53 protein-coding genes and 1 pseudogene (2 of these 54 only partly in view) are annotated in these 55,396 nt (G+C 72.5%); 23 read left to right on the plus strand and 31 right to left on the minus strand.

The features are described from left to right. The 7 genes from ACIQZN_RS20035 to zapE form a co-directional block, all read right to left on the minus strand. Window positions 1-666: the start of a sensor histidine kinase gene (locus tag ACIQZN_RS20035; RefSeq protein WP_403995361.1), read on the minus strand. It extends 852 nt beyond the left edge of the window; the window shows 666 of its 1,518 coding nt (coding positions 1-666); its start codon is at window positions 664-666; the stop codon falls past the left edge of the window. Then, the gene (locus tag ACIQZN_RS20040; protein WP_403995364.1) at window positions 663-1,382 is read right to left on the minus strand and encodes a response regulator transcription factor; all 720 of its coding nucleotides are present in this window, start codon (window positions 1,380-1,382) and stop codon (window positions 663-665) included. Before ACIQZN_RS20040 ends, ACIQZN_RS20035 begins: the two co-directional genes overlap by 4 nt. Window positions 1,383-1,513: 131 nt before the next feature. Further along, entirely contained in the window at window positions 1,514-3,190 is a 1,677-nt protein-coding gene (locus ACIQZN_RS20045) for a CotH kinase family protein (RefSeq protein ID WP_403995367.1), read from the minus strand. Next, on the minus strand, window positions 3,187-3,864 hold the full coding sequence (locus tag ACIQZN_RS20050; RefSeq protein WP_403995370.1) for a DUF4956 domain-containing protein: 678 nt from the start codon (window positions 3,862-3,864) through the stop codon (window positions 3,187-3,189). The genes ACIQZN_RS20045 and ACIQZN_RS20050 overlap by 4 nt, the downstream gene beginning before the upstream one ends. Further along, complete coding sequence (locus ACIQZN_RS20055; protein WP_403995373.1) at window positions 3,861-4,676, minus strand: polyphosphate polymerase domain-containing protein; 816 nt, start codon at window positions 4,674-4,676, stop codon at window positions 3,861-3,863. Before ACIQZN_RS20055 ends, ACIQZN_RS20050 begins: the two co-directional genes overlap by 4 nt. A gap of 186 nt (window positions 4,677-4,862) precedes the next feature. Then, on the minus strand, window positions 4,863-5,288 hold the full coding sequence (locus ACIQZN_RS20060) for an OsmC family protein (RefSeq protein ID WP_329029529.1): 426 nt from the start codon (window positions 5,286-5,288) through the stop codon (window positions 4,863-4,865). Between the two features lie 88 nt (window positions 5,289-5,376). Further along, window positions 5,377-6,471, minus strand: coding sequence for a cell division protein ZapE (gene zapE / locus ACIQZN_RS20065; RefSeq protein WP_403995377.1), 1,095 nt, complete (start codon window positions 6,469-6,471; stop codon window positions 5,377-5,379). A 37-nt stretch (window positions 6,472-6,508) separates the two neighbouring features. Here zapE and ACIQZN_RS20070 point away from each other — a divergent pair, with 37 nt between their 5' ends. The 4 genes from ACIQZN_RS20070 to msrB all read left to right on the plus strand — a co-directional run bounded on the left by ACIQZN_RS20070 (window position 6,509) and on the right by msrB (window position 9,785). After that, complete coding sequence (locus ACIQZN_RS20070) at window positions 6,509-7,273, plus strand: pyrimidine reductase family protein (RefSeq protein WP_403995380.1); 765 nt, start codon at window positions 6,509-6,511, stop codon at window positions 7,271-7,273. 202 nt (window positions 7,274-7,475) lie between these two features. After that, the gene (locus tag ACIQZN_RS20075) at window positions 7,476-7,928 is read left to right on the plus strand and encodes an indole-3-glycerol phosphate synthase (protein WP_403995649.1); all 453 of its coding nucleotides are present in this window, start codon (window positions 7,476-7,478) and stop codon (window positions 7,926-7,928) included. Between the two features lie 40 nt (window positions 7,929-7,968). After that, entirely contained in the window at window positions 7,969-9,366 is a 1,398-nt protein-coding gene (gene murC / locus ACIQZN_RS20080; protein ID WP_403995383.1) for a UDP-N-acetylmuramate--L-alanine ligase, read from the plus strand. Between the two features lie 11 nt (window positions 9,367-9,377). After that, a complete protein-coding gene (msrB, locus tag ACIQZN_RS20085; protein ID WP_403995386.1) occupies window positions 9,378-9,785 on the plus strand; it encodes a peptide-methionine (R)-S-oxide reductase MsrB in 408 nt (135 codons plus the stop codon). A gap of 46 nt (window positions 9,786-9,831) precedes the next feature. On the opposite strand, the gene ACIQZN_RS20090 is transcribed toward msrB, so the two are convergent. After that, window positions 9,832-10,290 (minus strand): hypothetical protein, encoded by a 459-nt coding sequence (locus ACIQZN_RS20090; RefSeq protein WP_403995389.1) that lies wholly within the window; start codon window positions 10,288-10,290, stop codon window positions 9,832-9,834. A gap of 90 nt (window positions 10,291-10,380) precedes the next feature. Further along, the gene (locus ACIQZN_RS20095; RefSeq protein ID WP_403995392.1) at window positions 10,381-12,828 is read right to left on the minus strand and encodes a GTPase-associated protein 1-related protein; all 2,448 of its coding nucleotides are present in this window, start codon (window positions 12,826-12,828) and stop codon (window positions 10,381-10,383) included. 225 nt (window positions 12,829-13,053) lie between these two features. Between ACIQZN_RS20095 and ACIQZN_RS20100 the strand changes: the two genes are divergently transcribed. Beyond that, window positions 13,054-14,031 (plus strand): helix-turn-helix domain-containing protein, encoded by a 978-nt coding sequence (locus tag ACIQZN_RS20100; RefSeq protein ID WP_403995395.1) that lies wholly within the window; start codon window positions 13,054-13,056, stop codon window positions 14,029-14,031. A 145-nt stretch (window positions 14,032-14,176) separates the two neighbouring features. On the opposite strand, the gene ACIQZN_RS20105 is transcribed toward ACIQZN_RS20100, so the two are convergent. Next, on the minus strand, window positions 14,177-14,797 hold the full coding sequence (locus tag ACIQZN_RS20105; RefSeq protein WP_403995398.1) for an L-threonylcarbamoyladenylate synthase: 621 nt from the start codon (window positions 14,795-14,797) through the stop codon (window positions 14,177-14,179). Window positions 14,798-15,032: 235 nt separating this feature from the next. On the opposite strand from ACIQZN_RS20105, the gene ACIQZN_RS20110 reads away from it, so the two are divergent. From ACIQZN_RS20110 to ACIQZN_RS20125, 4 genes are all read left to right on the plus strand, one after another. Next, window positions 15,033-15,479 carry a MarR family winged helix-turn-helix transcriptional regulator gene (locus tag ACIQZN_RS20110; RefSeq protein ID WP_265539748.1) on the plus strand — a complete coding sequence of 149 codons (447 nt, stop codon included), beginning with the start codon at window positions 15,033-15,035 and terminating at the stop codon, window positions 15,477-15,479. A 234-nt stretch (window positions 15,480-15,713) separates the two neighbouring features. After that, window positions 15,714-16,742 (plus strand): L-threonine 3-dehydrogenase, encoded by a 1,029-nt coding sequence (gene tdh / locus ACIQZN_RS20115; RefSeq protein WP_403995401.1) that lies wholly within the window; start codon window positions 15,714-15,716, stop codon window positions 16,740-16,742. Between the two features lie 22 nt (window positions 16,743-16,764). Then, entirely contained in the window at window positions 16,765-17,958 is a 1,194-nt protein-coding gene (locus tag ACIQZN_RS20120) for a glycine C-acetyltransferase (protein ID WP_403995404.1), read from the plus strand. A gap of 87 nt (window positions 17,959-18,045) precedes the next feature. Further along, window positions 18,046-18,945 (plus strand): LysR substrate-binding domain-containing protein, encoded by a 900-nt coding sequence (locus tag ACIQZN_RS20125; RefSeq protein WP_403995407.1) that lies wholly within the window; start codon window positions 18,046-18,048, stop codon window positions 18,943-18,945. A gap of 55 nt (window positions 18,946-19,000) precedes the next feature. Here the strand turns inward: ACIQZN_RS20125 and ACIQZN_RS20130 are convergent, their stop codons facing one another. Next, window positions 19,001-19,552 carry a VOC family protein gene (locus ACIQZN_RS20130; protein ID WP_403995410.1) on the minus strand — a complete coding sequence of 184 codons (552 nt, stop codon included), beginning with the start codon at window positions 19,550-19,552 and terminating at the stop codon, window positions 19,001-19,003. Between the two features lie 62 nt (window positions 19,553-19,614). On the opposite strand from ACIQZN_RS20130, the gene ACIQZN_RS20135 reads away from it, so the two are divergent. Together ACIQZN_RS20135 and ACIQZN_RS20140 are read left to right on the plus strand one after the other, a co-directional pair. Next, the gene (locus tag ACIQZN_RS20135) at window positions 19,615-20,226 is read left to right on the plus strand and encodes a nucleoside/nucleotide kinase family protein (protein ID WP_403995413.1); all 612 of its coding nucleotides are present in this window, start codon (window positions 19,615-19,617) and stop codon (window positions 20,224-20,226) included. A gap of 67 nt (window positions 20,227-20,293) precedes the next feature. Beyond that, window positions 20,294-21,421 carry an aminopeptidase P family protein gene (locus tag ACIQZN_RS20140; RefSeq protein WP_403995416.1) on the plus strand — a complete coding sequence of 376 codons (1,128 nt, stop codon included), beginning with the start codon at window positions 20,294-20,296 and terminating at the stop codon, window positions 21,419-21,421. 18 nt (window positions 21,422-21,439) lie between these two features. On the opposite strand, the gene treZ is transcribed toward ACIQZN_RS20140, so the two are convergent. Both treZ and ACIQZN_RS20150 read right to left on the minus strand, forming a co-directional pair. Further along, window positions 21,440-23,200, minus strand: a complete 1,761-nt coding sequence (gene treZ / locus ACIQZN_RS20145; protein WP_403995419.1) for a malto-oligosyltrehalose trehalohydrolase — start codon at window positions 23,198-23,200, stop codon at window positions 21,440-21,442. A gap of 66 nt (window positions 23,201-23,266) precedes the next feature. Beyond that, entirely contained in the window at window positions 23,267-24,223 is a 957-nt protein-coding gene (locus tag ACIQZN_RS20150; RefSeq protein ID WP_403995422.1) for a GNAT family N-acetyltransferase, read from the minus strand. 162 nt (window positions 24,224-24,385) lie between these two features. Between ACIQZN_RS20150 and ACIQZN_RS20155 the strand changes: the two genes are divergently transcribed. The 3 genes and pseudogenes from ACIQZN_RS20155 to ACIQZN_RS20165 all read left to right on the plus strand — a co-directional run bounded on the left by ACIQZN_RS20155 (window position 24,386) and on the right by ACIQZN_RS20165 (window position 26,668). Beyond that, on the plus strand, window positions 24,386-24,952 hold the full coding sequence (locus ACIQZN_RS20155; protein ID WP_403995425.1) for an FHA domain-containing protein: 567 nt from the start codon (window positions 24,386-24,388) through the stop codon (window positions 24,950-24,952). Between the two features lie 5 nt (window positions 24,953-24,957). Then, window positions 24,958-25,623 (plus strand): annotated as a pseudogene (locus tag ACIQZN_RS20160) (LysR family transcriptional regulator substrate-binding protein); the annotation flags it as partial. 49 nt (window positions 25,624-25,672) lie between these two features. Next, entirely contained in the window at window positions 25,673-26,668 is a 996-nt protein-coding gene (locus ACIQZN_RS20165) for a cytochrome P450 (protein WP_403995427.1), read from the plus strand. Window positions 26,669-26,848: 180 nt separating this feature from the next. Here the strand turns inward: ACIQZN_RS20165 and treY are convergent, their stop codons facing one another. Together treY and glgX are read right to left on the minus strand one after the other, a co-directional pair. Next, entirely contained in the window at window positions 26,849-29,215 is a 2,367-nt protein-coding gene (treY, locus tag ACIQZN_RS20170) for a malto-oligosyltrehalose synthase (RefSeq protein ID WP_403995430.1), read from the minus strand. A 256-nt stretch (window positions 29,216-29,471) separates the two neighbouring features. Next, a complete protein-coding gene (gene glgX / locus ACIQZN_RS20175; RefSeq protein WP_403995433.1) occupies window positions 29,472-31,628 on the minus strand; it encodes a glycogen debranching protein GlgX in 2,157 nt (718 codons plus the stop codon). A gap of 365 nt (window positions 31,629-31,993) precedes the next feature. Between glgX and ACIQZN_RS20180 the strand changes: the two genes are divergently transcribed. Continuing rightward, the gene (locus ACIQZN_RS20180; protein ID WP_018100654.1) at window positions 31,994-33,226 is read left to right on the plus strand and encodes an SAV2148 family HEPN domain-containing protein; all 1,233 of its coding nucleotides are present in this window, start codon (window positions 31,994-31,996) and stop codon (window positions 33,224-33,226) included. A 67-nt stretch (window positions 33,227-33,293) separates the two neighbouring features. Then, window positions 33,294-34,022, plus strand: a complete 729-nt coding sequence (locus tag ACIQZN_RS20185) for a 3'-5' exonuclease (RefSeq protein ID WP_403995436.1) — start codon at window positions 33,294-33,296, stop codon at window positions 34,020-34,022. A 268-nt stretch (window positions 34,023-34,290) separates the two neighbouring features. On the opposite strand, the gene ACIQZN_RS20190 is transcribed toward ACIQZN_RS20185, so the two are convergent. Next, complete coding sequence (locus ACIQZN_RS20190) at window positions 34,291-35,157, minus strand: phosphotransferase enzyme family protein (RefSeq protein WP_403995439.1); 867 nt, start codon at window positions 35,155-35,157, stop codon at window positions 34,291-34,293. A 125-nt stretch (window positions 35,158-35,282) separates the two neighbouring features. Between ACIQZN_RS20190 and ACIQZN_RS20195 the strand changes: the two genes are divergently transcribed. Genes ACIQZN_RS20195 through ACIQZN_RS20205 form a run of 3 tightly spaced genes read left to right on the plus strand, consistent with a single transcriptional unit; the run spans window position 35,283 to window position 38,364 of the window. Next, window positions 35,283-36,236, plus strand: a complete 954-nt coding sequence (locus ACIQZN_RS20195) for a carbohydrate ABC transporter permease (protein ID WP_403995442.1) — start codon at window positions 35,283-35,285, stop codon at window positions 36,234-36,236. Beyond that, window positions 36,233-37,072: a carbohydrate ABC transporter permease gene (locus ACIQZN_RS20200; protein WP_403995445.1), complete on the plus strand. Its 840-nt coding sequence runs from the start codon at window positions 36,233-36,235 to the stop codon at window positions 37,070-37,072. Before ACIQZN_RS20195 ends, ACIQZN_RS20200 begins: the two co-directional genes overlap by 4 nt. Continuing rightward, window positions 37,072-38,364 carry an ABC transporter substrate-binding protein gene (locus ACIQZN_RS20205; RefSeq protein ID WP_403995448.1) on the plus strand — a complete coding sequence of 431 codons (1,293 nt, stop codon included), beginning with the start codon at window positions 37,072-37,074 and terminating at the stop codon, window positions 38,362-38,364. Before ACIQZN_RS20200 ends, ACIQZN_RS20205 begins: the two co-directional genes overlap by 1 nt. 54 nt (window positions 38,365-38,418) lie before the next feature. On the opposite strand, the gene ACIQZN_RS20210 is transcribed toward ACIQZN_RS20205, so the two are convergent. Then, window positions 38,419-40,704 (minus strand): MMPL family transporter, encoded by a 2,286-nt coding sequence (locus ACIQZN_RS20210; protein ID WP_403995451.1) that lies wholly within the window; start codon window positions 40,702-40,704, stop codon window positions 38,419-38,421. A 358-nt stretch (window positions 40,705-41,062) separates the two neighbouring features. Here ACIQZN_RS20210 and ACIQZN_RS20215 point away from each other — a divergent pair, with 358 nt between their 5' ends. Together ACIQZN_RS20215 and ACIQZN_RS20220 are read left to right on the plus strand one after the other, a co-directional pair. Next, on the plus strand, window positions 41,063-42,265 hold the full coding sequence (locus tag ACIQZN_RS20215) for a S8 family peptidase (RefSeq protein ID WP_403995454.1): 1,203 nt from the start codon (window positions 41,063-41,065) through the stop codon (window positions 42,263-42,265). Window positions 42,266-42,380: 115 nt separating this feature from the next. After that, window positions 42,381-42,797 (plus strand): DUF4440 domain-containing protein, encoded by a 417-nt coding sequence (locus tag ACIQZN_RS20220; protein WP_403995457.1) that lies wholly within the window; start codon window positions 42,381-42,383, stop codon window positions 42,795-42,797. On the opposite strand, the gene ACIQZN_RS20225 is transcribed toward ACIQZN_RS20220, so the two are convergent. After that, on the minus strand, window positions 42,742-43,578 hold the full coding sequence (locus ACIQZN_RS20225; RefSeq protein WP_403995460.1) for an ABC transporter ATP-binding protein: 837 nt from the start codon (window positions 43,576-43,578) through the stop codon (window positions 42,742-42,744). The two genes, ACIQZN_RS20220 and ACIQZN_RS20225, sit on opposite strands and share 56 nt — an antisense overlap. Window positions 43,579-43,716: 138 nt before the next feature. Here ACIQZN_RS20225 and ACIQZN_RS20230 point away from each other — a divergent pair, with 138 nt between their 5' ends. Continuing rightward, complete coding sequence (locus ACIQZN_RS20230) at window positions 43,717-44,298, plus strand: TIGR03086 family metal-binding protein (RefSeq protein ID WP_403995463.1); 582 nt, start codon at window positions 43,717-43,719, stop codon at window positions 44,296-44,298. Window positions 44,299-44,366: 68 nt separating this feature from the next. Continuing rightward, entirely contained in the window at window positions 44,367-44,996 is a 630-nt protein-coding gene (locus tag ACIQZN_RS20235; protein ID WP_403995466.1) for a DsbA family protein, read from the plus strand. A gap of 15 nt (window positions 44,997-45,011) precedes the next feature. Here ACIQZN_RS20235 and ACIQZN_RS20240 read toward each other — a convergent pair whose 3' ends face one another. From ACIQZN_RS20240 to ACIQZN_RS20300, 13 genes are all read right to left on the minus strand, one after another. Next, window positions 45,012-45,770 (minus strand): sirohydrochlorin chelatase, encoded by a 759-nt coding sequence (locus ACIQZN_RS20240; protein WP_403995469.1) that lies wholly within the window; start codon window positions 45,768-45,770, stop codon window positions 45,012-45,014. Between the two features lie 7 nt (window positions 45,771-45,777). Then, window positions 45,778-46,683, minus strand: a complete 906-nt coding sequence (locus ACIQZN_RS20245; protein WP_403995472.1) for an ABC transporter permease — start codon at window positions 46,681-46,683, stop codon at window positions 45,778-45,780. Next, window positions 46,670-47,458 (minus strand): ABC transporter ATP-binding protein, encoded by a 789-nt coding sequence (locus tag ACIQZN_RS20250; protein WP_403995475.1) that lies wholly within the window; start codon window positions 47,456-47,458, stop codon window positions 46,670-46,672. The genes ACIQZN_RS20245 and ACIQZN_RS20250 overlap by 14 nt, the downstream gene beginning before the upstream one ends. A 34-nt stretch (window positions 47,459-47,492) precedes the next feature. Then, window positions 47,493-48,602 (minus strand): aliphatic sulfonate ABC transporter substrate-binding protein, encoded by a 1,110-nt coding sequence (locus ACIQZN_RS20255; protein ID WP_403995478.1) that lies wholly within the window; start codon window positions 48,600-48,602, stop codon window positions 47,493-47,495. A gap of 243 nt (window positions 48,603-48,845) precedes the next feature. Next, window positions 48,846-50,183, minus strand: a complete 1,338-nt coding sequence (locus ACIQZN_RS20260) for a sulfate adenylyltransferase subunit 1 (protein WP_403995481.1) — start codon at window positions 50,181-50,183, stop codon at window positions 48,846-48,848. Continuing rightward, complete coding sequence (cysD, locus tag ACIQZN_RS20265) at window positions 50,184-51,119, minus strand: sulfate adenylyltransferase subunit CysD (RefSeq protein ID WP_403995484.1); 936 nt, start codon at window positions 51,117-51,119, stop codon at window positions 50,184-50,186. Further along, window positions 51,116-51,661 (minus strand): adenylyl-sulfate kinase, encoded by a 546-nt coding sequence (gene cysC, locus ACIQZN_RS20270; RefSeq protein ID WP_242442059.1) that lies wholly within the window; start codon window positions 51,659-51,661, stop codon window positions 51,116-51,118. Before cysC ends, cysD begins: the two co-directional genes overlap by 4 nt. Window positions 51,662-51,684: 23 nt before the next feature. Continuing rightward, window positions 51,685-52,401, minus strand: a complete 717-nt coding sequence (locus tag ACIQZN_RS20275; protein ID WP_403995487.1) for a phosphoadenylyl-sulfate reductase — start codon at window positions 52,399-52,401, stop codon at window positions 51,685-51,687. Further along, entirely contained in the window at window positions 52,398-52,577 is a 180-nt protein-coding gene (locus ACIQZN_RS20280) for a hypothetical protein (protein ID WP_073966074.1), read from the minus strand. The genes ACIQZN_RS20275 and ACIQZN_RS20280 overlap by 4 nt, the downstream gene beginning before the upstream one ends. After that, the gene (locus ACIQZN_RS20285; RefSeq protein WP_403995490.1) at window positions 52,574-54,271 is read right to left on the minus strand and encodes a nitrite/sulfite reductase; all 1,698 of its coding nucleotides are present in this window, start codon (window positions 54,269-54,271) and stop codon (window positions 52,574-52,576) included. Before ACIQZN_RS20285 ends, ACIQZN_RS20280 begins: the two co-directional genes overlap by 4 nt. Window positions 54,272-54,385: 114 nt before the next feature. Beyond that, window positions 54,386-54,469, minus strand: a complete 84-nt coding sequence (locus tag ACIQZN_RS20290; RefSeq protein ID WP_309486338.1) for a putative leader peptide — start codon at window positions 54,467-54,469, stop codon at window positions 54,386-54,388. A 185-nt stretch (window positions 54,470-54,654) separates the two neighbouring features. Next, the gene (locus tag ACIQZN_RS20295) at window positions 54,655-55,251 is read right to left on the minus strand and encodes a GNAT family N-acetyltransferase (RefSeq protein WP_403995493.1); all 597 of its coding nucleotides are present in this window, start codon (window positions 55,249-55,251) and stop codon (window positions 54,655-54,657) included. Between the two features lie 49 nt (window positions 55,252-55,300). Then, on the minus strand, window positions 55,301-55,396 hold the end of the coding sequence (locus tag ACIQZN_RS20300; RefSeq protein WP_403995652.1) for a GAF domain-containing protein. Its footprint extends 1,119 nt past the window's final position; the window shows 96 of its 1,215 coding nt (coding positions 1,120-1,215); its start codon lies beyond the right edge, outside the window; the stop codon is at window positions 55,301-55,303.

Genomic DNA, 55,396 nt, shown 5'->3' on the forward strand with positions numbered 1-55,396 from the left:
CGCGAGCCCGAGCCGCCCGGTCTCCGTGCGCGGGTCGGTGTCCGTCACCGTCAGGGCCGACTCGCCCCCGGTGATCCGCAGGGCCGTCCGCTCCATCCGGGCCAGCGGGCGCAGCCCCAGGCGCACGGCGGCACTGCCGAGCAGCCCGACCCCGGCCGCGGTGGCGACCCCGATCGCGAGGCTGAACCACAGCAGCTTCGACGTGGCCCCCTCCACCGTGCCCAGCGGCAGCGCGACGACGACGCGCCGCCCGTCCGGACCCGTGTCGGCCACCACCCGCCAGGCCGAACCGCCGTCCGCGTCCGGCACGGTGGCGGGGCGGCCGCGCTCCGGGGCGGGGCCGGAGGCGGTGGCGGGCAGCCGGGGGCGGCCGGTGCCGCTGCCGAGCGAGTCGGGCCGCAGCCGCCCGTCGGAGCCGTAGAAGAAGACCCGGAAATCGGAGGGCAGCACGTCCTCGGGCGCGGGGCCGTGCGGCGGCCTCCCGTACGCGGCCGGGGGCGGCGGGCGGAACTGGACGAGCCGGTGGTCGATCTGACCCGTCAGCCAGGACCGCATCACCGCGAGCCCCGCCGCCTGCGAGACCAGCACGGCCAAGGTGGCCAGGACGGTCGAGATCAGCACCAGCCGGGTCCGCACCGAGCGGGGCCGGCGCGGCAGGAACCTCACGGTGCGCTCTCGCGTGGCAGCCGCAGGCAGTAGCCCACGCCGCGCACGGTGTGGATCAGCGGCCGGTCCGCGCGGTCGATCTTGCGGCGCAGATTCTTGATGTACGTGTCCACGATGCGGGTGTCCCCGGAGAAGCCGTAGCTCCACACGTCCAGCAGGATCTCCTGCTTCTCCACCACCTTCTCGGCCCGCGACACCAGGCAGACCAGCAGCCGGAACTCGGTCGGCGACAGCCGCACCGGCTCCCCGCCCCGGTGCACGGTGTGCCGCTCGCGGTCGACGCTCAGGTCCGCGTACCGCAGCGGCGGCTGCTCGGCCGGAGGGCGGGGCGCGCCACCGGTGCGGCGCAGGATCGCCCGGATCCGCAGCAGGATCTCCTGGATGTGGAACGGCTTGGTGACGTAGTCGTCGCCGCCCGAGCTGAGTCCGATGATCCGGTCCTCGATGTCCGTGCGCGCGGTCAGGAACAGCACCGGGGTGTAGTCGCCCCGGGACCGCAGCGCCCGCGTCACGCTGAAGCCGTCCGTGTCCGGGAGCATGACGTCCAGCACGACCAGGTCCGGCCGGCGGCGTGCCACCTCGTCCAGCGCGTCCCGCCCGTTGGCCGCCGAGGCGACGCGGTGACCGGCCGCCGTCAGCGCGGAGGTGAGCAGCGTACGGATACCGGGGTCGTCCTCGACGACCAGGACGGAGTGCCGGGCGGACCGGTCGCCCATGGGAAGGATCACCTCACGGCGTGGCGGACACGGTCCGGGCGGCGCCGTGCGGCGCGATGCTACGGGCCGAACTTGTGCGCGTTCACAGGAACGGCGGCGCGCCCCGGCGGGGGTCCGGGGCGCGCCGGAGGTCAGCCGGTCACCTCCTTGCTCGTCGAGACGGACGGGTCCTTCGCCAGTGCCGCCGTGCGCTGGGTGACCGTGGTGCGCAGGGTGCCGGCCGCGCTCTCGACGTCCTTCGCGGGGACACCGGCCCGGGTGGCCTGCTCCGCGAGGTCGTCCAGGGTCTTCGTGGCCTTGCCGGAGGCGTAGTACTTCTCGTACAGGTCCTGGTACGCCTTCCGGTACACCGCATCGAAGGCGTCGAGCTCCAGGAACCGTTCCTTCAGGGCGTGCCCGGACATCATGCCGCCGCCGCGCCGGCCACCGGCCGCGTCGTCGCCGTCACCGCCGTCGGGTGCTCCGGGGAAGCCCTCGGGCATGCCTTCCGGCATCCCCTCCGGCTCGTCGCCGCCGCCCGGACCGCCTCCCTGTCCTCCGCCGGGGCGGCCGCCGCCCATGCTCATCTCGTCGTCAGGACCCGCCGTCGCGTCCCCGCTGAAGGTGAGGTTGTAGTCCCAGCCGAGCACGGAGAACTTCTTGCTGTTCAGGTCGTATCCGAGGAGGTAGTTCTTCCCCGGGCCCGCCATGTCGTCGAAGTTCATCAGCAGGTTCTGCGTGGCGACGTAGTGGGCGAACGAGTCGACGTCGACGTGCTTGTCGAGGTCGGCGGCGAACTCCTCGTCGGAGGACTCCTCGACCCACTTGGCCAGCTTCATCACCGGTTCGAGGTCCTGGCTGCCGACCTTGTTGAGCTGCCGGAACGACGTCTCGTACTTCGAGGGGTCGTCCCCCTGGTAGTCGAACGTGCCGCCCGCCCGGGCCTTGTAGACCACCGACTCGCCCTCGACCGCCTCCGCGTACTCGGTGTCGGGGTTCTCGACCATGAGCCGTACGGCCGCCGGCCGGTTGTTGACCTTGAGCGTCGTGAAGCCGTAGCGCTCGGCCGGCTCACCGGTCCCGTCGATCAGCGACAGCGCCAGCGCCTCGTTGAGGGGGACCTGGGCGTTGCTGCCCGGGCGCAGCGAGATCTCCCGCTCGCCCTGGTAGGCCCGGCCCTCCACGTACTCGTCGGTCTTGATGAGCCAGGGCAGCTCCTCGGGCTTGTCGGCGGACAGGTTGTACTGCGTCATCCCGCCACCACGCCCACCGGCCGCGCCGCCCGGGGCCTGACCGCCGCCGGCGGCATCACCGCCCTGACCGCCGCGCTGCCCCGTACCGCCGCCCGGCATGCCGCCCTCCGCGCCACCCGGCATCCCGCCCTGGCCGCCTCCCGGACCGCCTCCCTGGCCGCCGCCCCGGTTGCCGCGCAGGGACATCAGCGTCGAGTTGCCCTTGAGGCGGATGCCGACATCGCTCAGGAAGACCCCGTCGATCGTGAGGTCGGCCGGGATGGCGTCCTTCGTGCCGTCCTTCTTGAACTCCTTCATCATCTTGTCGAAGTCGGTCTGCTTGTACTCCAGTTGCACGGAGTGCTGCACGGACGTGTCGTACAGCCCGACCGTCCCCTTCACGTCATCCGTGATCGTGTCGGCCTCCGCCCGCGAGGCGGAGGTGACGTACGGGGAGACCCGGGCGTCGCCGAACGCGTACAGCATCACCGCGAGCCCGGCGCACAGCGCCCCGGCGGGCTTCCAGTGGTGCCGCAGGCGTACGGGCATCCGGTCGCGCAGCCGTCGTCCCCGGGGCGTGCCGTCGACGGGGCTCACAGGTCGGTGGTGTCGTAACCGGTCAGGACGGTCACGCGCTGGCCGGAGGTGCGCTCCTGGAGGGCGGTCACCAGGTCGCTGGGCTCGGTGCCCTTCTTCATCCGGACCGTGTAGAACACCTCGTTGAGCGCCCCGCCCCGGATCGTCTCCGTGGAGACCAGCTCGAATTCGGTCGTGTACCTGATCAGCACGTCACGGATGCCCGGCGTGTAGTCCTCGCCCGCCGGGACCTGGACCTTGACCACCTGGCGCTGCACGTTCAGCGCGAACCAGTCGAACTTGTGCATGATGACGACGACCGCGCAGATCACGACCGCGCCGACCGCGGCGAGCGTATAGAAGCGGGCACCGCAGGCCATGCCGATCGCCATGGCCAGGAATATGAACCCGACGTCCCGGGTCTCCTTGACCGCGTTACGGAACCGGACCACGGACAACGCGCCGACCAGGGAGAACGCCCGCGCCAGGTTGGACCCGACGACGAGCATGATGAGGGCGACGATCATGCCGACGATGACCAGGGTCTGGACGTAGGACTGGCTGTACGACACGTTCCGGTGGGTGTACCGGTAGACGTAACCGATGACCGTGCTCAGGACGAAGGACAGCGCCATCGCCGCGACGACGTCGGCGACGCTGAACGTCCCGCTGAGTTCCTGCAGATCGAAATTCACTGTGCTCCTGCTTCGAGTGCCGCGAGATGGAAGACGGACCGGGGCGCCAGGCCGAACGCCTCGATGGACTGGACGTACTTGGAGACCCGGATGAGGCTCAGATTGCGGCGGGCCGCGAGGTCGGTGATCCAGTGCGGGGTGCGCTCGTTGACCTTGATCTCCATCACCGACAGGTGCGGCGGCACGGTGAACCGGTTCTCCGCACCGTCCTGCCCGAAGTGGAAGTCGCGGTCACGGCCCCGGATACGCCGGTCGAAGGTGACCCTCAGACCGGTGTCGGCCGCGCGCCCGACCAGCGCCTCGCGCTGGTAGCCGGTCATCGCGGTGGGCCGGAGGTTGAGCCGTACGGCCAGGTCGAGCACCTCGTGGACGAACGCGCGCTCCCTCGGGGAGTGCTCCACCAGCTCCCGCCCGTCGCAGAGTTGACGGGCCGTCGCATACGGCAGGGTGATGCGCCGCTTCTGGGTGACCCGGTTGACGCGCTGCTTGATCTCGACGCAGACCGGGGACTCGTCCGTCACCCCGGCCGGGTCGCCGTAGTGCCTGATGCGCAGCTTGCGGCGGAACTTCAGGCCCTCGATCTTCTCCCAGTAGAACCGCAGCTCGGGGGAGTCGTAGTACAGGCTCCACACCCCGTATCCGCCGACCGGGCTGTTCAGGTCGCGGTCCATCCGCTCGCCGAGCTCGTCGCGGAGTTCGGCGGCCAGCTCGACCGGGACCAGGTACTTCAGCTCGTATCTGTTGAAGGCGTGCAGCCTGCTCGCCACATGCAGCGGTGGGGGGTCAACCGTGGCCGTGTCGGTGTGCGACACCGTGCGCCTCCTTCGTCGTCCGTGCCGGACCGGCCGGCCCGCGACACGGAACCAACGACGGATGAGGAGGCGATGAGAAACCCGGGTGGATTACAGGAGGATCAAAGATGGCCGGAAGGTGAACACGGCGGGTGCGGAAACAGCTGTGTCCCCGGGCGGACGGCCCGGGGACACAGCGGGAGAAGATCAGGCGAGCGAGGCGCTCAGCGTGATCGTGGTGCCCGAAAGCGCCTGGCTGACCGGGCAGTTGGCCTTGGCGTCTTCGGCCGCCTTGACGAAGCCGGCCTCGTCCAGACCCGGCACGGTGCCCACCACGGTGAGGTGGATGCCGGTGATGCCGGTGCCCGGCTGGAAGGTGACGTCGGCCTTGGTCTCCAGCCGTGCCGGCGGGGTGCCGGCGCCGCTCAGGCCGTGCGAGAGCGCCATCGAGAAGCAGCTGGAGTGGGCCGCGGCGATCAGCTCCTCCGGGCTGGTCTTGCCGTTCGCCTCCTCCGCGCGGGACGGCCAGGAGACCGGGTACTCGCCGATCCCGGACGAGTCGAGGGTGACGACCCCCTTGCCCTCCAGGAGGTTGCCTTCCCATTCCGTGTGGGCGGTACGCGTGGTAGCCATGCTGGTCCCTTCGAACGGTGCGCGGTGGTACGGGACGGCGGGGCACTGCGTCGTGCACCGCCGGTGGTACGTCCTTACGCCCCCGAACCTACTGCCCCACCAGCCCCTTCGCGTCGCGTGCCAGCGCCGTGAGACGGGAGATCGCCCGGAAGTACTTCTTCCGGTACCCCCCGTTCAGCATCTCGTCGCTGAACAGCCGGTCGAAGGGCAGCCCGGCCGCGAGGACCGGCACCTCCCGGTCGTACAGCCGGTCGGCGAGGACCACGAGCCGCAGCGCTGTCGACTGGTCGGGCACCGCCCGCACCTCGGTCAGGCACACCGCCTTGAGCCCGTCCGTCAGCGCGCCGTACCGGCTGGGGTGGACGCGGGCCAGGTGGTCGAGCAGCGCCGGGAAGTCGTCCAGGCTGGCGCCCGGCGTGGCGTACGCGGCCTTGGTGACCTGCTCGTCCGAGAACGGCGGCGGGGCCTCGGGCAGACCGCGGTGGCGGTAGTCCTCGCCGTCGATGCGCAGCGGGCGGAAGTGCGCGGACAGGCCCTGGATCTCGCGCAGGAAGTCGGCGGCGGCGAACCGGCCCTCGCCGAGCTTGCCGGGCAGCGTGTTGGAGGTCGCGGCCAGCGCGACGCCCTCCTCGACCAGCCGGCTGAGCAGCGAGGACACCAGCACGGTGTCGCCCGGGTCGTCCAGCTCGAATTCGTCGATGCACAGCAACCGGTGCCCGCTCAGCGTCCGCACGGTCTGCTGGAAGCCCAGCGCGCCCACCAGGTTCGTCAGCTCCACGAAGGTGCCGAAAGCTTTCAGCGAGGGCGCGGCCGGGGTGGCGTGCCAGAGCGAGGCGAGCAGATGGGTCTTGCCGACCCCGTACCCGCCGTCGAGATACACCCCGCGCGGCCCGGACGGCTTGGCCTCCGCCTTCCGGCCGAACCACTTGCGCTTCCCGGAACCCGAGGCATGCGCCCCGCCGAGCCCGGCGGCGAAGTCGCTCAGCACCCGGACCGCCTCGGTCTGGCTCGGCTGGTTCGGGTCGGGTACGTACGTATCGAAACGCACCGAGTCGAAGCGCGGCGGCGGCACCATCTCGGCGACCAGACGGTCGGCGGGGACATGCGGCTCGCGGGCGCACAGGGACAGCGGGGCCGTTTCGGCTATGGGGCTGGACCCCGGCACGGCGTGGGAGGACGACACAACCGTCAAGCTTACGACCCGTGCCAGACTGCCGGACATGCGACGCCTGTTCCCTGTGACCGACCTGACAGCGGCCGACACCTCCGGCGAATGGAGCCTGGACCGCCTCGCCGACGCCTACGCCTACCCCGCCGGGGACGGACCCTGGCTGCGGGCCAACATGGTGTCCACGCTGGACGGGGCCGCCCAGCACGACGGCCGCTCGCAGCCGATCTCCTGCGAGAGCGACATGCGGATCTTCGGCACCCTGCGCGGCCTGGCCGACGTGGTGATCGCGGGCGCCCAGACCGTACGCCAGGAGGGTTACCGGCCGGCCAGGGCGCGGGACGCCTTCGCGGCGCGCCGGGAGGACGCCGGGCAGACCCCGGCCCCCGCCGTCGCCGTGGTCAGCGGCAGCCTGGACCTGGACTTCTCGCTCCCGCTCTTCGTCTCACCGCTGGTCCCGACGCTGGTGCTGACCGGGGCGGGCGCGCCCCCGGACCGGATCGCGACGGCCCGGAAGGCGGGCGCCGAGGTGGTGATCGCGGGGGAGGGCTCGCGCGTCGACCCGGCCCGTGCCGTGCGGGAGCTGGCCGACCGGGGGCACCGGCGGCTGCTCACCGAGGGCGGGCCCCGGCTGCTCGGCCAGTTCGTGGCGGAAGGGGTGCTGGACGAGCTGTGCCTGACCGTCGCGCCGATGCTCACGGCCGGTGACGCCCAGCGGATCGCGGGCGGGCCCGCCGTCGAGGTGCCGAAACGATTCGCCCTGGCCTCGCTGCTGGAGGAGGACGGCTTCCTCTTCACCCGCTACCGCCGGCCCTGAGGCCCCGCCCTCCCCGTACGCCCCAGAGCTCTCCCCGTAGCGCCTCGCACGGTGGCAATGAGCGGAATATCGTGTTCCGGTTAGCGTTCCGTGGGCAGAATGGATCTCGCAGACCCCGTGCCAGCACGGGGAAGGATGGTTTCGCCAGCGGCCGGCGACGGTCGCTGAAGAGAAGGGCTCTGTGGTGTTCACCAGCGTTTTGATGATCGAGAAGGCCCTCACCGCCGGGGACGTCGAATTCGTCACCACCCTGCACGGGGAGGAGCGCACCTCCTTCGTCGTCCTCATGCAGCCGCGCGGCGACCAGGCGGACGTTCTGCTGCGGGCCATCGACGACCTGGCGATGGGCGAACTGAAGGAAGCGGCCCGCGAGAGCGAGGAGCCCGAGGGACGGAGCGCCAGGGAGTCGGCCGAGCTGGCCCTCGAAGTGTCCCTGGAGGCCCTGCGCCAGGCGGGCTCCGAGGCGGTCGGACAGGTGATCGAGAGCCACCCGCTGGACAAGCTCACCTCGGTGGTCGAGGAGTCCGAGGCCGACGAGGTCATCGTGCTGACCGCGCCCCACTACGTCGAGGAGTTCTTCCACCGCGACTGGGCGTCCCGCGCCCGGCACAAGGTCGGCGTCCCGGTGCTCAAGCTCTTCGCGCACAGCGAATAGGCTGGGAGCCCCTACCCGTACGCACCTGGGAGAGACACGTATGGCACCCGGCATCCCCGCCGCCATGGAACGACCCCACTTCATCGGCATCGGCGGCGCCGGAATGTCGGGCATCGCCAAGATCCTCGCCCAGCGCGGCGCGAAGGTCGCGGGCAGCGACGCCAAGGAGTCCCCGACGGCCGAGGCGCTGCGCGCGCTGGGGGCGACCGTCCACATCGGGCACGCCGCCGGGCACCTGGCCGACGACGCCAGCTGCGTCGTCGTCTCCAGCGCCATCCGCGCCGACAATCCGGAGCTGGTGCGCGCCGGGGAGCTTTCGGTCCCCGTCGTGCACCGCTCCGACGCCCTGGCCTCGCTGATGGGCGGGCTGCGCTCCATCGCGGTGGCGGGCACCCACGGCAAGACCACCACCACCTCGATGCTGGCCGTCGCCCTGAGCGAGCTGGACCTCGACCCCTCGTACGCCATCGGCGGCGACCTGGCCGGGCCCGGCACCAACGCCACGCACGGCGAGGGCGACATCTTCGTCGCCGAGGCCGACGAGAGCGACCGCAGCTTCCAGAAGTACGACCCCGATGTGGCGATCGTCCTCAACGTCGAGCTGGACCACCACGCGAACTACGCGTCGATGGACGAGATCTACGAGTCCTTCGAGACCTTCGCCGGGAAGATCGTCCCCGAGGGCACCCTCGTCGTCTCCGCCGACCAGTCCGGCGCCGTCGAGCTGACCCGCCGGGTCCGCGAGGCGCTGCCCGCGCTCACCGTCGTCACCTACGGCGAGTCCGACACCGCCGACGTGCGCGTCCACAAGATCACCCCGCGCGGCCTGACCAGCGAGGTCACGGTGATCCTCGGCGGGAAGTTCCTCACGTTCACCGTCTCCGTGCCCGGCCGCCACTACGCGCTCAACGCGGTCGCCGCCCTCGCCGCCGGCATCGCGCTCGGCATCCCCGCCCACAACCTCGCCTCGGCCCTCGGCAAGTACACCGGGGTCAAGCGCCGCCTCCAGCTCAAGGGCGAGGCGGCCGGCGTCCAGGTCATCGACAGCTACGCGCACCACCCCACCGAGATGACCGCCGACCTGGAGGCCATGCGCGGTGCCGCGTCCGAGGCCCGCCTCCTCGTCGTCTTCCAGCCGCACCTGTTCTCGCGCACCCAGGAGCTCGGTACGGAGATGGGCCAGGCCCTCGCCCTCGCCGACGCCTCCGTGGTCCTGGACATCTACCCGGCCCGCGAGGACCCGGTCCCCGGCGTCACCAGCGCCCTGATCATCGACGCGGCCACCGCCGCCGGGGCCGACGTCACCGCCGTCCACGACAAGGACCGGGTCCCCGAGGTCGTCGCGGGAATGGCGAAGCCCGGCGACCTCGTTCTCACCATGGGAGCGGGCGACGTCACCGACCTCGGCCCGCGGATCCTGGACCACCTGTCGAACTGAAGGAGCCACCCGTGACGTACGACGTCGAGAAGCCGGACGAACAGTGGCGGGAGGAGCTCACCGCCGCCGAGTACGCGGTGCTGCGCAAGGCCGGCACCGAGCCCGCGTTCGTCGGTGAGTACACGGACACCAAGACCGAGGGCGTCTACTCCTGCCGGGCCTGCGGCGCGGAGCTGTTCCGCTCCGACACCAAATTCGAGTCGCACTGCGGCTGGCCGTCCTTCTACGACCCGAAGGACACCGACGCGGTCGAGCTGATCCAGGACCGCAGCCACGGCATGGTCCGCACCGAGGTCCGCTGCGCCCGCTGCGGCTCCCACCTGGGCCACGTCTTCGAGGGCGAGGGCTACCCGACCCCGACGGACCAGCGCTACTGCATCAACTCGATCTCGCTGCGGCTGACGCCCGACGCGGGCTGAACGATCCCCGCGCGTCAGTGACCGCCCCGCCGCGGCAGGGCGCGTCTCAGTCGGCGTCCGCCTCCGACTTCAGCAGCGGGTGCGCCACCCCGGGGAAGACCCGGGCCCGCACGACCTCCTCCGCCGCGCCGCCCCTGACGACCGTCTCCGCGACACCCCAGGGGCGGCCCGGCAGGGTCACGGTCAGGGTGTACGAGGCCGGGCAGCCCAGGCACTCGTAGCGGTCCACCCACGTCTCGACCTCGGTGGTGCTGCCCGGGTAGCGCGCCACGTGCCGGTGCAGCGCGTGGCAGCGCCCGCACCGTTCCCCCGGCTCGCAGGTGCCGCCGCAGGGGCACGGCACATCGAGCGAGTCCGCCGGCCGCCAGCGCTGGGTGAGGACGGCCTCGCGCGTGGCGCCCATGTCCTTCATCGCCTTGAGGTTGCGGGCCGCCACGTTGTACGACTCGCCGGTCGCCGCCATCCGGTCGCGGATGACGTCCTTTCGGCCGCGGTTCGTCGTCATGATCCTCCTGGGGTCCACGCAGCCCGCCAGGAGGGCGCACGAGATCGGTGCCTCAACGGTACCCGCAGCCGGGAGCGGCCCGCGCCTCGCTCAGGCCCGCCGCACCCGCCCCGCGATGCGGCGGCCCAGGCGGCCCAGGGTGCCGCGCTCGCGGCGGTTCCAGTCGCGGAAGGCGTCCGCCCGGCCGCTGCTGCCCGAGCGGCCGACCGCGTCCTCGACCGCCGCGACCCGGTCGGCGGGCAGCCCCCGCACCACGGGGCGCAGCACCTCGTCGAGGAGCCCGGTCGCGGCCTCGGTCCACGTGGGTCCGGCGTGCGGGTGGGCCGTCCACACGGTGAAGCAGTCGGCCGCGTAGGCCGGGTCGGCGGCCAGCCGGGCCCGGACGCCGTCACCGCGCGCGGTCCGGGCGTAGGCGGCGATCAGGTCCGCGTCCCCGCTCTGCACCAGGGCGTACAGCTCCTCGTCGGGCCGCTCCGGCGCCAGCAGCCGCCCGGCCACCGCGTCGCACGCCTGCCCGAGCACGCCCGGCTCCAATGGCTCCGCCTCCGCGCGCAGCGCCCGCACCCGTTCGGCCCAGTCCGGCTCCGCCGCGCCCGAGCGCACCTCGCCGGCGAATTCCAGGAGCTGGAGCGCCGCGCGCACCCGGCCCCCGGTCTCCTGCGGGAAGCCGCGCAGCAGGTCGTGGGCCAGCTCCGGGGCCGCCCCGTCGTCGGCGCCGGCCGCGAGCGCGGCGGCCACCAGGAGCGACCAGGTGCCGGCCGCCCGGTGCGCGTCCGAGGTCGCCGCCTCCAGAAGCTGCCGGGCCTCGGCGGCAGTCGGCGCCTCGCCGTCCCAGACCAGGCCCACCGCCGTCCGCAGCACCCGCGGCTCCGCGAACGGCGAGACCCCGCCGGCCCGCAGGATGCGCTGGAGCGTCGCGACCCGGTCGTCGCCGCAGTCCGCCCTGGCCTCCGGCGCCCCGGCGCACATCCGCAGATGCGGCAGCGCCTGCGTGCCGGTGAACGGCAGCGGCACCCGGCTCAGCAGCCGCGCCACGTCGGCCGGATGGTCCGGCGCGATCCGGTCGAGTGCGCCGAGCAGCGCCGTACGCACATCGAACTGCTCGTCCATCAGCTCAAGGAGAGCGGGCGCCCAGCCCGGGGCGCCCTCCTCACCGCCCGTCAGCAGCGCGGGCGCGAGCCGGTCGACCACGGAGGGCAGCAGCTCGGCGCAGTCCACCCCGAGCAGCCGGGCCACCCGCAGCAGCTGCACCGTACGGGCCACGTCCAGGCCGACGCCCGCACCGCCCAGCTCGGTCACTATCTCCGGCCCGAGCACCCCGGCGACGGCCGCGCCCTCCGGCCCGCTGAAGGCGGTGCGGCCGGGCAGCTCCAGCGAGCCGTTGCCGCCGCGCACCGCCTCGGTCACCAGCATCGCGGCGAGCGGGGCGGTGGTCGTCGCGGGGGAGCGGCCGTCGAGCGCCGCGAACAGCCGCCCGGCGGCGTCGAATTCGGGCCCGGAGCGGTCGTCCGTCCCGGGCACGGTCAGCGCCTCGACCAGCCGGTGGGTACGGGTCCCGTCCAGGGCGTACGGCCGCTCGGCGGCCCAGTCCGCGGCCGCCGCGCGCTCCTCGGTGCCGAGCGGTATGCCGGCGCACAGGGCCGTCACCGCCAGCGGGCCCGCCGCGAACGGCTCCCCGGGCAGCGCGGCCGCCTCCCGGAAGAGCTCCGGCGCCCGGCCGCGCCAGACCCGGGCCGCCGTCTCGGCCCAGGTGTCGCCCACCGGCCCGTCCGGGCGCGGACCGGTGCACGCATGCACGCGCAGCCCGGAGTCCGCCAGCTCCTCGGCGTCCTCGGGCAGCACCCCGACCACCCGCTGCGCGGCCTCGCGGGGGCGGCGGGTGTACGTGGTGAAGGTCAGGTGCTCGGCGAGCCCGTCCGGCAGGGCGAGCCCGGCCAGCGCGATCCACCGGGCGACGTCCGCGCTCTGCCGCTCGGCCAGCACGACCCGCTCCGGTCCGTCGGGGCCGTGCAGGCGGCGCAGGTCGGACAGCACACCGGCCAGCCAGGGGCCGCGTGAGACGGCGAAGTCGTTGAGCGCCTCGCGCTCGCGGGCCTCGTGCCCGGCCGGGGCGGGCAGCGCGGCGAGCGGTCCCGGCAGCGGGCGGTCCGGCGTCGCGGCGGCCCAGCGGGCGGTCCGGCAGGCGGTGAGCGGCAGGGTGCCCTCGGGGAGCCGGGTGCCGGGGGGCAGGTGGACCGCGTGGGCGTGGAAGCGTACGGCGGAGGTCAGGGGGGAGCGCACCGCGACGGTCCGGGCCAGCAGCCCGCTGCCGTCGGAGAGCACGCTGAAGCTGTACGCCTCGGGCAGGGCGCGCAGGGCGGTGTCCGTGAGCCGGTCCGGTGTGCCGCGCGGCGCCTCGTACGCCAGCAGCGGTCCCGCCTCGGTCAGCACGGACGCGGGTATCGAGGGGTCAACCGACGTGAACCGGGCGGCGGTCGGCCCGTCCTCGCCGGTTCCGTCCCCGTCCGCGGAGGTGTAGTGCAACTGCGCGAGGCTCATGCGTCGGCTCTCTTCGTCCCTGCCTGAAGATCCCCTGCCACCCGCACCGGCCCTCGCGGTGGCAGCGCCGTCCCGGCTGAGAGCGGCGACCCCGGCGGGGAGTGCTCCGCAGTCGCTGGGGCGACGCTATCAAGGAGCGAGGCGGCCGGGTCGCCGAACGGGTGGCCGATTCGGCTCGGTAGGGGGAGGGGGCGTTGGTTACCGTGGGGCTCCTTGGGGGGAACCATGCTGCATACACTCTTCGATCGCGATGACTTGGCGCCGCGTGAGCGGCTGGCGGCGCTGAACGACGCGTTCCGCACCAGCGAGCACGCCATGGGCGTCCTCAGCCCCGAGGCGGACGGCTTCACCGCCCTGGTCCGGGGCGTCGACCTCGCGGCGGTGTCCGTGGTCGAGCTGACGATGTCACCGGGGCTGGTCGTGCGGTCCGACCGGATGGTGCGGCAGGCCGATCCGGAGCTGGTCTGCGTCGCGCTGGCCGCCTCCGGGCGGACGGTGCTCGGCCAGGCCGGGCGGGAGGCCGTCCTGGGGCCGAACGAGCTCGCGTTCTACGACAGTTCGCGCCCCTTCGAGATCGGCGTCGGCACCCCGGGCGGCGAGCCCGCGACGCTGATCCGGGCCCATGTCCCGCGCGCCCTGCTCGGCCGATCCGCGGACCTCGTGGAGCCGCTGCTCGCCCGGCCGCTCCAGGGAGACGCCGGCTTCGCCGGCATGTTCGTCCACCTGATGAGCAGTCTGGCCGACGAGTCGCGCGCGTACCGCCCGAACGACCGCAGCCGCCTGGCGGAGATCGCCGGCGACCTGCTCACCGCGCTCGTGGACCACCACGCGGACGCGGAGCCGGTGCCCGGGGACGACTCCCGCAAAGGGGCCCTGCTGCTGAGCATCGAGGCGTTCGTGCAGCGGCATCTGAACGACCCGGACCTGTCCCCGCGTACGATCGCGGGCGCCCACCATCTCTCGGTGGGGTACCTCCACCGGCTGTTCAGCGCGCGCGGCACGACGCTCACGGCGTGGATCCGGGGGATGCGGCTGAAGCGGGCCGGCCGGGATCTGCGGGACCCCGCACTGAGCGAGGTGACCGTGCATCAGATCGCCGTGCGCTGGGGCTTCCGGGACCACTCCACCTTCACCCGCAGCTTCCGTACGGCCTACGGCATGTCGCCGCGCGACTACCGGCACGCATCGTCAAGTCAGTGGTGACCGTACGTCAAAGACGCGAGATACGACGGGGAGAGAAGCTGTGGATACCGGACCCCGGTGATCCGGGGGGACGCCGGGGTCCGGGTAACGAGCAGCCGAGCAGGGGGAGTTCGATGCCGAGCCCGCCGACTGGGGTGCGGCCGGGCTACTCGAAGCGCGAGGTGTCGCCGGCTCCCCGGCGCACGATCTCCAGCTCGCCGCCCGAGAAGTCGATGACCGTCGTCGGCTCGGTACCGCAGTCGCCGGAGTCGATGACGATGTCCACCTCGTGGTCCAGGCGCTCCTTGATCTCCCAGCCCTGGGTGAGGGGTTCGGCCTCGTCGGGCAGCAACAGCGTGCTGGAGAGCAGTGGTTCGCCCAGCTCGGCCAGGAGGGCCTGCACGACCGGGTGGTCCGGGATGCGCACGCCCACGGTCTTCTTCTTGGGGTGCAGCAGCTGGCGCGGCACCTCCTTCGTGGCCGGCAGGATGAAGGTGTACTGGCCGGGCGTCGACGCCTTGACCGTACGGAACACGTCGTTGTCGATGTGCACGAACTGCCCGAGCTGGGCGAAGTTCTGGCACATCAGCGTGAAGTGGTGGCGGTCGTCGAGGTCGCGGATCGCCCGGATGCGGGACAGGCCGTCCCGGTTGCCGAGCTGACACCCGAGTGCGTAGCAGGAGTCCGTCGGATACGCGACGAGCGACCCGGAGCGGATGCTTTCGGCCACGTTGGTGATGGTGCGCTGCTGGGGATTTTCGGGGTGTACATCGAAATACTTCGCCATCCGGCGAGTCTACGGCCGGGTGCGCGAACGGTTCCCGGAGAAGCGGATTGTGCGGCCCCGGGGCGGGCAGGACAACCGTTTCGAGTGGCGGCCGCCGTTCAAACCCGCCCGGCCGCGCGATGCTCGTTGTGCACCATGCATGATACGTGCATGGTGCACACATTCCGTGGTATATGTGTACAGAGAGGTCGTCGTCCCGGTGGGGGAGGCGTGCCGCAGTCGTAGGGAGCCGTGCGTGGACATGCCTGTGGACCGGATCGAGTTCGAGACGATGCTGCTCGGCCGGCACATGAGCCTGCTCACCTCGCGCGGCGGTGGGCGGCTCGACCGGAGCGCGTACATCCTCCTCAGCCGCATCCGGGTCCAGGGCCCGATGTCGATCGGCCAGCTGCACGACGCGTTCGGCCTCGACACCTCGACGCTGAACCGGCAGACCGCCGCGATGCTCCGGGCCGGCGTGGTCGACCGCATCGCCGACCCGGACGGCGGGATCGCGCGCAAGTTCGTCATCACGGACGAGGGGGAGCGCCGCCTCGACAAGGACCGGGCCGAGAACCGGGAGGGGCTGCAACGGGTCCTCGCCGAGTGGACCCCGGAGGAGGCCGCCCGCTTCGCGGACGACCTGGCCCGGCTCAACCGCGACATCGAACGCCTCGACGGCAGGCCCTGGCCGCGCGACTGAGCCGTACGGGCGGAACGCGCACGGTGTGAAGCGGAGCTGCGGTCCCGCTTAAGAAAACCTCGATGGACCTGGGGCGCGGGGTACGGCAGATTTCTCCGTGACGGCGGAGGATGGTGCGCGGCAGCCGGAGCGAGCGCGCTGCCATGCCGTCCCTCTCATCCTTCCCCGGGCCGCAGGCTTCCTCAGGCATGCCCCCGGCCCGGGGAGCTCAACGCCGTACAGGGAGCCGCAGCCGTGAAGGCACTCGTGAAGCAGAAGGCCGAGCCCGGGCTCTGGCTGATGGACGTCCCCGAGCCCGAGACCGGCCCCGGCGACGTACTGATCAAGGTCCTGCGCACCGGCATCTGCGGGACCGACCTGCACATCCGCAACTACGACGGCTGGGCGCAGCAGGCCATCACCACCCCGCTCGTCCTCGGCCACGAGTTCGTCGGCGAGGTCGCCGCGATCGGCGCGGACGTGGTCGACATCGCCGTCGGCGACCTGGTCAGCGGTGAGGGCCACCTCGTCTGCGGCAAGTGCCGCAACTGCCTGGCCGGCCGCCGCCACCTCTGCCGCTCCACCCTGGGCCTGGGCGTCGGCCGCGACGGCGCCTTCGCCGAGTACGTCGCACTGCCCGCGTCCAACGTGTGGGTGCACCGGGTCCCCGTCGACCTCGACGTCGCCGCGATCTTCGACCCGTTCGGCAACGCCGTCCACACCGCGCTGTCCTTCCCGCTCGTCGGCGAGGACGTCCTGATCACCGGCGCCGGCCCGATCGGCATCATGGCCGCCGCCGTCGCCAAGCACGCCGGCGCCCGCAACGTCGTGATCACCGACGTCAGCGAGGCCCGCCTCGAACTGGCCCGCAAGGTCGGCGTCAGCCTGGCGCTCAACGTCGGCGAGCACACCATCGCGGACGGCCAGAAGGAGCTGGGCCTGCGCGAGGGCTTCGACATCGGCCTGGAGATGTCCGGCCGCCCCGAGGCCATGCGCGACATGATCGCGAACATGACGCACGGCGGCCGGATCGCCATGCTCGGACTCCCTTCCGAGGAGTTCGCCGTGGACTGGGCCCGGATCGTCACCTCGATGATCACGGTCAAGGGCATCTACGGCCGCGAGATGTACGAGACCTGGTACGCCATGTCCGTCCTGCTGGAGGGCGGCCTCGACCTGGCCCCCGTGATCACCGGCCGGTACGGCTACCGCGACTTCGAGGCGGCCTTCGACGACGCGGCGAGCGGGCGCGGCGGCAAGGTCATCCTCGACTGGACCGTCTGACCTCTTCACCTAAGGAACCGGCATGTTCGACTCCGTACGCGACGACCTGCGCACCACCCTCGAAGAGATCGAGGCGGCCGGGCTGCACAAGCCCGAGCGCGTCATCGGCACCCCGCAGTCCGCGACGGTGGCCGTCACCGCCGGGGGCCGCCCCGGCGAGGTGCTGAACTTCTGCGCCAACAACTACCTGGGCCTCGCCGACCACCCCGACGTGATCGCCGCCGCGCACGAGGCGCTGGACCGCTGGGGCTACGGCATGGCCTCGGTCCGCTTCATCTGCGGCACCCAGGAGGTCCACAAGGAGCTGGAGCAGCGGCTCTCCTCCTTCCTGGGACAGGAGGACACGGTCCTCTACTCCTCCTGCTTCGACGCCAACGGCGGCGTGTTCGAGACGATCCTCGGCGCCGAGGACGCGGTCATCTCCGACGCCCTCAACCACGCCTCGATCATCGACGGCATCCGCCTGTCCAAGGCCAAGCGCTTCCGCTACGCCAACCGCGACATGGCCGACCTGGAGACGCAGCTCAAGGAGGCGTCCGGGGCCCGGCGCCGGCTGATCGTCACCGACGGCGTCTTCTCCATGGACGGTTACGTCGCACCGCTGCGCGAGATCTGCGACCTGGCCGAGCGCTACGACGCCATGGTCATGGTGGACGACTCGCACGCCGTCGGCTTCGTCGGCGCCGGCGGACGCGGTACGCCGGAGCTGCACGGCGTCATGGACCGCGTCGACATCATCACCGGCACCCTCGGCAAGGCGCTCGGCGGTGCCTCCGGCGGTTACGTCGCGGCGCGCGCCGAGATCGTCGCCCTGCTGCGCCAGCGCTCGCGCCCGTACCTCTTCTCCAACTCGCTCGCCCCCGTCATCGCCGCCGCCTCCCTCAAGGTCATCGACCTGCTGGAGTCCGCCGGCGAGCTGCGCGAGCGGCTCAACGCCAACACCGCGCTCTTCCGTACCCGGATGACCGAGGAGGGCTTCGACATCCTGCCCGGCGACCACGCCATCGCCCCCGTCATGATCGGGGACGCGGCGAAGGCAGGCCGGATGGCGGAGCTGCTCCTGGAGCGCGGTGTGTACGTGATCGGGTTCTCGTACCCGGTCGTCCCCCAGGGCGCGGCCCGCATCCGCGTCCAGCTCTCCGCCGCGCACTCCACGGCGGACGTGAACCGCGCGGTCGACGCGTTCGTCGCGGCGCGCGCCGAGCTGGAGGGCTGAGGGCGGTCCCAGAACGGTCGCGGGGGCGGTCAGGGTGCCCCCGCGACCTGGCACGACGTTCCCCCGCGACCTGGGACAATAGGGCACATGATCGATGCCCGGCGGCTGCGCGTGCTGCGTGCCGTGGCGGACCACGGCACGGTGACCGCCGCGGCCGCCGCCCTGTACCTGACCCCGTCCGCCGTCTCCCAGCAGCTCGCCGCCCTGGAGCAGGAGACCGGCCACCGCCTCGTCGAACGCGGCTCGCGCGGGGCCAGGCTCACCCCGGCCGGCGAGATCCTGCTCACCCACACCAACGCGGTCCTGGCCCAGCTGGAACGGGCGGAGGCCGAGCTCGCCGCGTACGGCTCGGGCGAGGCCGGTACGGTCACGGTCGCCGCGTTCGCCACCGGCATCGGGCTGGTGCTCGCCCCCGCCATCGCCGCGCTGAGCCGGACCGCCCCCGGCATCAAGGTCCGCGTCCAGGACGCGGAGGGCGACGCGAGCGTCCCCATGGTCCTGGACCGGCAGGTCGATGTCGCCGTCGCCGTCGAGTACCGGGGCGCCCCGGGCGAGGACGACCGCCGGCTCACCCGCGTACCGCTCTACTCGGAGCCGTTCGACGCGGTGCTCCCGGTGGGGCACCGGCTGGCCGGCCAGGAGCAGGTGGCCGTCGCCGAGCTGGCCAAGGACGCCTGGATCGGGCCCTACCCCGGCAACCCCTGCCACGACGTGGTGGTCCTGGCCTGCGAGTACGCCGGCTTCGCCCCGAACCTCGAACACTCCTCGGACGACTTCCACGCGGTCGTCGCCCTCGCCGGCGCGGCCGCCGGAGTGGCCCTGGTGCCGCGCACCGCCCTGCGCGGCATGACGCTGACCGGCGTGGTGGTCCGCCCGGTACGCGGGACCGCCCCCACCCGCCGGGTCTTCGCGGCGGTCCGCCGGGGCGCCGAGGCCCACCCGCTGATCGCACCGGTCCTGGAAGCGCTGGCGGGCGCGGCGGGCTGAGGGGCGCTGCCCGGCCCCACCCCCACCCCCGCCCCGCTGCCCGGCCCCGCCCCCGTCACGCCGGCTGGAGCAGGTCCCAGCGGTTGCCGTACAGGTCCTCGAAGACCGCGACCGAGCCGTAGACCTCGTGGCGCGGCTCCTCCAGGAAGCGCACCCCGGCCGCCGTCATCCGGGCGTGGTCGGCCGCGAAGTCCTCGGTGTGCAGGAAGAAGCCGACCCGGCCGCCGGTCTGCGCGCCGACGCTCGCCGCCTGCGCCTCGTCCTTGGCCCGGGCCAGCAGCAGCCCCGTACCCCCGGTACCACGCGGCCGCACCACCACCCAGCGCGAGCCGTCGCCCCGGTCGGTGTCCCAGGGGGTGTCTTGCCGATCAGGGCCGGGTCCGCGACGCCTGGCACGGCACCTCGCCGCGTTGCCGAAACACCCTAATCGCTCCGCGATGAGGGCATTCCGGCGCCTTGCGATGCACCGCACCAGACGCCGCGGCCTGACCGACCCTGATCGGCAAGACACCCCCTCAACCAGCTCGAAGCCGAGGGCCCCGGTGTAGAAGGAAAGGGCCTCGTCATAGTCGCGGACGACCAGCGTGACCAGGGCGATGTGCGGCATGGAACTCCTCGCGGTGCGGCAGGGCCGGGCGGGCGCCGGCCCCCGGGCGCGACACTATCCGCATGGACCTCCCCGACCTCACCGCCCGCGCGCACCGCCTCGCCCGGGCCGGCGGGCGGCGCGTCCTCGGCATCGCCGGGCCGCCCGGAGCCGGCAAGTCGACCCTGGCCGGGCGGATCGCCGACGCGCTCGGCCCGCTCGCCGCCCTCGTGCCCATGGACGGCTTCCACCTCGCCCAGGCGGAGCTGGAACGCCTCGGCCGGGCCGGCCGCAAGGGCGCGCCCGACACCTTCGACGCCGCCGGATACGCCGCCCTCCTGCGCCGGCTGCGCGCCCCCGAGCCCGGGACCGTCGTCTACGCCCCCGCCTTCGACAGGTCCCTGGAGGAACCGGTCGCCGGGGCGATCCCCGTACCCCCGGACGTCCCGCTCGTCGTCACCGAGGGCAACTACCTGCTGTACGGGGAAGGGCCCTGGGCGCCGGTGCGCGGGCTGCTGGACGAGGCGTGGTACCTGGACCCCGACGACGCGGTGCGCGTGCCCCGGCTCGTCGCGCGGCATGTGCGGTACGGGAAGGCCCGGGCCGAAGCCGAGCGCTGGGTGGCGCGGTCCGACGAGGCCAACGCCCGGCTCGTCGCGGCCGGCCGAGACCGGGCCGACCTCGTCGTCCGCTGACCCGCTCGCGTGCGCACCGGCGGGCGGGCAGGATGGGAGGGCCGTTCCGTGCCGTCAGGAGGCCAGCATGCCCACGAACCAGCCCGTGCCGTTCACCGCCGACGACTACCGGGCCAGGATGGCGAGGGCCGCCGAGAGCGCCGCCGCGGCCGGGCTCGCCGGGGTGCTCGTCGCGCCCGGGCCCGACCTGGTGTACCTGACGGGCTACCAGCCGACGGCGATCACCGAACGGCTCACCCTCCTCGTGCTCGCGGCGGACCGGGACCCCGTCCTCGTCGTGCCGACGCTGGAGGCACCGGACGCGGCGAAGGCCGTCGGCGCCCCCGCCCTGACCCTGCGCGACTGGACGGACGGCAAGGACCCGTACGAGGTCACCGCCCCGCTGCTGGACGGGCAGGGCCGGTTCGGGATCAGCGACAACGCCTGGGCGATGCACCTGCTCGGCCTCCAGCAGCGGCTGCCCGGCACCTCGTACGCCTCGCTCACCCAGGCGCTCCCGATGCTGCGCGCGGTGAAGGACGCCCATGAGCTGGAACGGCTCGCCGCCGCCGGGGCCGCCGCCGACGCCGCGTACGGGGAGATCCTGAAGGTCCGCTTCTCCGGCCGGAAGGAGACCGAGGTCGCCGCCGACCTGGCCCGGCTGCTCACCGAGCACGGCCACTCCCAGGTGGACTTCACCGTGGTCGGCTCCGGCCCCAACGGCGCCAACCCGCACCACGAGGCGGGCGAGCGCACCATCGAGCACGGCGACATGGTCGTCCTCGACTTCGGCGGCCTCAAGCACGGCTACGGCTCCGACACCTCCCGTACCGTCCACGTCGGCGAGCCCACCGCCGAGGAGCAGCGGGTCCACGACATCGTGCGCGAGGCGCAGCAGGCGGGCTGCGCGGCGGTGCGCCCCGGTGTCGCCTGCCAGGAGATCGACCGGGCCGCCCGTGCCGTCATCACCGAGTTCGGCTACGGGGAGCGCTTCATCCACCGCACCGGCCACGGCATCGGCGTCACCACCCACGAGCCGCCGTACATGATCGAGGGCGAGGAGCAGCCGCTGGTGCCGGGCATGTGCTTCTCGGTGGAGCCCGGCATCTATCTGCCGGGCCGGTTCGGCGTCCGCATCGAGGACATCGTGACCGTCACCGAGGACGGCGGGCGCCGGCTCAACGCCACCGCCCGCGAACTCGCGATCGTGGAGTAGCTTTCAAGGGCACGCGTCTCAGTCGTCGGCCAGCACCACGCAGGACTCCGGCGGCAGGTGCAGCATCCCGTCCGGGCCCGGCGGGTCCACCGGCAGCCACGCGGCGAGCACCCGCCCCGGACCGCCCCGGTGCCGTCCGTTGCCCAGCGGGATCGCGGCGGGCTCCGCGTCGAGGTTGACCGCGATCCGCAGGTCGCCCCGGCGCACCGCGAGCCACCGCGCCCCGTCGTCGTACGCCGCCTTCACGCTCGCCAGGTCCGGGTCGCGCAGGTCCGGCAGGGTGCGGCGCAGGGCGATCAGCTCGCGGTACCAGGCGTACAGCCGGGCGTGCGGCTCGCGGTGGAGCTCGTCCCAGTCCAGGCAGGAGCGGGCCCGGGTGGCCGGGGCCTGCGGGTCCGGGATGTCCTCCTCCGCCCAACCGTGCGCCCCGAACTCCCGCCGCCTGCCCGTGCGTACGGCCTCCGCCAGCTCCGGGTCCGTGTGGTCGGTGAAGAACTGCCACGGGGTGCGGGCGCCCCACTCCTCGCCCATGAACAGCATCGGCGTGAAGGGCCCGGTCAGCACGAGGGCCGCCGCGCAGGCCAGCAGCCCGGGGGAGAGGGAGGCGGCGAGCCGGTCGCCGAGGGCCCGGTTGCCGATCTGGTCGTGGGTCTGGGCGTAGCCGACGAAGCGGTGGGCGGCGCTGCGGGTGACGTCGACGGCGCGGCCGTGCGTACGGCCCCGGAAGCTGGAGTACGTGCCGTTGTGGAAGAAGGCGCTCGTCATCGTCTTGGCGAGCCCGGCCAGCGGGGCGGCCGCGAAGTCCGCGTAGTAGCCCTGGGACTCACCGGTGAGCGCGGTGTGCAGGCAGTGGTGGAAGTCGTCGTTCCACTGCGCGTGCAGCCCGAGCCCGCCCTCCTCGCGCGGGGTCGTGGTGCGCGGGTCGCACAGATCGGACTCCGCGATCAGCGGCAGCGGGCGCCCCAGCTCGGCGGAGAGCGCGTCGGCCGCCGTGGACAGCTCCTCCAGATAGGTCAGCGCCCGGGTGTCGGCCAGGGCGTGCACCGCGTCGAGCCGCAGCCCGTCGAGCCGGTAGTCCCGCAGCCAGGCGAGCGCGCTGCCCAGCAGATACGCCCGCACCTCGTCGGAGCCCGGCGCGTCCAGGTTGACCGCCGCGCCCCACGGGGTGTGGTGCGTCTCGGTGAAGTACGGGCCGAACACGGGGAGGTAGTTCCCGGACGGGCCCAGATGGTTGTGGACGACGTCCAGGACGACGGCCAGCCCGAGACCGTGCGCCGTGTCGACGAAGCGCTTGAGCCCCTCGGGCCCGCCGTACGGCTCGTGGACGGCCCACAGCGACACCCCCTCGTACCCCCAGCCGTGTACCCCGGGGAACGGGCAGACCGGCATCAGCGACACATGGGTGATGCCCAGCTCCGCGAGATGGCCGAGCCGGGCCGCCGCCGCGTCGAACGTGCCCTCGTCCGTGAACGTGCCGATGTGCAGCTCGTACAGGACCGCGCCGGGCAGCTCGCGCCCCGCCCACTCCGAGCGCCAGGAGTACGCGTCGTGGTCGACCACCGCCGACTCGCCGTCGGGCCCGTCCGGCTGGCGGCGCGAGCGGGGGTCGGGGCGCACCGGACCGCCGTCCAGGGCGAAGCCGTACCGGTCGCCGTCCACGGCCTCCGCCTCGGCGATCCACCAGCCGGGCCGGTCCGGATCGGGCTCCATGGGCCGTGGTTCGCCCGCCAGCCGCAGCGCGGCCGACCCCGCGTCGGGTGCCCATACCTCGAACAACATGCAGCACTCCCTCGGTCCCGGGGCCGTGCGACCCGGGACCATCGTGCTACGACGACGAGGTGGCCGTCAGGCGTCCCACACCATGTCGAAGGCGCGCTCGAAATTGACGTAGCCCAGCCGGGCGAACGCCTTCGCCATCGGCACATTGCCGAGGTCCGTCGCCGCCCGGATGCGCTCCACCCCGTCCTGCGCGGCCAGTATCCGCGTCCCCTCGGCGAGGATGTCGTCGATGTAGCCGTGACCGCGGTGGGCGGGCAGCACACCGATGTACGCGATGATCGGGTTGTAGCTGTTGCGGGCCGGGATCACGAAGCCGACCGGCTCGCCGTCCGGGAGTTCGGCGATACGCCACCACTCCCGGGGCGTGGCGTACCCGGCCAGCTCCTCGTCGTAATGCTTCTCGGCGGCCAGACGCGGCGTCAGACCGGACGCCAGGTCCGTCTGCCCGTGCGCGTCGAGGGTCCCCTCCATCACGGGCGTCATCAGCGCGAGCAGGTCCTCGCGCCCCGCCACCGGCCGGAACCGCAGCCGCCCGCTCGGGGCGGGCACCGGGGTCCCCGCGCGCCACTCCAGGCGCAGCCGCTCCACGAGCATCCGGGCCCCGGTGCGCTCCATGACCCGGATCCGGGCCTCGACGGCCTCGCGGACGGCCGGGTCCTCACGCCAGTCGGGCGGCACGAAACGCCCGTACTCGGGGCGCGGCGCCCCGGCCGGGACCACGGCGGCCGTCGCCTTCTCGACCAGGCGCAGCCCGGCCTCCTCGCGTTCGGCGAGCGGCAGGGTGTCGTCCAGGTCGAAGAAGTCGAGCAGCAGCGGCACGGCACCGTCCCTGCTCCACCAGGCGATCCGCGCCACGACCCGGTCGCCGCGCAGCGCGATCCACATCCATTCCGGGCGGCGGCGGCCCGTGGCGAGGTCGTCGGCCAGCTCGTGGTCGAGGACGTAGGGCAGTTCGAGGAAGAGCTTCAGCTCCTCGGGGCCGGTCAGTGGACGGATGGTCAGATCAAGCGGTGCGTCGGGCACGGAGCTCCAGGGTCGTACGGGCACGCCACGGCGATCACCGGGCGGCGGCCGACCCTAGCAACGTTCCGCACGGGCCGCTCCTGGTTATCCGGTGCAGGTCAGAGGTGCCGGAAACCGGGGTTCTTCTGGACACCCCGGGCCCGTCGGACCGACAATCGAGCCGTGACGTCCCCGTTCGAGTACCACACGCCCACCGCGCGCCTGTCCGACGCGCAGCGCGACCGTGTTCTCGGTGTGCTCAGGGAGGGCGCCGCCCAGGGCAGGCTCTCCCAGGACACCTTCATGCAGCGCATGGAGGTGGCGCTGACGACCAGCCGCCCCGAGGAGCTGGAAGCCCTCACCAAGGACCTGGAGCGCGAAGGCCGTTGGTCGCGGGGGCTGTTGCGCGTCGTCGGCGGGGTCTCCGGCTTTCCCGAGCGGGTCCGCCGGGCCTGGAGGGCGGAGCGGCTGCCCAAACTGCTGCTCCCCGCCCCCAGCCCGAAGCCCCTGCTCATCGGCCGCGACCCGGGCAACGGACTGCGGCTCAGCCACGAGACGGTCTCCCGGATGCACGCGGAGCTGATCGCGCACGGCGACCGCTGGCTGCTGCGGGACCTCGGCTCGACCAACGGCACCTGTGTCAACGGACAGCGGGTCACCGGCACGGTCCCGGTGCGCGAGGGGGACCAGGTGAGCTTCGGCCGCATGATGTTCCGCCTCTCCGCGCCGACGCTCCGCCCGCCCGCGTAGGGCTTTCCACCGTCCACTCCATCGCCGTCGGCATCCTCCCCGACGTCTTCGCCCGCTGGCGGACCGCCCACCCCGGCGTCGCCCTCGTCCTGCACGAGTACGCCACCACCGAGGCGCTGGAGGACCGGATCGAACGGGGCACCGCCGACCTCGCCGTCGGCCCGCCGCCCGCCCGCTGGAGCGGCCCGGTCGTCCCCGTCGGCATGGAGGACATCGTCCTCGTCGTCCCCTTCGACGACCCGCTCGCCGGGCGGGCCTCGGTCCGCCTCCAGGAGCTCGCCGACCGCTTCTGGGTGCGCTGCGCCATGGAACCGCTGGTGGACGGGACCCCCTTCATCGACTGGGCCTGCGCCCGCGCCGGCTTCAGCCCGCGTACGGCGGTGCGCACCGAGCACACCTCGACCGCGGTGCGCATGGCGGCGGCCGGGGTCGGCGTCGCCCCCGCCCCCGCCCATGTCGTACGGGGCGCGGTCGGCGAGGACTGCGCCCTGCTCACCGTGGACCCCGCCTGGCGCCGCGAGCTCGCCGTCTTCTCCCGGGTCCCGCTGACCGGCGCGGCCGCCGCCTTCACCGATCTGCTGGCCGATGCCCGGCGCGGCGGCGAGGCGGCCCGCATGTCACCTGAACGGCCGCGCGCCGACTGCGACGCGACCGTTCAGGTGATGCCCTGAGGGGGACCGCGCCGTCCACCGGCGTACCGACTCGCCCGGGGGAACCGCCATGCAGGCAGACGCGCCCCGAGACATACCGGCCCCGACCACCTCGCCCGAGCCACGGGCCCACGCCACCCGTTCCGCCAGGTCCCGCAGGACCGGCCGGCCCTGCACCGGGCCCAGCCTGCTCGCGCGCGGCGCGGCCCGGGACCCGTACCGCTTCTACCGGATGCTGCGCGAGCAGTACCCGCTCAGCTACGACGCGCCCCTCGGCGCCTGGCTGGTCAGCCGGTACGACGATGTGACCACCGCTCTCACCGACCCCCGGTTCACCGGCTTCCCGCAGGACGGGGCGCCCCGGGGCGGGCCCGCGCCGCTCGGCCTGTGCCACGGCAGCCCGCGCTGTCTGCCCGCCGACCGCTACACCGTGGTCACCGGAACGGTCCCGGACGGGCTCGCCGAACGCGTGGAGCGCACCGTCTACGTGCTCGCCCGGCGCATCGCCCGGTCCTCCCGGGCCGACCTGGTCGAGGAGTTCTGCCGCTGGCTGCCCGCCGCGCCGGCCGGTGACGGGCCGTGCGCCCGGGACACCGCCCTGCGCCGGACCGTGCTCGCCTCGCTCCTCGCCAATCTGCTGGACGACCCCGACCTGCTGGCCGCCCTGCGCGTCGAACCCGCGCTCACCGGCCGGGCCTGGACCGAGTCGCTGCGCCGCGACCCGCCGGTCCAGGTCGTCCTGCGGCGCACGGTCTCCGAGGTCGCGCTCAGCGGTGGCACCCTTCCCGCGCGGGCGCCCGTCGCCTGCCTCGTCGGGGCCGCCGCGCGCGACCCCGGGCGGTTCGCGGCGCCGGACGCCTTCGACCCGTTCCGCCCGGACCAGGACCGCGCGCTGACCGGCCCGCCGGGCTGCCCGGCGGTGGCGCTCAGCCGCCTGGAGGCCGAGCAGGGGTTGCGCGCCCTGCTCGACGCGATGCCCCGGCTCCGCTGGGCGGAGGGCTTCCGCCCGGCCGCCACGGGCCTGCTGACGAGGGGCCCGCGCTCCCTCCTCGTCCGACCGGGCTGAGGGCCTGTCGCCAAACTGCCGTCTGCCGCGCGGCGTCAGGCACGCACTCTCGCCGCACCGGCCCCAGACCCCGGTACGTCCAGTACAGGGGTCTGGGGCCGGCACGCCGAGAGCACACGCCTGACGCCGCGCGGCCGCCCTGCGGGCGACGACGGCAGTTTGACGACAGGCCCTGAGCCCTCACCCCCGTACGAGCAACGCCACCGGCCGGTCCGCGAACAGCTCCGCCACCTCCGCCGTGCCGCCCGTGAACTCGCGGCCCGGCGTGAGGAGGTCCCGCCACACGCCGTCGTCCGGCAGGGCCAGCCGCGTACCGCGCCAGCCGCCCGATTCGGCGAGCCGCAGCGACAGCCGGGTCACCGCCGTGACGACCTCGCCGGACCGGCAGAAGGCCACACAGTGCGAAGCCGCCGGGCCCGAGGCGCGCAGTGGGGCGTACGTGCCCGACTCGCCGAACACCGCCGGCCGCTCCCGCCGCAGCCGCAGCGCCACCCCGGTCAGCTCCGCCTTCTCGTCGGCGGGCGCGTCCGGCGACGGCTCCGTGAACGGCCGCCGGTTGTCCGGGTCGACCAGCGCCAGATACGCGCGCTCGGTGCCCTGGTAGAGGTCCGGCACCCCCGGCATCGTCAGGTGCACCAGGGCCGCGCCCAGCGACTGCGCCCGAACATGGGCGGCCAGCGGGGCGGCGAACTCCTCCACGAGGGACCGCACCGGACCGGTGTCCGCGGCGGGACCGGCGGCGACGAAGTCCGACGCCAGCCGCTCGTACAGCGGATCGGGCTCCGTCCAGCTCGTGAACAGGCCCGACTCGCGCACCGCCTTCAGCAGCGCCGGCTCCAGCCGCGCCGCCCGCTCCTCGGCCGGGATGCCCGCGCAGCCGACCGCCGTCTGCCACGCCTGCCAGGCGAGCTGCGGATCGGGCGCGGCCTGGGCGGACCGCCCGAGCCCCGCCACCAGACCCGCCCACCGCCCGGGGCACTGGGACAGCACCGCGATGCCCGCCCGCACATCGGCGCTGCGCTTCGTGTCATGCGTCGTCAGGGCCGTCCCGGTGGCGGGCCAGTCGCGGGCGAGGCGGGCGCAGAAGGCGTGGAAGTCCTCCGGCTCGACCGCCGGGTGCCCCGGGTCGCCGCCCACCTCGTTCGCCGAGATCAGCGGCAGATAGCGGTAGTACGCGGTGTCCTCGACCGCCTTCGCCCGCAGCGCGGACGAGGTCTGGGCGAACCGGGCGCAGAAGGCCTCCCGGTCCGCGCCGCCGCCGAGCCGCCCGAGCGCCAGGTCCCGCACCACGTCGACGGCCGACGCCTCCTCGCGCACCGCGAACGCCGCCTTGGCGTCGCTCACCGTCGTCGCGTCGAGCGTCGCCTCGGCCGCGTCGGAGCAGGGGCCGCCCGCCGTCACGTACGGGCGGTAGACCGGGACGCGCACCAGCAGCTCGCGTACGGCGGTGCGCAGCGCCCAGGGGGCGTGGTCGCGCAGCGCGGGGTCCCCGGCGCAGATCCGGGAGGCGAGGCGGGTCAGCAGCTCGGTCTCCGCCGCCAGTTCATGGGTGACGACGCGGTACGCGGCCCGGCGCACGGTCGCCGTCCAGTGACCGCCCCGGTCGTCGGCCGGGGACGCCGCCTCGCGGTAGTGGCCGAGCAGCTCGGCGGCGCCCTGGGGGTCGGTGAAGAGCCCGTCGATCCGGTACAGCGCGTCGTAGCCGGTGGTCCCGGCGACGGCCCAGCCGGCCGGCAGCCGCTCGGCGCCGGTGAGGATCTTCTCCACCACCGTCCACACCCCGCCGCCGGCCTCGGAGAGCCGTTCCAGATAGCCGGCCGGGTCGGCGAGGCCGTCCGGGTGGTCGATCCGCAGACCGTCGACCACCCCGTCCCGGACCAGTTCGAGGATCTTGCCGTGGGTGGCGGCGAAGACCTCCGGGTCCTCCACCCGCACCCCGATCAGCTCCGAGATGGTGAAGAACCGCCGGTAGTTCAGCTCGGTACGGGCCAGCCGCCACCAGCCGAGCCGGTAGTGCTGGACGTCCAGCAGCTCCGGCAGCGGCAGGCCGGCGGTGCCTTCGCGGAGGGGGAACTCCTGCTCGCCGTAGCGCAGCACCTCACCGTCGACCCGCATCCGCGCCATCTCGTCGCCGATCCGGCCGCCCAGCACCGGCAGCAGCATCCGCCCGTCACCGGCCGCCCAGTCGATGTCGAACCAGCGGGCGTACGGGGAGTCCGGGCCCTCGCGCAGCACCTCGCGCAGGGCGTGGTTGTGGACGGCGTCGGCCGCCATGTGGTTGGGCACGATGTCCAGGACCAGGCCGAGCCCGTGCTCCCGCGCGGTGCGCGCGAGGCGGCGCAGCCCCTCCTCGCCGCCCAGCTCGTCCCGTACCCGGCCGTGGTCGGTGACGTCGTAGCCGTGCCGGGAGCCCGGCACCGCTTCCAGGACCGGGGAGAGGTGCAGATGGGAGACGCCGAGCGAGGCGAGGTACGGCACGGCGTCCTCGGCGGCGCGGAACGGGAACTCCGGCTGGAGCTGGAGCCGGTACGTGGCGGTAGGCGTCATGAAGACCTTCGTACCCACATCGGGGCCGCCTGTGTCACCCCGCCCGGCACAAGGGCCTGTCCGGCGGATCAGGGCCGGATAGGGCGCGGCGTCTGGTGCGGTGCATCGCAAGGCGCCGGGGCGTCCTCATCGCGGAGCGATTAGGACGTTTCGGCAACGCGGCGAGGTGCCGTGCCAGACGTCGCGACCCCGGCCCTGATCCGCCGGACAGGCCCTGGGGCACGACGGGGTGACACGGGCGGCCCCGCGCGACCGGTCAGGCCGGGCGTTGCAGCACCACCATGCTGCGGCCCACCAGCGTCACCCGGTCGCCCGCCGCCACCTTCGGCCCGGCCCCGGGCAGCACCCCGGCCGGGCGCGCGGTGTCCACGACGGCGTGCCACTGCCGGCCGTGGTTGACGGGCACGGCGAATTCCAGCGTCTCGGCGCTCGCGTTGAACATGAGCAGGAACGAGTCGTCGGAGATCCGCTCCCCGCGCGGCCCCGGCTCCGAGATGGCGCTCCCGTTCAGGAACACCGTCAGGGCCTTCGCGTGGGCGGCCTGCCAGTCCCGCTGGGTCATCTCCTGGCCCTCGGGCGTGAACCAGGCGATGTCGGACAGCTCGTCGTGCGTGCCCTCCACCGGGCGGCCGTGGAAGAACCTGCGGCGGCGGAAGACCGGGTGGTCGCGGCGCAGCCACACCATCGCCCGGGTGAACTCCAGGAGGCTCATGTCCTCGGGCCCGGCGCTCTCCTCCTCGCCGTCCTCGCCCACCGCGGCGGCCGGCTCGGGCCAGTGCACCCACGACAGCTCGTTGTCCTGGCAGTAGGCGTTGTTGTTGCCCTGCTGGGTACGCCCGAACTCGTCGCCGTGGCTGAGCATCGGCACGCCCTGCGACAGCATCAGCGTGGCGAGGAAGTTGCGCATCTGACGCTCGCGCAGCTCCAGCACCTCGGTCCGGTCCGTCTCGCCCTCGGCGCCGCAGTTCCACGACCGGTTGTGGCTCTCGCCGTCCCGGTTGCCCTCGCCGTTGGCCTCGTTGTGCTTGTCGTTGTACGAGACCATGTCGTGCAGCGTGAAGCCGTCGTGGCAGGTGGTGAAGTTGATCGAGGCCAGCGGACGCCGCCCGTCGTCCTGGTACAGGTCCGAGGACCCGGTCAGCCGCCCGGCGAACTCGGCCAGCGTCCGGGGCTCGCCCCGCCACAGGTCGCGGACCGTGTCCCGGTACTTGCCGTTCCACTCGGTCCACAGCGGTGGGAAGTTCCCCACCTGGTAGCCGCCCTCGCCCACGTCCCACGGCTCGGCGATCAGCTTGACCTGGCTGACCACCGGGTCCTGCTGCACCAGGTCGAAGAACGACGACAGCCGGTCCACCTCGTGGAACTGCCGGGCCAGCGTGGCCGCCAGATCGAAGCGGAAGCCGTCCACATGCATCTCGGTCACCCAGTACCGCAGCGAGTCCATGATCATCTGGAGCACGTGCGGCGACCGCATGAGCAGCGAGTTCCCGGTGCCCGTGGTGTCCATGTAGTACCGCTGGTCGTCGGTCAGCCGGTAGTACGAGGCGTTGTCCAGCCCCCGGAAGGACAGTGTGGGCCCGAGGTGGTTGCCCTCGGCGGTGTGGTTGTAGACCACGTCGAGGATGACCTCGATGCCCGCCTGGTGCAGGGCGCGCACGGCCTGCTTGAACTCCAGGACCTGCTCGCCCCGGTCGCCCCAGGAGGCGTACGCGTTGTGCGGGGCGAAGAAGCCGATCGTGTTGTAGCCCCAGTAGTTGGCGAGCCCCGCGTCCGCCAGCCGGTGGTCCTGCACGAACTGGTGCACCGGCATCAGCTCGATCGCCGTGACGCCCAGCTCCGTCAGATGGGCGATGATCTCCGGATGCGCCAGCCCGGCGTACGTGCCGCGCAGCTCCTTCGGCAGCCCCGGATGGAGCATCGTCAGGCCCTTCACATGGGCCTCGTAGATCACCGTGCGGTGGTAGTCCGTACGGGGGCGCCGGTCGTCGCCCCAGTCGAAGTACGGGTTCACCACGACCGACGTCATGGTGTGCGGGGCGGAGTCGAGATCGTTGCGCGCGTCGGGCTTCCCGAACGGGTAGCCGTACACCTCCTCGCCCCACTTGATCTGCCCGGACACCGCGCGGGCGTACGGGTCGAGGAGCAGCTTGGCGGAGTTGCACCGGATGCCGTGCTCCGGTTCGTACGGCCCGTGCACGCGGAATCCGTAGCGCTGACCGGGCATCACCCCGGGCAGATACGCGTGCCGGACGAACGCGTCGGTCTCTCTCAGCTCCACCGCCGTCTCGGAACCGTCGTCGTGCAGCAGGCACAACTCGATTCGGTGGGCGGCCTCCGAGAAGACCGCGAAATTGGTCCCGGCGCCGTCGTACGTGGCACCGAGCGGGTACGCCTGTCCCGGCCACACCTGCATGGATTCGACTCTTCCCGTCCTGCCGCGGTCGCCCTGGGGAATTGCGGGCCGCCTGGTCCCCGGCCCAGATCTTCCCCGAAAGTGAGCCCCTTACCTAGGACGTCGGCCGGTCGGTCAACCTCGTGCCTCTCCGTGTCGCCCGGAACCGGCCGTCGGCCGGGCCCGTGCCCGAGCTGTCCGGTTCGTGGCCCTCGCTGGGGTGTTTAATCCCTATGAATCCGCTCACTCCCGTCGAAGCCGCCGACCGGAACAGGTTTGATTCCATGGGGAGTTGGTAAAGGAGCCTGCGCATCCGGCTGCACCGGCTCCCGCTCCCGGAGTACCCTTCCTTGATCGTTGGTGGGGGAGTGGAAGGCGGTGCGTGGGTGAGCTCGGGAGGGTTCGAGCTGCCCCCGGGTGACGCGGGTCACGAGGGGGACGTGGCCGAGGTCCCGCCCGGGGCGGTATCGCTGGCACAGCCCCTGGAGATCGGTGCGGAGCTGGACTGGGACGCCGACGCCTGGAGCGAGGTGCGCACGCGCGCCCAGCGGGCCGGGCGCGCGTATATCTGGCTGAATCTGGTCGAACAGCGGCTGCGCGCCGTCGTGGCGGCGGTGCTCCGGCCGATCTACGAGCCCGTCCACGGCGAGGACTGGGTGGTGGCCGCCGCCGGGCCCGCCGGCCAGGAGTGGGTGCAGCGCGCGGTCGCCGTGCGCGAGGTCTCCCGCCGCAAGGGCTATCTGCTCGACCCGGCCGACGACAACGTCCTCAGCTTCCTCACGCTGCCGCAGCTCCGCGAGCTGATGGTCCAGCACTGGCCGTGTTTCGAGCCGTACTTCGACGACCGTCGCGATGTCGAACTGGCGCTCGACGAGTTGGAGGTCGCGCGCAATGTCGTCTCCCGCAACCGCGCGCTCAACGAGGCGGTGCTCGCGCAGGCGGAGCGGGCCTCGGCCCGGCTCCTGGAGATGCTGGGCAGCGGGGCGGGGGTGCCCTCGGCGGACCGGCTCCCCGTCGACGCGGTCGAGGAGCTGGTCGGCGACCGGTACGCGGACGTGGTCTCCGTCCACTCCGACCGGGTGCGCCTCCAGCGTCAGCTGCCCGCCGAGGACCTGTTCGGCGATGCCCGCCGGCTCGACGCGATCGGCATCGGGCTCAACCTGCTGGTGCAGAACTTCTCCGGACGCCGGCTCATCCGGCTCGCCGAGTCGGGCTGCCGGATCCGGCTGCTCTTCATCAACCCGGCCAGCAGCGCCGTCAAGCGCCGGGAGCGGGAGCTCGGCCTGAAGAAGGGCGAGCTGAGCCGGTCCGTTGAGATGAACATCCTGCACACCCGCCGGGTACGCGCCAAGCTCCGCGACCCGGACGCCTTCCAGATCCACGTCTTCGACGAGACCCCGCGCTTCACGGCCTACCTGGTGGACGGCGACGGGGCCGACGCGGTCGGGGTCGTCCAGACCTATCTGCGCCGGGCGCGCGGCATGGAGGCGCCGGTGCTGGTGCTGCGCGGCGGCGGGCGTGCGGTGGTCCGGGCGGGGCAGGGGTACGAGCACGGGCTGTTCGAGACGTACCGCGAGGAGTTCGAGTCGGTGTGGACGGACTCCCGGCCGGTCTCCTGAGCGGCGTTGTCAGTGGCCCGTGCGAGGGTGGTCGTCATTCGGGGGAGCACCATGAAGGAGGTACGGGATGAGCTGGCACCGGCACGCGCTGGTCGGCTTCGATCTGGAGACGACGGGGACGGACCCGCTGGAGGCCCGCATCGTCACGGCCGCGGTGATCGCGGTGGACGACCGGGACGGTGAGCCGACCGCCCGGCACACCTGGCTGGCCGACCCGGGCATCCGCATCCCGGCCCAGGCGTCCGCGATCCACGGCATCAGCAGCGAGCGGGCGGCGGCGGAGGGCCGGCCCGCGCGCGAGGTGGCCGACGAGATCGCCGACACGCTGGCCGGCTACTGGCGCCGGGGCGTCCCGGTCGTCGCGTACAACGCCGCGTTCGACCTGACGCTGCTCACGGCGGAGTTGGACCGCCACGGGCTGCCGACGCTCGCCGACCGGCTGGGCGGCGCGCCCGTCGGCCCCGTCATCGACCCGTACACCATCGACCGGGCGGTCGACCGCTACCGCAAGGGCAAGCGGAATCTGGAGGCGGTGTGCGTCGAGTACGGCGTGGTGCACGGCGGTGCGCATGACGCGGCGGCGGACGCGGTGGCCGCGGTGCGGGTGGCGTACGCGATAGCCGCCCGCCACCGTGCCGTGGCCGAACTCCCGCCGCCCGCGCTGCACGCCCGCCAGATCACCTGGCACGCGGAGTGGGCCGCGGACTTCCAGAACTTCCTCCGCCGCAAGGGCACCCCGGACGCGGTGGTGGACGGCCAGTGGCCGGTCCGGGAGCCGGTACGCACGACGGCCTGAGCCGGTGCGTTGTCCTCAATCGCCGGACGGGCTTGAGTTCGGTGGCGGCGGTCCGCGCGCCGGCCTGATCGTGTGTCCTCAATCGCCGGACGGGCTTGATTTTGCCGGCCGTGTTCTGCCCGCGGTGGGGGTCCGGGCCGAAATTCAAGCCCGTCCGGCGATTGAGGACACCCGACCCAGGGCGCCCGCGCCGGGCGGACGGCCAAATCAAGCCCGTCCGGCGATTGAGGACACACGCTGGACCGGCGCGCCGGGGGACCTCACCGGTTCAGAACGGATACCACCGCACCGAAGGGTCACCGTTCCGCAGGGACGCCACCCGGCGACGGAACTCCGCGAGAGCGGCCGCGTTCGACGGCGCATGCTGCGCCACCCACGCACAGCTCGCCGTCTCCCGCGCCCCCCGCAACACCCCGCACCCGTCCCACTCCCGCACATCCCACCCGTACGCCCCGGTGAACGCGTCATACGCCTCGGCCGGCAGCCCGTACCGGTCGCGGGACAGTGCGAGGACCACCAGATCGTGTTCGCGCAGATCGGAGGAGAAGGTCTCCAGGTCCACCAGGACCGGACCGTCCGGCCCGACATGGACATTGCGCGCCAGCGCGTCCCCGTGGATCGGCCCCGGCGGCAGATGCGGGACCAGCGCCGCGGCCGCCGCCGCGAACCCGTCGCGCCGCTCACGCAGATACGCCGCGTCCGCCGGATCGATCGCGTCGCCCGCCAGCCGCAGCCACCGCTCGACGCCGCCCAGCAGCTCCCGGCGCGGCAGCGCGAAGTCCTCCGGCGCGGGCAGCGCGTGGACGGCGGTGAGCAGCGGGGCCAGATCGCGCGGCTCGGCCGGCCGCACCGCATCGGGCAGCCGGTGCCACACGGTCACCGGATGACCCTCGACCAGCCGCGCCCCGCCCTCGGCGGCCCGCACGGCGGGGACACCGGACGCCGCGAGCCACCGGGCGACGGCCACCTCGCGCTCGGCGCGTTCCAGCAGCTCGGGGTGGGTCACGGCGTCCCGGCCGACCTTGACGACGAGGCCGTCGTCCGTGAACACCGCGTTCTCGCCGAGCGCCAGCAGCTCCGCGCCCCCGGGGAACCCGGCGGCGGCCAGCACCTCGCGCGCTTCCATCTCGTTCATGGTCCGATTTTCGCATCCGTGCAGGTTGCCTTGACGAACCGGCGGCCCGTCAGCACGATGACGGAGGCCACCTGAGCGGCCAGAACGGCAAGTAGCCGGTCGAACGACGCAAAGGGGGCGTAAGCATGACATTGGCGAGTGCAACCGCACAGTCCGGGCGCCACGGGCCACCCGGCAAGCGCACCGGCAAGCGCACCGACGACCGGCTCGACCGGGGCGCCGGGACCTGGTTCCTGGTGCTGCCCGCCCTCATCCCGATCCTCGTCCTGAGCGTCGGCCCGCTGCTCTACGGCATCGCGCTCGCCTTCACCGACGCCCAGTCCGGCCGCACCCGCGCCACGCAGTGGATCGGCACGCTGAACTTCCAGGACCTGCTGCACGACGGGCTGTTCTGGGAGTCGTTCCGGATCGGCCTGGTGTGGGCGGTCGGCGTCACCGTCCCGCAGTTCGTCCTGGCCCTCGGCCTCGCGCTGCTGCTCAATGAGAACCTGCGGATGCGCTGGCTGGCCCGGGCCCTGGCGATCATCCCGTGGGCGATGCCCGAGGTCGTCGTCGGCATCATGTGGCGGCTGGTCTACAACCCGGACGCCGGCATCCTCAACGAGACCATCCGCGATCTGGGCCTCGGGGACGGCCGGGACTGGCTCACCGGGCTCGCGACCGCGCTGCCCGCCGTGATCGTCGTCGGCGTCTGGTCCGGGATGCCGCAGACCACGGTCGCCCTGCTGGCCGGGCTCCAGAACACCCCGCACGAACTGCACGAGGCCGCCGCGCTGGACGGGGCGGGCGCCTGGCGCCGGTTCCGTACGGTGACCTGGCCCGCCCTCAGACCGGTCGCCCTCTCCATCACCGCGCTCAACTTCATCTGGAACTTCAACTCCTTCGCCCTGGTCTACGTCCTGACCAACGGCGGCCCCGGCGGCCGCACCCGGCTGCCGATGCTCTTCGCGTACGAGGAGGCGTTCCGCTACGGGCAGTTCGGCTACGCAGCCGCGATGGGCTGCGTCATGGTCGCCGTGATCTCCGTGATCCTCGCCGTGTATCTCGCCGGACGGCTCAGGGGAGGCGACGACCGATGAGCATGCGCACCAAACGGTCCGTACGCGCCGGGCAGTACGTGGCGCTGCTCTGCTACCTCGTCTTCCTGGCGTTCCCCTTCCTCTGGCTGATCTCCACCGCCTTCAAGCCCGCCCCGGAACTCGGCTCCCTGCACCCGACCTGGATTCCGCAGCACCCGACGCTGGACAACTTCCGGCAGGCGTTCGACGAGCAGCCGCTGCTGCGGGCCACCGCCAACTCACTGATCGCCGCGCTCTCGGCCGGGCTGATCGCCGTGCTCATCGCGACCCCGATGGCCTATGTGATGGCCCGCCACCGCACCCGCCTCGCCACGGCCGCCACCGGCTGGGTCGTGGTCAGCCAGGCGTTCCCCTTCGTCCTGCTGATCATTCCGCTCTTCCTGGTCCTGAAGAACCTGCACCTGATCAACACCCTCTGGGGTCTGATCCTGGTCTACGTGGTGTGGGCCCTGCCCTTCGCGCTGTGGATGCTCGTCGGTTACGTACGGGCCGTGCCGCGCGAGCTGGAGGAGGCGGCGGCGGTCGACGGGGCCGGGCGGCTGCGCACGCTGGTCTCCGTCACCGCCCCGCTGCTGGCCCCGGGGATCGTCGCCACGGCCCTCTTCGCGTTCATCACCGCGTGGAACGAGTTCTTCTTCGCGCTCGTCCTCCTCAAGACCCCGGAGAAGCAGACGTTGCCGGTCGTACTGACGCACTTCCTCGGCGCCGAGGGCGCCAGCGACCTCGGCCCGCTCGCCGCCGCCGCGTTCCTCGCCACCCTCCCCTCGCTCGTGCTGTTCGCCGTGATCCAGCGGCGGATCACCGGCGGCATGCTGGCCGGGGCGGTGAAGAACTGATGCGCGCGCTGGTACGCAACGCTGCCGCGGCGGCCACCGCGCTCGCCCTGCTGCTCACCGGCTGCGGCGGGGGCGACAACGGCGACGCGGACGGGAAGGTCACCCTTCGCTTCCAGTCGCTGGCCTGGCAGAAGGAGTCCGTCGACATCAACAAGCAGCTGGTGAAGGAGTGGAACGCGGCCCACCCCGACATCCACGTCGAGTACGTCCAGGGCAGCTGGGACAGCGTCCACGACCAGCTCCTCACCTCCTTCGAGGGCGGCGAGGCGCCCGACATCATCCACGACGCGTCCGACGATCTCGCCGACTTCGCGTACGGGGGCTATCTCGCCGACCTCCGCCCCCTCCTCCCGGACGCGCTGACCGAGGGCATCCCGCGCAACAGCTGGGAGACGGCCACCTTCGACGGCGGGGTCTACGGCGTGCCCTTCCTCCAGGAGCCCCGGGTCCTGATCGCCAACACCAGGATCCTCAAGGAATCCGGGGTCCGCATCCCGACCCCCGAGCGGCCGTGGAGTTGGACGGAGTTCCGCCAGGTGACCAAGGAGCTGACCGGCAAGGGCCGTTACGGGGTCGCCTGGCCGCTCAAGGAGCCGGTCTCCGTCACCCTCAACCTCGGCCTCTCGGCGGGCGGCGAGCTCTTCCACCGGGGCGCCGACGGCAAGGTGACCGTCGCGATGGGGGAGGGCGACCAGGTCGTCCCGGGCACCATCCACGACCAGGTCAACACCGACCACAGCGCCGCCCGCACCGCGCTCGGCATGGGCGGCGGCGACACCCTGCCCGGCTTCTTCGGCGGCAAGTACGCGATGGTGCCGCTCGGGTTCTCGTACCGTCAGCAGATCGTGGAGCAGGCGCCCAAGGGCTTCGAGTGGACGGTACTGCCCGCCCCGGCGGGCCGGGACGGCCTGGCGCAGGGGGTGAGCCCGCAGACCCTGTCCGTCGCCGAGGACAGCCCGCACAAGAAGGAGGCGGTGGAGTTCATCGACTTCCTGCTCAGGCCCCCCAACATGGTGCGCCTGGCCAAGGGGGACTGGATGCTGCCCACCGGCACCGAGGCGCTGGCCGACCCCTCCCTGCACACCGCGGACCGGGGCTGGGCGACCGGCGCCGCGCTCGCGGGGGCGCTGCGGTCCGCCCCGGCGCAGTCGGTGCGCGGCTACCCCGAGTGGAAGGACAAGGTGGCGACGCCCGCGTTCCAGGAGTACTACAGCGGAGCGATCGACGCGGCCGAGCTGAAGAAGCGTCTGGTGGCCGACGGCAACCGGGTCCTGGCCCGCTACCAGCGCTGAACGCGCGGGCCCTCCTCCCGGCGTCCGGGAGGAGGGCCCGCGTACGGACGGGGGTCAGACGCCGACCCGCTCCGGCTCCTCGCCGCCGCGCGCCGGTGCGGACAGGGCCGGCTCGTCCTCGTACGACTCGTCGTGCGTCATGTCCGGCAGCCACCGCAGCCACGTCGGGAAGTACCAGTTGCGGTCGCCCAGCAGGGCCATCACGGCCGGGAGCAGCACCCCGCGGATGATCGTCGCGTCGATCAGCACCGCCGCCGCCAGGCCGACGCCCATCTGCTTCATGGACTGCATCGACAGCGTCCCGAAGATCGCGAACACGGCGACCATGATCACGGCGGCGCTGGTGACGACCCCGGCCGTGGTGACCACCCCGTGCGCGATGGCGTCGCGGGTGTTGCGGCCCTGGAGGCGGGCCTCACGGATCCGGGAGACCACGAACACGTGGTAGTCCATCGAGAGCCCGAAGAGGATCACGAAGAGGAACAGCGGCAGCCAGGAGATGATCGCGCCGACGCCCTCGGCGCCGACCAGTGAGGCGCCCCAGCCGTGCTGGAAGACCGCCGTCAGGATGCCGTAGGCGGCGCCCACCGAGAGCAGGTTGAGGATGATCGAGGTGATCGCGACCGTCAGCGAGCGGAAGCAGAGCAGCATCAGCAGGAAGGCGAAGACGACCACGAAGGCGAAGACCGGCACGACCGAGCCGACGATCTGGTCGTTGAAGTCCTTCGACCCGGCGACCTGCCCGGTGACCGGCGCCTCGACCCCCGCGACCTTGCCGAGCGTCGCTGGACGCACGGTGTCCCGCAGCAGTTCCAGGCTCTTCTCCGCGTTCACCTGGTCCGAACCGCCGACCAGCGGTACGTCGATGACCGCGACGTTCTCCGCGTCGTGCGTCACGATGTCCACCGGGCCCTTCGAAGCCCCGGAGGAGACGGCCTGCCTGCGGAACTCCTCCAGCGCCTCGCGTACCGGCGCGGCGCCGATGTCGTCGGCCTTCACCACGACCTGCGCCGGGTCGGCGCCCCCGGGGAACGCCTCGTTCAGCCGGTCGTAGGTCCGCACGATCGGCAGCGAGTCGCCGAACTCCTGGTCCAGGGTGAGGTTCTGGGTGTGCATGCCGAGCGCGGGCAGCGCGATGGCCGCGAGTGCCCCGGCGGCGACCACGAGCGCGGTCCACGGGCGGCGCAGCACGGCGGTGAGCACCGCGCGCCAGACGCGGCTCTCGCCGTCGGCGCCACCGCGCTCCGAGCGCTTCAGGCGGTTCAGGAACGGCACCCGGCCCTTCTCGACGCGCTCGCCGAGCAGCGAGAGGAGCGCGGGCAGCACGGTGACCGAGCCGACCATGGCGACGGCGACGACCATCAGCGAGGCCAGGCCCATCGCCTCGAACTCCGCGATGCCGGTGAAGAGCATGCCCGCCATCGCGACGCAGACCGTCACACCGGAGACGACGATGGCGCGTCCGCTGGTCGCGGCGGCGATCATCAGCGCGGTCCGGGCGTCCCGGCCCTTGGCCCGCTCCTCGCGCTCCCGGCGCAGATAGAAGAGGCAGTAGTCGACGCCGACGGCCAGACCCACCAGCAGCATCACCGAGTTGGCGGTGTCGCTCATCGGCTGGAAGTGGCTCACCACGCCCATCAGGCCCATGGTCGCCATGATCGCGGTCAGGGCGAGGGCGACCGGGAGCAGCGCCGCGACCAGCGCGCCGAAGGCGATGAGCAGGATGCCGAGCGCGACCGGCACGGCGGAGAGCTCGGCGCGCTGGAAGTCGCTGCCGAAGGCGTCGTCGAAGGTCTTGCCCATGCTGGCGCCGCCGATCTCCTCGATCAGCAGCCCGTCGTGTGCGCCGTCCACCTTCTCGACGGCCTTCAGCACGGGTGCGACGCGCTCGCTCGCCGTCTCGGGGTCGCCCTTCATCTCGAACTGCACGAGCGCGCTGTGCCCGTCGGCCGAGATGGTCTTGGTGGTGTACGGCGAGCTGACGGCGGTGACCTCACCGGTGTCCTGCACCGCCGCCATGACGTCCTCGACGGCCGCCCGGAACTCGGCCGACCCGGCCACCGCCCCGTCCTCGCCCTCCGACTGGATGAGCACGGTCTCACCGGCCGGGTCCTTCAGCCCCGCGTCCTCGATGATCCGCACGGCCCGGCCCACCTCGCCGGACATCTGCTCGCTCTCCTTGACGTCGACCCGGCCGGCCGCGGAGCCGAGCCCCATGGCCAGGACGACGAACAGCACCCAGATGGTCACCGCCGCCCAGCGGTGCCGGGCGCTCCAGCCGCCCGCCCGGGCCGCGACGCCGCGCACCCGCGGCCCTCGCGCCGCATCCACATTCCCCATGACGGGCCTGCCCCCTTGTGACCGGCACCGGCCCACCGCCGCCGCCTCCCGATTCGAAGGTAGGGGCGGCATAAAGCGAGTTCGTCATGCTCTCCGGCGAGCCGGGAGCGGCCCCTCTCCGCCCTGGGGACGGGCCGTGCCCCCGAGAAGGAGCATCGAAGCCCCTTACACGTAAAGGTGATCGGCGTATCGCGGGGCTCCTGCGACCGTCCTGTGACGAAAAGTTGGTGAGTGCGGCGGGGCTGTAGGGAGGTCTTGATCTGCGCGCGTCAATCGGTCAGGGTTTCGAACCAACCCCCGGAGATTTTCCGGCCGGGGGCCAATCCCCCCACAAAGAATGACGAGGAGACCCCTCTTCATGGCCATTCACAAGCGCGCACGCCGGTTCAAGCTGACCGCCTCCATCACCGCGGTCGCGGCCGCCGCCGGCGTCACCCTCCTGGGCACCCCGTTCGCCGGAGCGACACCCGCTCCGGCCATGGGCAAGGTCTACGGCGCTGACGCGGCGACCGCGGTCTCCGGCAGCTACATCGTGATGCTGGACCAGAAGGCGGACAAGGCGGAGCTCGCCAAGGAGTACGGCGGAAAGCTGAAGCGCAACTACAGCTCCGCCATCAACGGCTTCTCCGCCAGCGGACTTTCGGACACCGAGGCCAAGCGGCTCGCCGCCGACCCGGCCGTCTCGAAGGTCGTCCAGAACAAGAAGTTTCACATCGACGCCACCCAGGACAACCCGCCCTCCTGGGGCCTGGACCGCATCGACCAGACGGAGACCGCGGGCGACAACGCGTACACCTACCCGGACAGCGCGGGCGAGGGCGTCACCGCGTACGTCATCGACACCGGGGTCCGCACCACCCACGAGGAGTTCGGCGGCCGCGCAAGCTCCGGCTTCGACGCCGTCGACAACGACGACAGCGCCGACGACGGCAACGGCCACGGCACCCACGTCGCCGGCACCATAGCCGGGTCGACCTACGGCGTCGCCAAGAAGGCGAAGATCGTCGCCGTCCGCGTCCTGGACGACTCCGGCTCCGGCACCACCGAGCAGGTCGTCGCCGGCATCGACTGGGTCACCGAGCACCACCAGGGCCCGTCCGTCGCCAACATGAGCCTGGGCGGCGGCGCCGACGAAGCGCTCGACGCGGCCGTCCAGAAGGCCATCGCCTCCGGCGTCACCTTCGCGGTCGCCGCCGGCAACGAGTCCAGCGACGCCGGAGAGGGCTCCCCGTCCCGCGTCCCCGAGGCCATCACCGTCGCCTCGTCCACCGTGGACGACGAGCAGTCGTCGTTCTCCAACTACGGCTCGGTCGTGGACATCTACGCCCCGGGCTCCGACATCACCTCGTCCTGGAACGACAGCGACACCGGCTCCAACACCATCTCCGGTACGTCGATGGCCACCCCGCACGTCGTCGGCGCCGCCGCCGTCTACCTGGCCGGGCACCCGGACGCCACCCCGGACGAGGTCGCCACGGCCCTGACCGAAGGGGCGACCCCGGACGCCATCAGCAACGCCACCGAGGGAACGGCGAACAAGCTCCTGAAGATAGTCGAGTAACAGCGCAACCGGCCGGCGGCCACCGCGCTCTCCCCCACGGGGCGCGGCGGCCGCCCGGTCCGCCCATCCCGACCTACGCTTGCCCCATGACAACTGTTGCGGGCGGGAGGCGGGCATGACCGGACCTGCGCCGGGCGTGGCCGCGGCCATCGAGGGGGAGCTCCGGCTCCTGGACCCCTTGGTGCGGGCCTCCGCCGACCTCCTCGACCAGGTGCTGCACCCCGACTACCGCGAGGTGGACACCACCGGCCGCCACTGGGACCGGGACACCATCATCGACCTGCTCGTCTCGGGGCAGGCCCCCGGGCCCGGCCGGCTCACCGCCTCACGCATGCGGGGCGTGCACCTCGCCGACGGGCTCGTCCACCTCACCTTCGACACCGAGGCCAGGAACAAGCGCGCCCACCGCAGTTCGCTCTGGCGGCTCACCCGGGCCGGCTGGCTCCTCTACTATCACCAGGCCACGCCCTTCGACCTCAGCCCCGGGCCGCCCGCCGCGCCCGGGCCGCCCACCGGCCGTCCGTCCGGCTGATCAGGACCGGGTGGCCGAAGCACTCGCTGACCAGGTCCGTGGTCAGCACCTCGTCCGCCCCGCCCGAGGCCAGGCACCGCCCGCCGCGCAGCAGCATCGCGTGCGTGGTGGAGGCGGGCAGCTCCTCCAGATGATGGGTGACCAGCACGGTCGCCAGCTCCGGATGCTCCTCGCGCAACGCGTCCAGACTGTCGAGCAGCTGTTCCCGGGCGGCCAGGTCAAGACCGGTCGCCGGCTCGTCGAGCAGCAGCAGCCGGGGCTGCGGCATCAGAGCCCGGGCGATCAGCGTACGGCCGCGCTCACCCTGCGACAGGGCCGGCCAGCGCGAGCCCGTCTTGCCGCCCATGCCCAGCATCTTCAGCAGCCGCTCCGCCCGCTCCCGCTGCCCCGGACCCGGCGACCAGCGCGGCACCGGCTCGACCGAGTTCGTCAGCCCCGTCAGCACCACCTCGCTCACCGTCAGCGGGGAACGCAGCGGATGGCGCGGATTGACATGGCCCAGCAGCGTGCGCAACTCCCGGAGGTCCACCCGGCCCAGCGTGCGGCCCAGCACCTCGACCGAACCCCGGGTGGGGTGCGTGACCGCCCCGAGCAGCCCGAGCAGCGTGCTCTTGCCGGCTCCGTTCGCCCCGAGCAGCGCCCAGTGCTCCCCGCCGCGCACGGTGAGCGAGACCGCGTCGAGGAGGACGCTCCCGTCGCGTACGAGAGAGACCTCGTCGGCCCGGATGACCGGGACCGGGGCCGTGACGGCGGCGGCGGACAGGGGTGCGGTGGTGGTCACGTGCGGCTGCTCCTTCGTACGGGCGCGAGCGGCTTCCTGCGCACCGGAAAGCCTATCCGTGCCCCGTACACCCGCCTCGTCCGCCTCCTGTCGCCTTTCTTCAATACCGGCCGGGCGCGCGTGCCTAGGTTGGGGTGCATGAAGACCGAGCACGCCCATATGACCGAATGCGCCGCCGAGGCCGCCCGCGTGGCCCGGGGCGTCACCGCCGCACAACTGGAGGCCACCGCCACCCCCTGCGAGGGCTGGGACCTGCGCACCCTCGTCAACCACTGGGTCCTGTACACCTCGCACGGCATGGAGCACCGCGCCCGGCGCACCGAACTCCCCGAGGAGCTGATCGCCCGCGACTTCACCGCCGACGCCGACTGGGCCGAGCGGTACGCCGCCCAGCTCGACCGGGCCGTCGCCGCCTGGTCCGACCCCGCCGCCTGGGAGGGCACCATCGGCGAGGGCGACTCCGCGTCCCCGGCCGCCGACACCGCCGCGATGCTCATCGAGGAGATCGCGCTGCACGGCTGGGACGTGGCCCGCGCCACCGGCCAGGAGTTCCGGATCTCCGACGAGGCCGCCGCGTACATCCTGGCCACTGTCGAGAAGACCGCCGCGCTCTACCGCCAGTACGAGGGGTTCACCGACGAGGTGGACGTCCCCGGCGCCACCGGGTTCACCCGCGCGCTGGCCCTGGGCGGACGCGATCCGCAGTGGACCGCTTCCTGAGAATGGCCCAGGCGGATGGGTGCCGAATGGCCCGGGGGAGTGCGCCACCGGCTGGCTAGGCTCACCCCATGACCACTCACCGCGCCCCGGAACAGGGCAGGCCCGTCGTCGACTTCTACTTCGACCCGGCCTGCCCGTTCGCCTGGATCACCTCCCGCTGGATGCTGGAGGTGGAACAACACCGCGACATCGAGCTGCGCTTCCACGTCATGAGCCTCTACCTGCACAACACCGGCAACGAACTCCCCGACTGGTACCGCGATCTGGTCGACCGTTCGATCGGCCCCGTCCGGGTCGCCGCCGCGGCCGAGGAGCGCGGTGAGGAGGTCCTGCGCGACCTCTACACCGCCCTCGGCAGCCGCATCCACCAGCAGAAGAACGAGGACTTCGACCAGGTCGTCGCCGAGGCCCTGGCCGAGCTGGACCTGCCCGCGCACCTCGCGGAGGCCGCGCACAGTGAGGCGTACGACGAGGCCGTACGGCGCAGCCACGAGGCCGGCCAGGACCCGGAGGCGGGCGGCTACGTCGGCACGCCCACCCTCCACGTCGACGGCACGGTGTGGTTCGGACCGGTGCTGCGGGCGATCCCGCGCGGCGAGGAGGCGGCCCGGCTTTTCGACAGCTTCCGGGTGCTCGCCGGCCACGCCGACTTCTTCGAGCTCAAGCGCACCCGTACGGGCGGCATCGACGTCGGCTGACGCCGGCCGGCCGTTTCAGGCGCTGACCGCGACCGGCCGCGCGGCGCTCGCGTTCGCCTCGTCGTACCGGTCGAGCAGCAGCCGGGCCAGATCCGGGGCCGGCCCCAGCACCCCGGCCAGCACGTCCGCGCCGGCCTCGGCCGCCCCCGCCGCGATGCGGTCCGGGAGACGGCCCGGCGCGATCACATACGGGGCGACGGCCACCCGGCGGACGCCCTCGGCCCGCAGGGCGCGTACCGCGTCCTCGGTACGCGGAAGAGATGCGGAGGCGAACGCAGGCCGCACGGAACACCAACCGGTGTGCCGCAGCTCCCGCGCGATTTCAGCGATCACTGCGATCGCCTCCGGGTCTGATGAGCCCGCCGAGGCCAGGACGAGCCCGGTCGAGCTTCGGTCGGCGGGGCGCACCCCGGCCTCGTACAGCCGCCGTTCCAGCGCGGCGTTCAGCAGCGGTGACGGGCCGAGCACCTCGGCCTGCCGGACCCGCAACCGGGGCAGCGCCGCGCGGGCCTCGCGCAGCACGGCCGGGATGTCCGACTTGGCGTGGAACGCCCGGGTGAGCAGCAGCGGAAGCGCCACCACCTCGGGTGCGCCCTCGGCGGCCAGCCGCTCCAGGAGCCTCGGCACCGAGGGCGCGTTGAACTCCAGGAACCCCGTCTCCACGCGCAGCCCGGGCCGCAGCGCCCGTACCCGCGCGGTCAGTGCGTGCACGGTCGCGGCGTGCCGCGGGTCACGGCTGCCGTGGGCGATGACGAGGAGGACCGGAGAGGACATGGAAGGCTCAGTTCTTGACGAGGAGGCCGCGGCTGCGCAGCACCCACCGCTCCAGCGGGCTGAAGATGAGCAGGTCGATGGCGATGCCGACGAACAGGATCAGGAGGATGGCGAGGAAGATCCCCGGCATGTCCGCGTTGTTGCGGCCGTTCTCCAGCAGCTGGCCGAGCCCGAGGCCGAGGTCCGGGGAGGAGGCGATGATCTCGGCGGCCATCAGCGAACGCCAGGAGAACGCCCAGCCCTGCTTGAGGCCCGCCAGATAGCCCGGCAGAGCCGCCGGCATGACGATCAGCCAGGTCCCGCGCAGCCCGGTCGCGCCGAGCGTGCGGCCCGCCCGCAGGAAGAGCGGGGGCACCTGGTCGACGCCCGAGACGAGCCCGTTGGCGATCGAGGGCACCGCGCCGAGCAGGATGACCGCGAACATCATCGAGTCGTTCAGCCCGAGCCAGATCACCGCCGGCGCCACCCAGGCCACCGAGGGCAGGGACTGGAGCCCGGACAGGATCGGGCCGATCGCGGCCCGGACGAACTTCACCCGGGCCACCAGCAGCCCCAGCGGCGTACCGATCGCCACCGACAGCAGGAAGCCGAGCAGACCGCGCGAGATGCTGGTCCACACCACCTCCAGGAGCGTCCCCTGGAGCCACATGTCGTGGGCGCTGTCCCAGACGGCGGACGGCGAGGGCAGCTTGTAGTCCTCGGTCACCTCGCCCCAGACGAGCAGCTGCCAGACGACGAGGACCAGGACCACCGCGAGCACCGGCGGCAGGACCTTGCGCAGCAGGACCTCGCGCACCGGGGTGCGCTGCACCTGCACCGCGTCCAGGGCGTCCAGACCGGCTTCGAGCCCGGCCAGGTCGTCCGGCTTCCCGCCGGACCCCGCCTCGTCCGACTTGATGTCAGTGCTGGCCATGACGGCGGATCTCCCCACGCAGTTGTTCGGTGATCTCGACGGACAGTTCCGCGACGGCGGTGTCCTCGATACGGCGCGGCTGCTCGATGTCGACCGTCCACTCACGGGCGATCCGGCCGGGGCGGGACGAGAGCAGCACCACGCGCTCGGCGAGGCGCACGGCCTCGCGGACGTTGTGTGTGACGAAGAGGACGGAGACGTTCGTCTCGCGCCAGATCCGGGTCAGCTCGTCGTGCAGCACATCGCGGGTGATGGCGTCGAGCGCGGCGAACGGCTCGTCCATCAGCAGCAGTTGGCTGTCCTGGGCGAGCGCGCGGGCCATCGCCACGCGCTGCCGCATACCGCCGGACAGCTCGTGCACCCGCTTCCCGTACGCCCCGCCGAGCCGGACCAGTTCCAGCAGCCGTTCCGCCTCGGCGCGGCGCTGCGACTTGGGCACCCCGCGCAGGCGCAGGGCCAGTTCGATGTTCTTGCCCGCGGTCAGCCACGGGAACAGGGCATGCTCCTGGAACATCAGCGCGGGCCGGCCGCCGGGGGTCTCGATGCTGCCCCCGGTCGGCCGGTCCAGGCCGGCCACCAGGTTGAGCAGCGTGGACTTGCCGCACCCGGAGGCTCCCAGAAGGGTGACGAACTCGCCCGGGGCGACATCGAGTGTGATGTCGTCCAGGACCAGCTGCGTTCCCGCGGGCCCGGCGAAGGACTTCGAGACATGCGCGATACGAGCGGCGTGCCCGACCTGGACACGGTCCTCGGCCTTGGTGAGGGTGTTCGCCATGGTCGTCACCTCCTGGGAGTCTTCGGGCGGCTGGTTACTTGACGCCGAGGCCGGCGTCGTCGGCCTCGGGCTTGCCCGCGGCCTTGAGGATCTTGTTGAGCGGCTTCAGGTCGTAGATGCCCTTGAGGTCGGGCTTCTCCAGCAGACCGGCCTTGACCGCGTGCTGGGCCTGCGCGTCGAGCGTCGCGGCCAGCGGGTCGTCGGTGATCTGGATCGACTTCCAGGCGGGGTCGATGACCTCGGCCGGCAGCTCCTTGCCGGTGAGCTTCTTCAGCGCGGCGTTCGCGGAGTCCTTCGCCTTGTCCGGGTTGGCGTTGATCCAGGCGTTGGTCTTCACCGAGCCGCGCAGCACGGCGTCCACCACGTCCGGGTGCTCCTTCAGGAACTTCTGCGACACGATGATGTTGGTGATCACGAACTTGTCGTCCGGCCACAGCGTCGACTCGTCCAGCAGCTCCTTGGCGCCCTCGGCGACGAGCTTGGAGGCGGTCGGCTCGGGGACCCAGGCGCCGTCGATGGAACCGGACTTGTAGGCGTCCGGGGTCACCTTGTTGTCCGTACGGACGACGGAGACGTCGCCCTTGCCGCTCTGGGCGTCGACCTTCCAGCCCTTCTCGGAGATCCAGTTGAGGAACGCCACGTCCTGGGTGTTGCCGAGCTGCGGGGTGGCGATCTTCTTGCCCTTGAGGTCGTCCAGGGACTTGATCTTCTTCGGGTTCACGACGAGCTTGACGCCGCCGGACGCGGAGCCGCCGATGATCCGCAGGTTCTGGCCCTTGGACTTGGTGTAGCCGTTGATGGACGGCGAGGGGCCGATGAAGCCGATGTCGATCGAGTTGGCGTTCAGCGCCTCGATCTCGGAGGGGCCGGCGTTGAAGGTGGCGGTCTTGAGCTGGGTGCCGCCCAGCTCCTTCTGGAACAGACCCTCCTGGTCGCCCACCAGCGCGGTGGCGTGCGTCAGGTTCGGGAAGTACCCGATGCGCACGGTGTCCACGGAGAGCTTCTTGCCGCTGGCCGCGTTCACCTTCTTGGAGTCGTCCGTCGACTCGGAGCCGTAGCCGCAGGCGGTCAGCGCCACGGCCAGCAGGGGCAGGGCGGCGACGGCGGCGATACTGCGGCGGCGCGTGGTACGGGGGGCAGGCACGGGAGGTCGTCCTCTCGGAGGCCCGGTGCTCACGCCCCTCGTACGTGCGGGGGCGCGGCCGGGAAGTCGGCAGGTCTTCGTCGATGCAGGCGGTGCGTGCGGTGCTGGTGGTGCTGCAGGGCGCGCGGGCAGTGCGCGTACGTCATCGCGCACATCGCCCGACACCGCCCTGACCGCTGCCCAGGGCGCCGCTGCCGACGCGGCCGCCCTCCTTCGCGAAGGTCGAGAAGACGTCGATGCTCATCAGAAGTCCCACTCCGCGTCGTCGTCCGCGGCCGGCGGCTCCTCGGCGGCGGCGAACGAGGCGCCCGCCATGCCCGCCGAGAGGGTGGTGCCGTCCGCCGGGTCGATCAGCAGGAAGGAACCGGTGCGGCGCGAGTCGGCGTACGCGTCGAGCGCCAGCGGCTCGGCGGTCCGGACGACGACCCGGCCGATGTCGTTGGCGACCAGCTTGCCCGGGGCCGGGTGCTGCGACAGGTCGTCCAGGGTCAGCCGCGAGGGGATGTCCTTGACGATCGCCTTGACCGTGCGCGTGGTGTGCTTGAGCAGCACCCGGCGGCCCACGGTGAGCGGTTCGTCCGCGACATGGCAGACGGTCGCCTCGACGTCCTGGGTGACGGCGGGCGCGTCGCCCACCGGCGCGATGAGGTCGCCGCGCGAGACGTCGATGTCGTCCGCCAGGCGCAGGGTCACCGACTGGGGCGCCCAGGCGACGTCCACGGAGTCCCCGAGCAGGTCGATGCCCTCGATCGTGGAGGTACGGCCCGAGGGCAGCACGGTCACGGACTCGCCGACCCGGAACACGCCGGCGGCGATCTGGCCCGCGTAGCCCCGGTAGTCGGGGTGCTCTGCGGTCTGCGGGCGGATCACGTACTGGACCGGGAAGCGGGCGTGGCAGCCGGTCAGGTCGTGGCTGACCGGGACGGTCTCCAGGTGCTCCAGGACCGTCGGGCCGCCGTACCAGTCCATGTGCGCGGACGGCTCCACGACGTTGTCGCCGGCCAGCGCGGAGATCGGGATCGCGGTGATCTCGGGGACCCCGAGGGATGCCGCGTATGCGGTGAACTCCTCGGCTATCGCGGCGAACACCGGCTCCGCGTACTCCACCAGGTCCATCTTGTTGACGGCCAGGACCACGTGCGGGACGCGCAACAGGGCGGCGACCGCGGCGTGCCGGCGGGTCTGCTCGACCACCCCGTTGCGGGCGTCGACCAGGACCACGGCCAGCTCGGCCGTGGAGGCGCCGGTGACCATGTTGCGGGTGTACTGCACATGGCCCGGGGTGTCGGCGAGGATGAACCGGCGCCGGGGCGTCGCGAAGTAGCGGTAGGCGACGTCGATGGTGATGCCCTGCTCGCGCTCGGCGCGCAGCCCGTCGGTCAGCAGCGCCAGGTCCGGCGCCTCCTGGCCCCGGTTGCGCGAGGCGTGCTCGACGGCCTCCAGCTGGTCGGTGAGGACCGACTTGGAGTCGTGCAGCAGGCGTCCCACGAGGGTGGACTTGCCGTCGTCGACGGACCCGGCGGTGGCGAAGCGCAGCAGGGTGGTGGCGCTCAACTGCTCAGCAGTGGTTGTGGTGGTCATTTAGAAGTACCCCTCGCGCTTGCGGTCTTCCATCGCGGCCTCGGACATCTTGTCGTCGGCGCGGGTCGCGCCCCGCTCGGTGAGCCGGGAGGCGGCGATCTCGGTGATCACGGCGTCCAGCGTGGTGGCGTCGGAGTCGACGGCGCCGGTGCAGGACATGTCGCCGACCGTGCGGTAGCGCACCTGCCGGGTCTCCGTCTTCTCGTGCTCCTTGGGCCCGCCCCAGTCGCCCGCGGTCAGCCACATGCCGGAGCGGTTGAAGACCTCGCGCTCGTGGGCGAAGTAGATCTCCGGCAGCTCGATGCCCTCGCGCTGGATGTACTGCCAGACGTCCAGCTCGGTCCAGTTGGAGATCGGGAAGACCCGGACGTGCTCGCCCGGCGCGTGCCGGCCGTTGTACAGCTGCCACAGCTCGGGGCGCTGGCGGCGCGGGTCCCACTGGGAGAACTCGTCGCGCAGCGAGAAGACCCGCTCCTTGGCGCGCGCCTTCTCCTCGTCGCGCCGGCCGCCGCCGAACACCGCGTCGAAGCGGTGCTGCTGGATGGCCTCGGTCAGCGGCACGGTCTGGAGCGGGTTACGGGTGCCGTCGGGACGCTCGCGGAGCTTGCCGGCGTCGATGTACTCCTGCACGGAGGCGACGTGCAGCCGCAGCCCGTGCTCGGCGACCACGCGGTCGCGGTAGGCCAGCACCTCGGGGAAGTTGTGCCCGGTGTCCACGTGCAGCAGGGTGAACGGCACCGGCGCCGGCGCGAACGCCTTGAGCGCCAGGTGCAGCATCAGGATCGAGTCCTTGCCGCCCGAGAACAGGATCACCGGCCGCTCGAACTCGCCCGCCACCTCGCGGAAGATGTGCACCGCCTCGGACTCCAGCGAGTCCAGGTGGCTCAGCGCGTACGGATTGTCGGTGCCCTCTTGCACAGTCGCGACCGTCGTCATGCCGCACCCCTCTCGCTCAGCAGCGCGTAAAGCTCCGCCGCGGACTCCTGCACGGTCTGGCGGTGCGACTCGATCCGCAGATCGGGTGACTCGGGCGCCTCGTAGGGGTCGTCCACCCCGGTGAGCCCGCTGATCTCGCCCGCCGCCTGCTTGGCGTAAAGCCCCTTCACATCGCGCTCCGAGCACACCTCGACCGGAGTGGCGACGTGCACCTCCAGATACGCGGTGCCCTCGGCCTGGTGCCGCTTGCGGACGGCGTCCCTGCTGTCCGCGTACGGGGCGATGACCGGGACCAGGACCTTGACGCCGTTCGCCGCCAGCAGTTCGGCGACGAAGCCGATCCGCTGCACGTTGGTGTGCCGGTCCTCGCGCGAGAAGCCGAGGCCCGCCGAGAGGAACTCGCGGATCTCGTCGCCGTCGAGCACCTCCACGCGGTGGCCCTCGGAGCGCAGCCGCCCGGCGAGCTCATAGGCGATGGTGGTCTTGCCGGCGCTCGGCAGACCGGTCAGCCAGACGGTGGCCCCCGTCTCCGTCACGCTCATCGAAGTCTCCTGATCAGTCGTCATCAGCCGTGCAGCCCGCACTCGGTCTTGCCGCGCCCGGCCCAGCGGCCGGCCCGGGCGTCCTCGCCCTCCAGCACCCGGCGGGTGCAGGGCGCGCAGCCCACGGAGGCGTAGCCGTCCATCAGCAGCGGGTTGGTGAGCACCCCGTGCTCGGCGACGTAGGCGTCCACGTCGTCCTGGGTCCAGCGGGCGATGGGGGAGACCTTCACCTTCCGGCGCTTCTCGTCCCAGCCGACCACCGGGGTGTTGGCCCGGGTCGGGGACTCGTCGCGGCGCAGCCCGGTCGCCCAGGCCCCGTATGCGGTCAGGCCCTCTTCCAGGGGCTTGACCTTGCGCAGCTTGCAGCAGAGGTCGGGGTCGCGGTCGTGCAGCTTCGGCCCGTACTCGGCGTCCTGCTCGGCGACCGTCTGACGCGGCGTCAGCGTGATCACCCGGACGTCCATCACGGCGTCGACCGCGTCCCGGGTCCCGATGGTCTCCTCGAAGTGGTAGCCGGTGTCCAGGAACACCACGTCCACGCCGGGCAGTACCCGGGAGGCGAGGTGCGCGACGACCGCGTCCTCCATCGAGGAGGTGACGCAGAACCGGGGCCCGAAGGTGTCGGTCGCCCACTTCAGGATGTCGAGCGCGGAGGCGTCCTCCAACTCGCGCCCGGCCCGCTCGGCGAGCTCCCGCAGCTCCTCGTCGGTGAGCGTGTCGATGTTCTGGGTGACCGTCATATCCCGTCCCCTCCAACGTTGTTGGGCGTCAGTCCCCGGCTCAAAAGGCCCAGGAACTTCAGCTGGAACGCACGATTGCAGGAGGCGCATTCCCACGCCCCGTGCCCGGCCTCGTGCGGGCGCAGGTCCTCGTCCCCGCAGTACGGGCAGTGGAACGGGGCGGCGCGCTCGCTCATGACAGGGACTCCGCACTGGCGCGGGCCGCCCAGGTGGCGAAGCGCTCGTCGGCCTCGCGCTCCTCCTGGAACCGGCCGAGCACCCGCTCGACGTAGTCGGGCAGTTCGGCGGAGGTGACCTTCAGGCCGCGCACCTTGCGGCCGAAGCCGGCCTCCAGGCCGAGGGCGCCGCCCAGGTGGACCTGGTAGCCCTCCACCTGCTCGCCGTTCTCGTCCAGCATGAGCTGGCCCTTGAGGCCGATGTCCGCCGTCTGGATGCGGGCGCAGGCGTTGGGGCAGCCGTTGATGTTGATGGTCAGGGGCTCGTCGAAGTCGGGGAGCCTGCGCTCCAGTTCCTCGATGAGGGAGGCGCCGCGCGCCTTCGTCTCGACGATCGCCAGCTTGCAGTACTCGATGCCGGTGCAGGCCATCGTGCCGCGCCGGAAGGTGGACGGCTTCACCTGGAAGCCGAGCGACTCCAGACCGGCGGACAGGGACTCGACCTGGTCCTGCTCGACGTCGAGGATGATCATCTTCTGCTCGACGGTGGTCCGGACCCGGCCGGAGCCGTGCGCCTCGGCCAGCTCCGCGATCTTGGCGAGCGTCGAGCCGTCGACCCGGCCGACCCGGGGGGCGAAGCCGACGTAGAAGCGGCCGTCCTGCTGCTGGTGGACGCCGATGTGGTCGCGCCACCGGCTGCTCGGCTCCGCCGGGGCGGGTCCGTCCAGCAGCGGGCGCTTGAGGTACTCGTCCTCCAGGATCTGGCGGAACTTCGCCGGACCCCAGTCGGCCATCAGGAACTTCAGCCGCGCCCGGTTGCGCAGCCGCCGGTAGCCGTAGTCGCGGAAGATGCCGACGACGCCCGCCCAGACGTCCGGCACCTCGTCCAGCGGCACCCAGGTGCCGAGGCGTTCGGCCAGCCGGGGGTTGGTGGAGAGCCCGCCGCCGACCCAGACGTCGAAGCCCGGTCCGTGCTCGGGGTGTTCGACGCCGACGAAGGCGATGTCGTTGATCTCGTGGACGACGTCCTGGACCGGGGACCCGGAGATCGCGGTCTTGAACTTGCGCGGCAGGTTGGAGAATTCGGGGCTGCCGATGTAGCGGGAGTGGATCTCCTCGACCGCCGGGCTGCCGTCGATGATCTCGTCGGCCGCGATGCCCGCCACGGGTGAACCGATGATGACGCGGGGGCAGTCGCCGCACGCCTCGGTGGTGGAGAGCCCCACGGCCTCCAGCTTCTGCCAGATCGCCGGGACGTCCTCGATGCGGATCCAGTGCATCTGGACGTTCTGCCGGTCGGTGATGTCCGCGCTGCCCCGCGCGTACTCCTGCGAGATCTCGCCGATGACGCGCAGCTGCTCGGTGGTCAGCTTCCCGCCGTCGATGCGGACCCGCATCATGAAGTACTTGTCCTCCAGCTCCTCCGGCTCCAGCACCGCGGTCTTTCCGCCGTCGATGCCGGCCTTCCGCTGGGTGTAGAGGCCCCACCAACGCATGCGCCCGCGAAGGTCGTTGGGGTCGATCGAGTCGAATCCGCGCTTGGAGTAGATCGTCTCAATGCGTGTCCGCACATTGAGACTGTCGTCGTCCTTCTTGAACTGCTCATTGCCGTTGAGGGGGGTGTAGTGCCCCATCGCCCACTGGCCCTCGCCGCGGTGGCGGCCCACCTTGCGGCGGGGCGCGGCGGGCGCAGGCTTTTCCGGGGTTGCGGCCATGACAGTACGTCCTTCGGGACTGCGGGAGGGCGGCTCTGAACTGCACACTCGCGTGAGGCGCGGCGGTGCGCAGGGATTGCAGAGAAAGAGGAGATCGCGGCGGTGCTGGGACTCTCAGCTCGCCGGACAGATGGCGCTGGACATGCGGCCGAGGTCGACGTGGCGTCGACTCACCAAGGCAATTCCAGTTCCGGACATGACGGAAGCGTGTCATGGGGATCTCGCGGCAGTCCACCACTATCCATGATGTGGACGGCATGGTCCCGCCTGGTGAGACGATGTGGCGCCCGTCACGCGAGTGACGGGTGCCGGGGTGGAGCGTAAAACCGGACAAGCGAGGGGATTTGCTACGGAAGTGCTTACGGCTGTGCGCGGGGCACCGCTCAGCGGCCGGAGCCCGGCCACGGGCCGGGAGTGTCCACCGGCTCCTCCAGCTCCGTGCGCGTGTCGAACAGCCGGAAGCCGCGCCTCAGGTAGTTGTCCATCGCGTGCGGACCGTCCTTGGAGCAGGTGTGCAGCCACACCCGCTTCGTCGCCGGCCGCTCCGGCCACCGCTCGGCCAGGTCCCAGGCGCGGGCCGTGCCGTACGACAGCAGATGACCGCCGATCCGGCGGCCCCGAAAGGCCGGGATCAGCCCGAAGTACATGATCTCGACCACGCCGCCCTCCTGCGGGTCCAGCTCGACGTAGCCCGCCGGGGTGCCGTTCGCGTACGCCACCCAGGTCTCCGCGCCCGGCCGCTCCAGGGCCTCCTGCCACTGCGCGTACGTCAGGCCGAGGCGGTCCGTCCACCGGATGTCCCCGCCCACCGCCGTGTACAGGAAGCGGCTGAACTCGGGCAGCGGCACCTCGGACCGCACGATCCGGACCTCCGCGTCCGGCACGGCGGACGGCCGCAGATCATCGGGCGAGGTCTGCTCCAGGGACCAGATGGTCACCTCTTCGGGGGCCGGCGGCGCGGGACGTACGGGGTCGCTCATGGCTGCCAGACAACCATGCCCCGCACCCCTCGGCCCACCCGGCCCCTGGTCACAGAGGTCCTGGGCCCTCCCGCTCACGCGCCCCCCGCGCCGCCGCCACCACCGGGGCCTGCGAGCGCGGCAGCAGATCGGCCGGGTGCTCCGG

This window comes from Streptomyces sp. NPDC097595 (assembly GCF_044761525.1).
Lineage (GTDB): Bacteria > Actinomycetota > Actinomycetes > Streptomycetales > Streptomycetaceae > Streptomyces > Streptomyces drozdowiczii_A.

What these genes read in the sequence shown, in the direction of transcription:
- ACIQZN_RS20285 (WP_403995490.1), bottom strand. Translation starts at nt 54,271, where the DNA reads ATGGCCGCAACCCCGGAAAAGCCTGCGCCCGCCGCGCCCCGCCGCAAG.
- ACIQZN_RS20060 (WP_329029529.1), bottom strand. Translation starts at nt 5,288, where the DNA reads ATGGCTACCACGCGTACCGCCCACACGGAATGGGAAGGCAACCTCCTG.
- ACIQZN_RS20105 (WP_403995398.1), bottom strand. Translation starts at nt 14,797, where the DNA reads ATGGCGAAGTATTTCGATGTACACCCCGAAAATCCCCAGCAGCGCACC.
- ACIQZN_RS20090 (WP_403995389.1), bottom strand. Translation starts at nt 10,290, where the DNA reads ATGACGACGAACCGCGGCCGAAAGGACGTCATCCGCGACCGGATGGCG.
- ACIQZN_RS20135 (WP_403995413.1), top strand. Translation starts at nt 19,615, where the DNA reads ATGGACCTCCCCGACCTCACCGCCCGCGCGCACCGCCTCGCCCGGGCC.
- ACIQZN_RS20245 (WP_403995472.1), bottom strand. Translation starts at nt 46,683, where the DNA reads ATGGCCAGCACTGACATCAAGTCGGACGAGGCGGGGTCCGGCGGGAAG.
- ACIQZN_RS20240 (WP_403995469.1), bottom strand. Translation starts at nt 45,770, where the DNA reads ATGTCCTCTCCGGTCCTCCTCGTCATCGCCCACGGCAGCCGTGACCCG.
- ACIQZN_RS20070 (WP_403995380.1), top strand. Translation starts at nt 6,509, where the DNA reads ATGCGACGCCTGTTCCCTGTGACCGACCTGACAGCGGCCGACACCTCC.
- ACIQZN_RS20040 (WP_403995364.1), bottom strand. Translation starts at nt 1,382, where the DNA reads ATGGGCGACCGGTCCGCCCGGCACTCCGTCCTGGTCGTCGAGGACGAC.
- cysD (WP_403995484.1), bottom strand. Translation starts at nt 51,119, where the DNA reads ATGACGACGGTCGCGACTGTGCAAGAGGGCACCGACAATCCGTACGCG.
- murC (WP_403995383.1), top strand. Translation starts at nt 7,969, where the DNA reads ATGGCACCCGGCATCCCCGCCGCCATGGAACGACCCCACTTCATCGGC.
- ACIQZN_RS20200 (WP_403995445.1), top strand. Translation starts at nt 36,233, where the DNA reads ATGAGCATGCGCACCAAACGGTCCGTACGCGCCGGGCAGTACGTGGCG.
- ACIQZN_RS20100 (WP_403995395.1), top strand. Translation starts at nt 13,054, where the DNA reads ATGCTGCATACACTCTTCGATCGCGATGACTTGGCGCCGCGTGAGCGG.
- ACIQZN_RS20215 (WP_403995454.1), top strand. Translation starts at nt 41,063, where the DNA reads ATGGCCATTCACAAGCGCGCACGCCGGTTCAAGCTGACCGCCTCCATC.
- ACIQZN_RS20280 (WP_073966074.1), bottom strand. Translation starts at nt 52,577, where the DNA reads ATGAGCGAGCGCGCCGCCCCGTTCCACTGCCCGTACTGCGGGGACGAG.
- ACIQZN_RS20295 (WP_403995493.1), bottom strand. Translation starts at nt 55,251, where the DNA reads ATGAGCGACCCCGTACGTCCCGCGCCGCCGGCCCCCGAAGAGGTGACC.
- glgX (WP_403995433.1), bottom strand. Translation starts at nt 31,628, where the DNA reads ATGCAGGTGTGGCCGGGACAGGCGTACCCGCTCGGTGCCACGTACGAC.
- ACIQZN_RS20095 (WP_403995392.1), bottom strand. Translation starts at nt 12,828, where the DNA reads ATGAGCCTCGCGCAGTTGCACTACACCTCCGCGGACGGGGACGGAACC.
- ACIQZN_RS20275 (WP_403995487.1), bottom strand. Translation starts at nt 52,401, where the DNA reads ATGACGGTCACCCAGAACATCGACACGCTCACCGACGAGGAGCTGCGG.
- cysC (WP_242442059.1), bottom strand. Translation starts at nt 51,661, where the DNA reads ATGAGCGTGACGGAGACGGGGGCCACCGTCTGGCTGACCGGTCTGCCG.
- ACIQZN_RS20125 (WP_403995407.1), top strand. Translation starts at nt 18,046, where the DNA reads ATGATCGATGCCCGGCGGCTGCGCGTGCTGCGTGCCGTGGCGGACCAC.
- ACIQZN_RS20235 (WP_403995466.1), top strand. Translation starts at nt 44,367, where the DNA reads ATGACCACTCACCGCGCCCCGGAACAGGGCAGGCCCGTCGTCGACTTC.
- ACIQZN_RS20290 (WP_309486338.1), bottom strand. Translation starts at nt 54,469, where the DNA reads ATGTCCGGAACTGGAATTGCCTTGGTGAGTCGACGCCACGTCGACCTC.
- ACIQZN_RS20140 (WP_403995416.1), top strand. Translation starts at nt 20,294, where the DNA reads ATGCCCACGAACCAGCCCGTGCCGTTCACCGCCGACGACTACCGGGCC.
- ACIQZN_RS20120 (WP_403995404.1), top strand. Translation starts at nt 16,765, where the DNA reads ATGTTCGACTCCGTACGCGACGACCTGCGCACCACCCTCGAAGAGATC.
- treZ (WP_403995419.1), bottom strand. Translation starts at nt 23,200, where the DNA reads ATGTTGTTCGAGGTATGGGCACCCGACGCGGGGTCGGCCGCGCTGCGG.
- ACIQZN_RS20260 (WP_403995481.1), bottom strand. Translation starts at nt 50,183, where the DNA reads ATGACCACCACAACCACTGCTGAGCAGTTGAGCGCCACCACCCTGCTG.
- ACIQZN_RS20075 (WP_403995649.1), top strand. Translation starts at nt 7,476, where the DNA reads ATGATCGAGAAGGCCCTCACCGCCGGGGACGTCGAATTCGTCACCACC.
- ACIQZN_RS20190 (WP_403995439.1), bottom strand. Translation starts at nt 35,157, where the DNA reads ATGAACGAGATGGAAGCGCGCGAGGTGCTGGCCGCCGCCGGGTTCCCC.
- ACIQZN_RS20230 (WP_403995463.1), top strand. Translation starts at nt 43,717, where the DNA reads ATGAAGACCGAGCACGCCCATATGACCGAATGCGCCGCCGAGGCCGCC.
- ACIQZN_RS20220 (WP_403995457.1), top strand. Translation starts at nt 42,381, where the DNA reads ATGACCGGACCTGCGCCGGGCGTGGCCGCGGCCATCGAGGGGGAGCTC.
- ACIQZN_RS20250 (WP_403995475.1), bottom strand. Translation starts at nt 47,458, where the DNA reads ATGGCGAACACCCTCACCAAGGCCGAGGACCGTGTCCAGGTCGGGCAC.
- ACIQZN_RS20210 (WP_403995451.1), bottom strand. Translation starts at nt 40,704, where the DNA reads ATGGGGAATGTGGATGCGGCGCGAGGGCCGCGGGTGCGCGGCGTCGCG.
- ACIQZN_RS20205 (WP_403995448.1), top strand. Translation starts at nt 37,072, where the DNA reads ATGCGCGCGCTGGTACGCAACGCTGCCGCGGCGGCCACCGCGCTCGCC.
- ACIQZN_RS20195 (WP_403995442.1), top strand. Translation starts at nt 35,283, where the DNA reads ATGACATTGGCGAGTGCAACCGCACAGTCCGGGCGCCACGGGCCACCC.
- ACIQZN_RS20130 (WP_403995410.1), bottom strand. Translation starts at nt 19,552, where the DNA reads ATGCCGCACATCGCCCTGGTCACGCTGGTCGTCCGCGACTATGACGAG.
- ACIQZN_RS20165 (WP_403995427.1), top strand. Translation starts at nt 25,673, where the DNA reads ATGCAGGCAGACGCGCCCCGAGACATACCGGCCCCGACCACCTCGCCC.
- ACIQZN_RS20185 (WP_403995436.1), top strand. Translation starts at nt 33,294, where the DNA reads ATGAGCTGGCACCGGCACGCGCTGGTCGGCTTCGATCTGGAGACGACG.
- treY (WP_403995430.1), bottom strand. Translation starts at nt 29,215, where the DNA reads ATGACGCCTACCGCCACGTACCGGCTCCAGCTCCAGCCGGAGTTCCCG.